Below are 56,533 nucleotides of genomic sequence, written 5' to 3' on the forward strand. Positions count from 1 at the left end.
ATCTCCCGAATGGCACCAGGCACGGCAAGCGAGAAGCTGGGCCAGCCGCAGCCCGCGTCGAACTTGGTGTCGGAGTCGAACAGCTTGGCGCCGCAGCAGACGCAGTGGTAGCTGCCGTCGGCCCAGTGGCCTTCGTACTTGCCGCTGAAGGGCCGCTCGGTGGCCGCGTGACGCGTGACCTGGTAAGCCGCGGGCTCGGCGCCCTTGGCTTGCAGCAGCGCCTGCCATTCGTCTTCGGTTTTCTGGATGGGGTAGGTCATGAGGAACAGCTGATGGAGATGGAGGACGCCCAGTCGGGCGGAAAGCCGGCGTAGGCCTCGTGCCCCGGGTGGTCGTCGAAGGGGCGCGCCAGCAACCTTTGCAATATTTGGAGTTCGGAGAAGTCCCCGAGTTTCGCGGCGCGAATCGCCTGTTCGCCCAGGTGGTTGCGCAGCACGAAGCGTGGATTGGTTTTATGCATCAAATCGGCTGCTATCGCCCATCCATCAAGCGTTAATAGCTCCTTATATTGTAGCAACCAGGCGTCCAGAGCTGCACGGTCCAGGAACAGATCGCGCACGGGTTCGAAATCCTCCGTGGCTACTGCACCGGACAGCCGGCGCCAGAAGATGGGGTAGTCCACGCGGTCGGCGGCCAGCAGGCGCAACAGGCCATCGACCAAAGCGGCGTCGCCTTCGCGCGCCTGCTGCAGGCCGAGCTTGGCGCGTATGCGCGCCAGGAACTGCCGGCCAAAGCTGCCTTCGTACGACTGCAGCGCGGCGCGCGCCGTATCCACCTCGCCGATCAGCGGCAGCAGCGCCTGGGCCAGACACAACAGGTTCCAGTACGCCACGCTGGGCTGGCGGTCGAAGGCGTAGCGGCCGCGCACATCGCTGTGATTGCAGATGTGTCCGGGGTCGAAAGCATCCAGGAACTGGAAAGGCCCGTAGTCCATCGTGAGGCCCAGGATGCTCATGTTGTCGGTGTTCATGACGCCATGGCAAAAACCCAGGGCCTGCCATTGCGCCAGCAGTGCAGCGGTGCGCTCGCTCACGGCATGCAGCAGTGCGGCGTAGGCGTTGCCTTCCCATTCCTGCGAGCGGCGGCAGTCGGGGTAGTAGCGGTCGATCACGTAGTCGGCCAGGGCGCGCAGCTCGGCTTCCTGGCCGCGCGCCGCGAAGTGCTCGAAGTGGCCGAAACGGATGAAGCTGGGAGCCACGCGCGTGACCACGGCGGCGGTTTCCACCTCCTCGCGCTGCACGGGCGCGGGCGAACCGGTCACGCACAGCGCGCGCGTGGTCGGTATGCCCAGCGCATGCATGGCTTCGCTGCACAGGAATTCGCGGATCGACGATCGCAGCACGGCGCGGCCGTCGCCCATGCGCGAATAGGGCGTGCGCCCGCTACCCTTGAGCTGCACCTCTTGGCCTGTGGCGGTTTCGCCCAGCAGGATGGCACGGCCATCGCCCAACTGGCCGGCCCACACGCCGAACTGGTGGCCGCTGTACACGCTGGCCAGCGGCTGGCTGCCGGGCAGCAGGGTGTTGCCTGTGAAGGCCTGCAGTGCGTCGTCGCGCTGCTGCCAGGCTTCGGGCAGGCCCAGCAAGGCGCCTACCTCGGCGCTGGTGCCCACCCAGTGAGGCTGGGGCAGGGGAGTGGGGCGCAGCGGCGTGAAGAAGGCCGAGCCCAGCGCGGCGAAGCCCGGCTGCCAGGCGGGCACCAGTGGCGCGACCGGGGTAGCGTCAGGGGTGGGGGCAAACGTCATGCGGGGATTGTCCCCCGGGCCCCTATGCCCCGCCCTGGGCCAAGGCCTTGTGCGCGGGGGCCGGCGCGAACGTGGGATTTCTCCGGATGGCTCCGTGGCTGGAAAGCCCCATGTTCCCCGCTACGATGGCGCAGTCTTCGTACACCCACAATTCATTACCAAAGGAGCATCCATGCTGGGCCTGATGCAGAGCCAACCTCTCTTGATTTCCTCGTTGATCTCGTTCGCCGAGCGTCACCATGGCGACGGGGAAATCGTCTCGCGCCGCGTGGAGGGGGACATCCATCGCTACACCTATCGCGACCTGGCCCGGCGTTCGCGCCAACTGGCCAATGCCCTGGATGCGCTGGGCCTGCAGTTCAGCGACCGCGTGGCCTCGCTCGCCTGGAATGGCTACCGCCACATGGAGATGTACTTCGGCGTGAGCGGCTCGGGCCGCGTGCTACACACCATCAACCCGCGCCTGCACCCCGACCAGATCGCCTGGATCGTGAACCATGCCGAGGACCAGGTGCTGTGCTTCGACATGACCTTCCTGCCGCTGGTGCAGGCCGTGCATGCCAAGTGCCCCACGGTCAAGAAGTGGGTGGTGCTGTGCGACAGCGACAAGCTGCCCGCGGACTCGGGCATCCCCGGCCTCACCAGCTATGAAGACTGGATCGGCGGCGCGTTGGCCGAATACCAGTGGCCCACGTTCGACGAGAACTCCGCGTCCAGCATGTGCTACACCAGCGGCACCACGGGCAACCCCAAGGCGGCGCTGTACAGCCACCGCTCCACCACGCTGCATGCCTATGCCGCTGCGCTGCCCGATGTGATGAACCTCTCCGCGCGCGACGCGGTGCTGCCCGTGGTGCCGATGTTCCACGTCAACGCCTGGGGTATCCCGTACTCGGCGGCCCTCACGGGCTGCAAGGTGGTCTTCCCCGGCCCCGCGCTGGACGGCAAGTCGGTCCATGACCTCATCGAGGCCGAGGGCGTGACCTTCGCCGCGGGCGTGCCCACCGTGTGGCAGATGCTGCTCAACCATGTGAAGTCCGCGGGCCTGAAGTTCAGCACCCTGCGCCGCACAGTCATCGGCGGGTCGGCCTGCCCGCCCGCCATGATCACGGCCTTCCAGGACGAGTACGGCGTGTCCGTGCTGCACGCCTGGGGCATGACCGAGATGAGCCCGCTGGGCACGCTGTGCACGCTCAAGAACAAGCACCTGCAGATGGGCAAGGACGAGCAGATGCACATCCTGCAAAAGCAGGGCCGTGCCATCTATGGCGTGGACATGAAGATCGTCGGCGCCGATGGCCAGGAGCAGCCCTGGGACGGCAAGAGCTATGGCGACCTGCTGGTACGCGGCCCCTGGATCCTGGACAGCTACTACAAGGGCGAGAGCCCGCTCGTCAAGGACGAGCAGGGCCGGGGCTGGTTCCCCACGGGCGACGTGGCCACCATCGACCCGGATGGCTTCATGCAGATCACCGACCGCAGCAAGGATGTGATCAAGTCCGGTGGCGAATGGATCAGCTCCATCGACATCGAGAACATCGCCATGGCGCACCCCGCCGTGGCGATGGCGGCCTGTGTCGGCATGCCGCACCCCAAGTGGGATGAACGCCCGATCGTCGTGGTGGCCCTGCGTCCGGGCGCCCAGGTCACGCGCGAGGAACTGCTCAAGTTCTACGAGGGCAAGACCGCCAAGTGGCAGATCCCCGATGACGTGGTGTTCGTCGATGCGATCCCGCTGGGCGCCACCGGCAAGATGCTCAAGACCCGCCTGCGCGAGCAACTGGCGGGCTACCAGTTGCCCGGCCTGTGAGCGCGCCCGTGCCGGTGCGCAAGGGACTGTTCCTGCGCGCCGGTCACATGGGTGATAGCTGCTAGGGGCAATCCCTGAACGGCGCCTCGTTGCATCCCTTGTACGCTGCGGCGTATTCATTCTCACAAGGAGACGAGGCATGAAGTTCGCTATCAAAATGGTAGCTGCTAGCGCAATCTTTGCATGTGCTGGTGGCGCATTCGCCCAAAAAGGGGAAACCGTCAAGATCGCCTGGCTCGATCCGCTGTCGGGCCTCATGGCCGCGGTGGGCACCAACCAGCTCAAGAGCTTCCAGTTCATCTCCGAGGAGTTCAACAAGAAGAACGCGTCGGGCGTGAAGTTCGAGATCATCGGCATCGACAACAAGCTCAGCCCGCAGGAGACCACCAGCGCACTGCGCTCCGCCATGGACCAGGGCGCGCGCTACGTGGTGCAGGGCAATGGTTCGGGCCCGGCGCTGGCCATCATCGACGCACTGGAAAAGCACAATGCGCGCAACCCGGGCAAGGAAGTCGTCTACCTGAACTACGCGGCGGTGGACCCTGACCTCACCAACAGCAAGTGCAGCTACTGGCACTTCCGCCTGGATGCCGACACCTCCATGAAGATGGAGGCCATGACCACCTTCATCAAGGACCATCCTGAGGTCCAGAAGGTGTACCTGATCAACCAGAACTATTCGCACGGACATCAGGTCTCCAAGTACGCCAAGGAGAACCTCAAGCGCAAGCGTCCCGACGTGCAGATCGTGGGCGACGACCTGCACCCGCTGGCGCAGGTGCGCGACTTCGCGCCCTACATCGCCAAGATCAAGCAGTCGGGTGCGGACACGGTGATCACGGGCAACTGGGGCTCCGACCTCGCGCTGCTCATCAAGGCCGCCAACGATGCAGGCCTGAACAACGTGAACTTCTACACCTATTACGGCGGCGTGACAGGCAGCCCCACGGCCATGGGCGCAGGCGCCGCGGGCCGGGTGTACATGGTGTCGTACAACCACTTGAACCTGCCGGGCGAGATCGGTCGCATCGTGGGCGACTACAAGAAGAAGTTCAACGACGACATGTACACCGGCGCCGTGTACCACGCCTTCTCCATGCTGGATTCCGCCTTCGTGAAGGCCAAGTCCACCGACCCCGTGAAGGTGGCTGCTGCGATGGAAGGCATGAAGTTCAACAGCTTCAACGGCGAAGTGGAGATGCGCAAGTCCGACCACCAGTTGCAGCAGGGCCTGTTCGTGACCCGCTGGGAAAAGGCGGGCGACAAGTATCCCCGCGATGCCGAGAACACCGGCTACACCTTCGTGCCGGTGAAGTACTACGAGCCCTATGTGGCCAGCACGCCTACGTCGTGCCAGATGAAGCGGCCTTCCTGATGTAGTTCCTGGTGGGACGACCTTTGGGGCCCGAGTCTCCTCGGGCCTTTTTTTCACCTGCTGCGCGGTCTTGCGATGAATCTTGAGTTTTTCGTGATCTCCCTGCTCAACGGCGTCAGCTACGGTCTGCTGCTGTTCATGCTGAGTTCGGGACTGACGCTGATCTTCAGCATGATGGGCGTGCTCAACTTCGCGCACACCAGTTTCTACATGCTGGGCGCGTACTTTGCGTACACCTTGTCGGGTGCCATCGGCTTCTGGCCCGCGCTGGTGGTGGCACCGCTGCTGGTGGGGGCGCTGGGCGCGGTCTTCGAGCGCTATGCGCTGCGCCGCGTGCACAAGTTCGGCCATGTGCCCGAGCTGCTGGTCACCTTTGGCCTGTCGTACCTGATCCTGGAGGTGGTGCAGCTGGTGTGGGGGCGCTCCACCGTGCCCTATGGTCTGCCTGCGCAACTGCAGGGGCCGCTCTTCACCCTGTACGGCACGCAGTTTCCCAAGTCGCGCTCCTTCGTCATGCTGGTGGCGGTGCTGATGCTGCTGTCGGTCTGGCTGCTGCTCACGCGCACCCGCATCGGGTTGGTGATCCAGGCGGCGCTCAAGCATCCGCACATGGTGGAGGCCCTGGGCCACAACGTGCCGCGCGTGTTCATGCTGGTGTTTGGCGGCGGCTGCGCGCTGGCGGGGCTGGCCGGCGTGATCGGCGGCAATACCTACGTGACCGAGCCGGCCATGGCGGCCTCGGTGGGCTCCATCATCTTCGTGGTGGTGGTGGTCGGGGGCATGGGGTCGCTGGCGGGGGCGTTCCTGGCGTCACTCATCATTGGACTGGTGCAGACCTTTGCGGTGGCGCTGGACTATTCGCTGGTGCATGCCTTCGCCCGCCTGGGCGTGCAGGTCACCGAACAGACCTTTGGCTATCCGCTATTCAAGCTCACCATCTCGCAGGTGGCGCCGATCCTGCCGTACCTGTTCCTCGTTCTGATCCTGATCTTCCGGCCCAAGGGCCTGCTGGGCACGCGGGAGGATTGAAAGGCCATGCACACCACTTCCTCTGCACCTTCGACCGCGGCCGCCGGGGGCGCCGTGCGGTACTACCGCTTCAAGCCCTTGAATGTGGGGCGCATCGTCATCTGGAGCCTGTTTGCCCTGGCGCTCGTCGTGGCGCCCCAGCTGTTCACCAGCAGCCTGGCGCTGACGATGCTGTCGCAGATCGGCTACGCGATCATCATCTGCCTGTCGTACAACATCCTCCTGGGGCAGGGCGGCATGCTGAGCTTCGGCCACGCCGTGTACACCGGCCTGGGCTCGTTCCTGGCGGTGCACGCCATCAACATGGCCAGCGACGGGCGACTGCCCATCCCGCTGGTGCTGATGCCTCTGGTGGGAGGGCTGGCTGGCATGTTCTTCGCCGTGCTGCTGGGCTATGTCACCACCAAGAAGTCCGGCACCACCTTCGCGATGATCACACTGGGCATCGGCGAACTCGTGGCCTCCATGGCGCTGATGTTTCCTGAGTTCTTCGGGGGCGAAGGCGGCATCACCACGGACCGCGTGTACGGCCAGCCGGTACTGGGCATCACGTTCGGTCCAGCAATTCAGGTGTACTACCTGATCGCCGCGTACTGTTTCGTGTGCACGGCCGCCATGTTCGCCTTCACGGGCACGCCGCTGGGGCGCATCCTCAACGCCGTGCGCGACAACCCTGAGCGCGTGGAGTTCATCGGCTACAACACGCAGCGCGTGCGCTACTTCGCCTTCATCATCGCCGGGTTCTTTGCGGGCATCGGTGGGGCGCTGGCGGCCATCAACTTCGAGATCGTCACGGCCGCCGACAGCGTGAGCGTGGTGCGCTCGGGCAGCTACCTGCTGTTCACCTTCCTGGGCGGGGCCACGTTCTTCTTCGGCCCCATCATCGGCGCTGTGCTGCTGGTGCTGGCGTCGGTGCTGCTGTCCGAGCTGTCCAAGGCCTGGCTGCTGTACCTGGGCCTGGTGTTCCTGTTCATGGTCATGTATGCGCCCGGCGGCATTGCCAGCCTGATCATGATGAATCTGCGCCTGGCCAAGTACGGCAAGCTGCGCGGCATCATCAGCGCCTACCTGGCACTGGGCGGGACGGCACTGGTGGCGGTGCTGGGGGCCGCAGCGATGATCGAGATGACTTATCACCTGCAGCTGAACGAGGCGCTGGGGCCGCAGCTGGAGTTTCTGGGTGCGACGCTGAACGCCAAGAGCGTGGCGAGCTGGTTCGGCGCCGGCTTCGTGTTGGTGACCGGCGTGGGGCTGTTCGAACTCTGTCGCAGGCAGTTCATGCGGCAATGGGGTGCGATCCAGGAAGAGATCGAGCACGAGATCAAGCGTGGGGAGGCAGGCTGATGGCGGACCAGGCAACCTATGCGCTGGAGCTGCGCGACCTGCGCAAGAGCTTCGGCAAGACCGAGATCATCCGCGGCGCCAACCTGGCGGTACGGCCCGGCGAACGCGTGGCCGTCATCGGACCCAACGGCGCGGGCAAGTCCACGCTGTTCAACCTCGTCAGCGGGCGGTTCGCGCCCACCAGCGGAGAAGTGCTGCTGCACGGCGCGCGCATCGACGGCAAGCAGCCGTTCGAGATCAACCGCATGGGGCTGTCGCGCAGCTTCCAGATCACCAACATCTTTCCCAAGCTCAGCGTGTTCGAGAACCTGCGCTGCGGCGTGCTGTGGAGCCTGGGGTACCGCTACGCGTTCTGGCGCTTCCTGTCCAGGTTGCAGGATGCCAACGACCGGGCCACGCAGCTCATGGAGATGATCAAGCTGGACAAGAAGCGCGACACCCTGGCCATGAACCTGACCTATGCCGAGCAGCGCGCTCTGGAGATCGGCATCACCATCGCCGGCGGCGCCAGCGTGATCCTGCTGGATGAGCCCACTGCGGGCATGAGCAAGAGCGAGACCACGCGCTTCATCCACCTCATCAAGGAGGTCACGCAGGGCCGCACCCTGCTGACCGTGGAGCACGACATGGGCGTGGTCTTCGGCTTGGCCGACAAGATCGCCGTGGTGGTGTATGGCGAGGTGATCGCCTTCGACACGCCCGAGAACGTGCGCGCCAACCCGCGCGTGCAGGAAGCCTACCTGGGCTCCGTCATTGCCGCGCAGCAGGCCGGGGGACACTGAGACATGCTGAAAGTCGAGAACCTGCACGCCTACTACGGCAAGAGCCATGTGCTGCACGGCGTGGGATTTGACGTGCACCCGGGTGAGATCGTCGCGCTGCTGGGCCGCAACGGCTCCGGTCGCTCCACCGCGGCCAAGGCCGTGATGGGCCTGGTGGACTGGCAGGGCACGCTGCAGTGGAAGGGCCAGGACCTCAATGGCAGGAAGGCCTACGAGATCGCACATCTGGGCATCGGCTACGTGCCCGAAAGCCGCGACGTGTTTCCCAACCTCACCGTGCACCAGAACCTGCTGCTGGGCCAGAAGGGCAGTGGCAGGGATAGCCGCTGGAGCTTTGACGACATGTACGAGATGTTCCCGCGCCTGAAAGAGCGCCGCAACATCGAGGCGGGCGTCATGTCCGGCGGCGAGCAGCAGATGCTGACCCTGTGCCGCACGCTCATGGGCGACCCGGACCTCATCATCATCGACGAGCCCACCGAGGGGCTGGCGCCCAAAATCGTCGAACTGGTGGGCGAGTACCTCACGCGGCTCAAGCAGCGGGGCATCTCCGTGCTGCTCATCGAGCAAAAACTCACCATCGCTATGACCATCTCCGACCGCGCGCTGGTCATGGGGCACGGCAGCATCGTCTTTCAGGGCACGCCCGACGAGCTGCGTGCCAACAGCTATGTACGCAAGGAGTGGCTGGAGGTTTGAGGGCCTCATTGGCCTCTAGCCCTTTGTGGATGAGTGCTGTTAGCTATCAAAAGGATAGTTAGACGTTGGTGTGCGCGGCGTGCTTGTCCCGGCTGAGACAAAAAACTGCGACCCCTGCCTCTAGACTTGCGTGCTAAAAACGCACGAGCGTACTTTTCTTTCATCCACCCGAGATTCAAGAGGAACGACAGCATGACGGCTGAATACCAGGTCCACGGCGACGTGGCCGTGATCACCCTCAACAACCCGCCCGTCAACGGGCTTGGCTTGGCCACGCGCCAGGGCATCGTCGATGGCCTCGATCGCGCCCAGGCCGACGCGGCCGTCAAGGCCATCGTCATCACCGGCGCGGGCGGCGCCTTCTCGGGCGGCGCCGATATCAAGGAGTTCGGCACCGACAAGTCGCTGCAGGAGCCCAATCTGCACTCCGTCATCAACGCTGTCGAGAACTGCACCAAGCCCGTGGTGGCTGCCATCCACATCGTCTGCATGGGCGGCGGGCTGGAGTTGGCCCTGGGCTGCCACTACCGTGTGGCCGCGCCCGGCTGCAACGTGGCGCTGCCCGAGGTGAAGCTGGGCATCCTGCCCGGCGCGGGTGGTACGCAGCGCCTGCCGCGCGTGGTGGGTGTGGAGGCAGCGCTGAACATGATCGTCAGCGGCGAGCCGGTCAAGAGCGAGATGATCGGCGCCGTGCCCGGCCAGAAGCTGTTCGACAAGATGGCCGCATCGCCCGAATCGCTGGCCCAGGAAGCGCTGGCCTTCGCCCGAAGCGTGGCGGACGTGCGCCCGCTGCCGCTGGTACGCAACCTGCCGTGCAAGCACCCCGAAGGCGATGCGTACTTCCAGTTCGCGCGCAACATGGTCAAGGGCATGGCCAAGAACTTCCCCGCGCCCGCCAAGTGCGTGGACGCCGTGGAGGCGGCCACCAAGCGCAAGTTTGCCGACGGCCTGGCGTACGAGCGCGAACTGTTCATCAACCTGATGTGGACGCCCGAGTCGCGCGCGCTGCGCCACCTGTTCTTTGCGGAGCGTGCCGCGAGCAAGATTCCCGACGTCCCGTCCGAGACGCCCAAGCGGGACATCAAGAAGGTCGGCGTGATCGGCGCAGGCACCATGGGTGGCGGCATCAGCATGAACTTCCTGAATGCGGGCATCCCCGTGACCATCCTGGAGATGAAGCAGGAGGCGCTGGACCGCGGCATCGGCACGATCCAGAAGAATTACGAAGCCCAGGTCAAGAAGGGCAAGCTCAAGGAAGACAAGTACCAGCAGCGCATGGCCCTGCTGTCCACTACGCTGAACTATGCCGACTTGAAGGACTGCGACCTGATCATCGAGGCCGTGTTCGAAGAGCTCGGCGTGAAGGAGGCCGTGTTCAAGCAGTTGGACGCCGTGGCCAAGCCCGGCGCCATCCTGGCGTCCAACACCTCCACACTGGACGTGGACAGAATCGCCGCCTTCACCCAGCGTCCGCAGGACGTGGTGGGCATGCACTTCTTCAGTCCCGCCAACGTGATGAAGCTGCTGGAAGTGGTGCGCGGCAAGGCCACGGCCAAGGACGTGCTGGCCACCGTGATGGCCTTGGCCAAGAAGATCAAGAAGACGGCCGTGGTCTCCGGCGTGTGCGACGGTTTCATCGGCAACCGCATGATCGAGCGCTACAGCCAGCAGGCCGGCTTCCTGCTGGACGAGGGCTGCACGCCCCAGCAGGTGGACAAGGCCATCGAGAAGTTCGGCTTTGCCATGGGCCCGTTCCGCATGGGCGACCTGGCCGGCAACGACATCGGCTGGGCCATCCGCAAGCGCCGCGCCGTCGAGCAGCCCGACATGAAGTACAGCAAGACGGCCGACCTGCTGTGCGAGATGGGGCGCTTCGGCCAGAAGACGGGGGCGGGCTGGTACGACTACCAGGCTGGCAAGCGTGACGCGATTCCCAGCGACGTGGTGAACCAGATGATCGAGGAGCACCGCAAGGCCCTGGGCATCACGCCGCGCAAGGTGAGCGACGAGGAGATCGTGCAGCGCCTGGTCTATGCGCTGGTCAACGAGGGCGCCAAGATCCTGGAAGAGGGCATCGCCAGCAAGTCGGGCGACATCGACATGGTGTACCTGACCGGCTACGGCTTCCCCATCCACCGCGGCGGTCCCATGCACTACGCCAGCGAAGTGGGCCTGTTCAACGTGGTGCAGTCCATGAAGCGCTTTGCCCGCAACCCGCTGGATGACGCACGCGCCTGGGAGCCCGCGCCGCTGCTGGCCCGGCTGGCCGCCGAAGGCAAGGCCTTTGCCTGAGCGCCCGTTCGTCCGCCTGAAGCACGCAGAACAAGGAATATTGCAATGACCTCCGCAGTGATCGTTTCCACCGCCCGCACGCCGCTCGCCAAGAGCTGGAAGGGCTCGTTCAACATGACCCACGGCGCCACGCTGGGCGGCCACGCCGTGCAGCACGCCGTGCAGCGCGCGGGCATTGACCCCGCCGCCGTCGATGATGTCATCATGGGCTGCGCCAATCCCGAAGGCGCCACCGGCATGAACATCGCGCGCCAGATCGCGCTCAAGGCCGGCCTGCCCGTCACCACATCGGGCATGACCATCAACCGCTTCTGCTCCTCGGGCCTGCAGACCATCGCCACCGCCGCGCAGCGCATCATCGCGGGCGAGGGCGAGGTGTATGTGGCCGGCGGCGTGGAAAGCATCTCGTGCGTGCAGCAGGAGATGAACCTGCACATGATCCAGGACCTGGCCCTGGCCAAGCAAAAGCCCGAGATCTACTGGAGCATGCTGCAGACCGCCGAGCAGGTGGCCAAGCGCTACCACATCGGCCGCGACGCGATGGACGAGTATGGCGCCGCCAGCCAGCAAAAGGCCTGCGCCGCCCAGGCTGCCGGCCTGTTCGACGCCGAGATCGCGCCCATCACCGTCACCGCGGGCATCGCCGACAAGACGCTGGGCCTGATCACCAAGCAGGTCACCGTGAGCCGCGACGAGGGTACGCGCGAGGGCACCACCAAGGAAGGCATCAGCGGTATCCGCCCGGCCATGCCTGGCGGGCTGATCTCGGCGGGCAACGCCAGCCAGTTCTCGGACGGCGCGGGCGCCTGCGTGGTGGTGGGCGAGGACTACGCTGCTCGCAACAACCTCCAGCCCTTGGGCCGCTTCCTGGGCTTTGCCGTGGCCGGTTGCGAGCCTGACGAAATGGGCATCGGCCCCGTGTTCGCCGTACCCAAGGTGCTCAAGAAACTGGGCCTGACGGTGCAGGACATCGACCTGTGGGAGCTGAACGAAGCCTTCGCCGTGCAGGTGCTGTACTGCCGCGACAAGCTGGGCATTCCCGCCGACCGCCTGAACGTGAACGGCGGCGCCATCGCTCTGGGCCACCCCTACGGTGTTTCGGGCCAACGCCTCACGGGCCACGCCCTCATCGAAGGCAAGCGCCGCGGTGCCAAGCGCGTGTGCGTGACCATGTGCATCGGTGGCGGTATGGGCGCGGCGGGCGTGTTTGAAGTGCTGTAAGCGCCGATCCGCTTTCGGACTGAAACAACAAGCGCCCCGCGCAGACGATGTGGTCTGCGCGGGGCGTTTGCTTTTGTTTTGATAGCTGTCTGCGCTTGCTGCATGGGCGGTAGCAGGAGAAACGAGCGATATTTTTGTGAAACGGGTTCCTGTACAGGGAGCGACGCAGCGGGCCAGCCGCTGGAGGGTGCTGCAAGCGTCCTGAAGTTCCGCCCAGCAGGCGGCTGCGTGTGCGGACGATTAAACTTCTTTGAATTACTGGTTGTTACAACAATCCCTGCCCGTCTTCCTGGCTTGGACGACTCGCCAAAGAGTCGGCCACCTCTCCTTTGAACACTCCCATGGTCGCAAGCGTTCTCGTCGGCATGCTCTGCGCGCATCTGCTGTGCTTTGCGGTGATGTTCTTGCTGATCAGCAAACGGCTGCATGGGCAAAAAATGGGGATGGATCTTTTCGCGCTCGGCAACTTTCTGCTGGGCTCCGCCTATGTGCTGCAGCTGCTGGAGGGCGGCCCCGCCTGGAGTGCGATGAGTGTGTTGAACCACACGCTGACGCTGGCCTCCCCGGTGGCTTACTGGCTCGGAGCCATGTTTTTTTTTGGGCACGCCGTCCCCTTGCTGTCTCCACTTCTCGTATTTGGGGCGCTCTACAGCCTTGCGCAGGTACTGGTGCAATGGAGCTTGGGGCCGGTTGCACGCTACGCCATGCTTTCAGGGGGATCGGCACTCCTGTTTTTTGTGATGGCCCTGACGGTGATCTACGGCGCTCGCACATTTGCCAAGGATCTGTATGGCGAGATGGTCTTTTTTGCCGCGCTGATCAGCGGCCTATGCGTACTTAACGCGCTCAAGTTCATGAAGCTTCTGGATGGCGGCCTGGATGCATTGCAGATGGACCGCCAGTTCCAGCTGGTGTTCTACATCTACATGTCATTCCTGGCCACGGTGCTGCCGCCATCGATCGTCTGGCTGGTACTGCGCCGCTTGACCGATCAGTTGCGCCATATCGCTGCGCGCGACCCGATGACGCAGTTGCTCAATCGGCGAGGTCTCACCGAGGCGCTGCAGCTGTCTTTCAACCAGCGCCGGGCGGAGCATGCGCACTTGCTCGTTGTCGACGTTGACCATTTCAAGCGGATCAACGACACCTACGGCCACCACGCCGGAGACACCGTCCTGTGCCGCGTGGCGGAGATACTCCAGGCCACGGCGCGCCGTGGCGATTTGGTAAGCCGTCTGGGCGGGGAAGAGTTCGCGGTGATCTGCCTGAACACCGACTTTCCCGGGGCCATGCACATGGCGGAGCGATTGCGTGCAGCCATCGAGACGCAAACCATCGACATTGCAGAGGGCGGTCATCCGCTGCAGTGCACGGTCACGGTCGGGGTTTCACAGGGCTTTGCAGATGCACACGCCTTGGAGGCAGCCCTGCAACAGGCCGACGCGGCTCTGTACCGTGGCAAAGCCGCGGGACGCAACCGCGTCGAAACGGCCGGGCCGTCTATGGCCACCGCTTCGTACGCCTGAATCACAGGCAATACCGAGACGCCGAGACGGTGATTTGGCCAAAGCCCCGGTGTTCCAGCGCGCGATCCAATGGACCCCCGCGGTGCGCGTCGCCCAGCGGACAGGCTTCATCGGCCCGTCCCTTCCATAATTTCGCGCATGACCACCTCCCTGCGCTCCACGCTCGACTTCCTGCTCTACGACTGGCTCCAGGCTGAATCGCTCAATGCGCGCGAGCGCTTTGCGGACCACTCGCGCGAGACGTTTGACGCTGTGCTGGACACCTGCGAGCGCATCGCGCGCGAGAAGTACGCGCCGTTCAACCGCACGGTGGACACGCAGGAGCCCCAGTTCGACGGTGAGCGCGTCATCCTGCCCCAATGCACGTACGACGCACGCCAGGCATTTGCCGACAGCGGCATGCTCAGCGCGGCGCAGGACTATGCGCTGGGCGGCATGCAACTGCCGTATGTCGTGGAGTCGGCGGCCAACAGTTTCTTTGGCTGCGCGTCGATCAGCATTGGCTCCAACCTGCTGACCACGGGCAACGCCAACGCCATCCTGGTGCACGGCACGCCCCTGCAGCAGCAGGTGTTTGCCGCCAACGAATTCAACGGCCGCTGGGCGGGCACCATGTGTCTTTCGGAGCCGCAGGCAGGCTCGTCCTTGAGCGACATCACCACGCGCGCCGAGGCCGACGGCGCAGACTTCGAGGTCGACCCGCTGGGCCCGCGCTACCGCCTGCGTGGCAACAAGATGTGGATCAGCTCCGGCGACCATGAGCTGACCGAGAACATCGTGCACCTGGTGCTCGCCAAGATCCCCGGGCCGGACGGCAAGTTGGTGCCGGGAGTGAAGGGCATTTCGCTCTTCATCGTGCCCAAAAAGCTGGTGGATACCGATGGCCATCTGACGGGCGAGCGCAATGACGTGGCGCTGGCCGGACTGAACCACAAGCTGGGCTGGCGCGGCACCACCAACACGCTGCTGAATTTTGGCGAGGGCAGGTACCCCGTGCGCGGCGGCGCCGGCGCCATCGGCTACCTCGTGGGCCGGCCGGGCGAGGGCCTGAAGTGCATGTTCCACATGATGAACGAGGCACGCATCGCCATCGGCATGGCGGCAACCACGCTGGGCCTGGCTGGCTATTACGCCAGCCTGGACTACGCCAGGACGCGGCTGCAGGGCCGCCCGGTACAGGGCAGCACCAGCGCCGCGGGCAGTGCCGGCAAGGACGCCAGCCAGCCGCCCGTGCCGCTGATCCGGCACGCGGACGTCAAGCGCATGCTGCTTGCGCAAAAGAGCTACTGCGAGGGCGCGCTGGCGCTCAACCTGTACTGCGCGCGGCTGGTGGACGAGGGCCGCACGGGCGAGCCGCAGGCGGCGCAGGATGCGAGGCTGCTGCTGGAGGTGTTGACCCCCATCGCCAAGAGCTGGCCCAGCGAGTTCTGCCTGGAGGCCAACAGCCTGGCGATCCAGATCCACGGTGGCTATGGCTACACGCGGGACTTCCCCGTGGAGCAGTACTGGCGCGACAACCGCCTGAACATGATCCACGAGGGCACGCACGGCATCCAGGCCGCCGACCTGCTGGGCCGCAAGGTGGTGATGCAGGGCGGCGCAGGCCTGCAGCTGCTGGCGCGCACCATTGGCGCCACCATTGCCCAGGCGCGCAAGCATCCGGAACTCGCCTCCTGGGCGGACCAACTGGCCCAGGCCCTGCAGGACGTGGGCGAAGCCACGCAGGCCGCCTGGGCCACCGGCAACCCTACCGAGGCGTTGGCTAACGCCGTGCCCTACATGCAGGCCTTCGGCCACACGGTGCTGGCCTGGATGTGGCTGGACGTGGCGTGCAGCGTGCTCGCACGGGATGCTACTCTTTCAATAGCTGCTAGCGCCGGAAGGATGGGCGCTGCACGCTATTTTTATCACTATGAATTGCCGCGCATCGGTGCCTGGCTGCAGGTGGTGCGCCAGCGGGATCTGACCTGTGCGGCACTGGATGAAGACGCGTTCTGACGCCACGCGCTCTCCGCAGGGTGGTGGTCGCCCGCATGGGCAACGGTCTATGCTTGCCGCATGGATGCGCCCCAGACCCTGCTGATCGTCTACCACTCGCTGACCGGCGGCACGCGCCAGATGGCCGAGGCCGCGCGCGCCGGCGCCGCGGCCGAGCCCGCCGTGTCGGTGCGCCTGCTCCACGCGGCGCAGGCGGGGCCGGACGATGTGCTGGCCGCGCAGGGCTACCTGTTTGCCACGCCGGAGAACCTGGCGGCCATCAGCGGCCAGCTCAAGGACTTCTTCGATCGCTGCTACTACCCGGTGCTGGACCGCATCAATGGCCGGCCCTACGCCAGCCTGGTCTGCGCCGGCAGCGACGGCCAGAACGCCGCACGCCAGATCGCCCGCATCGCCACGGGCTGGCGGCTGAAGGCCGTGGCCGAGCCGCTGATCGTCTGCACCCACGCCCAGACGCCCGAGGCGATATTGGCCCCCAAGCAGATCGGCGCGGCGGACCTGGAGCGCTGCCGTGCGCTGGGCGAGGCGCTGGCCACCGGGCTCGCGCTGGGGGTGTTCTAGTGCTGCGACCCGAAAGTGTCGGGACATGAAAGTGCGCCTTCGCCCGCGAGGCGGCGTTGCCAATCCACGCAATCGCCACGGACGTTGCTGCGGTTCGCGCCTGGCCCTTGGGGCGAAGCCATCGATCGCCTTTTGTTCCTCTACTTCTCGGTTGCGGTACTAGGCCCTGCCCATCCAGCGGCGCAGCGCCGCGCTGGCCCAGTCCACCGCGACCGACAGCGCCAGCATCGCCAGGATCACCGTGCCCGCCTGCGCATGGTGGAACAGCGACAGCTCCACGTAAAGCAACTGCCCCAGCCCGCCTGCGCCGACGAAGCCGAGGATGGCTGCCATGCGGATGTTCATCTCCCAGCGGTACAGCGTGTAGGCCACCAGTTGCGGCGCCGCCCCGGGCAGCGTGCCGTACAGGAACGCCAGGGCGCCGCTGCTGCCAGCCTGGCGCAGCGCACGCGCGGCCGTGGCCGGGGTGTTCTGCAGCGCCTCCGCATACAGCCGGCCCAGCACGCCCGTGGTGTGCAGGGCCAGCGCCAGTGCGCCGGCAAACGGCCCCAGGCCCACGGCCAGGGCGGTGAGCGTGGCCCATACCAGCTCGGGCACCGAGCGCAGCAGGTTCAGCAGCAGGTTCCATCCCGCGCGCCGGCGCGGCAGGGCCAGCAGCAGGGCCAGCAGGGCGGCCAGCAGCGTGCCCACGATGGAGATGGCCAGCGTCTCCCACACGCCGCGTGCCACCTGCCGCAGCCAGGTGCTGCCCAGCTCGGGCGGGAAGAAGCCGGCGGCAAACTCCGCCATGCTGCGCGCCGCCTCGGCGGTGAAGAGCGCGGGCAGGTCCATGTCCAGCAGCCACAGGCTGGCGGCCAGGGCGGTCAGCACCGTCGCGGTCAACGCGCCGCTGCGCCAGCCCAGCGGCGCGACGCGTGCCGCGGGGGGCGCATCCAGCGCGCGGCGCAGCCCGCCCGACAGCGCGTCGGCCGCCAGCACCAGCAGCATGAAGGTCACAAGGATGGTGCACGCCTCGCCGCCGTTGAGCATCTTCATGGCCTGGTCCATGAGCTGGCCCAGCCCGCCCGCGCCCACGAAGCCCATCACCACCGAGGCGCGCACCGCGCATTCCCAGCGGTACACGGTGTAGGAGGTGAGTTCGCGCGCCGCCTGCGGCAGCAGGCCGTAGAGCAGGGCGATGGGCCGGCGCGCCCCACTGCGCGCCAGCGCCTGGGCGGGTGCGGCGGGCACGGATTCGAGGATCTCGGCATACACCTTGCCCAGCATGCCGCCGTAGGCCAGCCCCAGTGCCAGCACGCCGGCCGTCGGCCCCAGGCCGAACACGCGCACGAACACCAGTGCCCACACCAGCTCGGGGATGCCGCGCAGCACCGTGAGCACGCCGCGCGCTGCCGGGTTCAGCCGGGGGCGTTCGCGTGCAGCGTTGCTGGCCCAGTAGGCCAACGGCACCGCCAGCACGAAGGCCAATGCCAGCCCCGTAGTGGCAATCGCCAGCGTTTCCAGGGTGGCGCGCGCCAGCAGGGCCAGGAAGTCGGCCCCCGTTTCAGGCGGCAGAAACTGGCGCAGGAACCCGCCCAGCACGCGCAGGTTCTCGGGCGCCAGCAGAGCTGCCAGGTCAAAGCCCGACGCCTGCAACAGCGGCCACAGCAGCACCACGGCCAGCAGCGCGCCGCCCAGCCGACCGCGTGCGGCCGGGTCGCGCAGGTGCGGGGCGGGGTGCGTCAACGGCATGAGGCGTAGCTGCTGGTGGTCGGGGGCGGCGTGGGCGTTTCATCCGGCGGGAGCGCGCCGTCGCCGGGCGGGGCGTACAGCGCCTGCAGCAGATCGGGCGTGACCGCGCCGGCCGGCAGGTCGAAGGCGATGCGCCCCTCGCGCAGGCCCACCACGCGCGCAAAGCAGGCCAGCGCCAGGTTCACCGCGTGCAGGCTGGCGACCAGCGTGGCGCCACGTGCGGCCGCGTCCTGCACCAGCAGCTGCACGGTGGCCAGCGCCAGCGTGGGGTCGAGGGCAGAGACGGGCTCGTCGGCCAGCAGCAGCGCTGGCTGCTGGTACAGCACGCGGGCAATGCCCACGCGCTGCAGCTGCCCGCCCGAGAGCTGGTCGCAGCGCGCGAACAGCTTGTCCTGCAACTGCACGCGCTGCAGCGCGGCGTGCGCACCCGGCAGGTCGGCCGGGTACAGCAGCGAGGCCAGCGCCTTCCATGCAGGCCATTGGCCCAGGCGCCCGGCCAGCACGGCGGTCACCACGCGCTGGCGCGGTGGCAGGGGCGGGGCCTGGTGCACGGTGCCGATGCGCGCGCGCAGCGCACGCGGCGGAGGCCACGAAGCATGGGGCGTGTCGGGCGACGACGCGCCCAGGGCGGAGCCCAGCACGTGCACGCGGCCGGCGCTGGCGGGCAGGGCTGTGCCCAGAAGGTTCAGCAGGGTGGTCTTGCCCGCCCCCGAGGGGCCGATCAGCGCCAGGCTCTCGCCCTGGCGCGCGGCCAGGGTGATGCCGCGCAGCGCCACATGGCCGCCGGGGTGGCATAGATCCACGCCGTCCAGCTCGAAGCTCATGGTTGCTCTTGTTTCAATAGCTGCTAGCGCTTATCCAGCAAGCGCTAGGGGCTGATTTGATCAAAAACGCCAATGGCGCACCCGCGGGCTACCTGGGCCAGGCCCGCGCGTGCAGGCGCACTTACTTCAGCAGGCCGGCCGTCTTGGCGGCGTCTTCGATGCCGTCGTAGTTGCGCGGCTCGGTGGCGATGAAGCGTGAGGCGCGCTGCAGCTCCAGGATGGCCTTGTGCTCGGGCTTGGCCGGGTCGAGCGCCAGGAAGGCGGCCTTGATCTTCTGCACCACGGCGGGATCGAGATCGCCGCGCACGGTCCAGTTGTAGTCGAAGTAGGGTGGGGTGGTGGCGAACACCCGTACCTTGGACGGGTCCACCTTCTTGGTCTCGACCAGCTTGTCCCAGACGGAGGCGTTGAGCACGCCGGCCTGCGCCTTGCCGGCGGCCACGAAGGCGACGGTGGCGTCATGCGCGCCGGAATAGGCCACGGTCTTGAAATCCCGCTCGGGCTGGACGCCGGCCTGCTGCAGGAAGTAGCGCGGCATCAGGCTGCCCGAGGTGGACGAGGGAGCGCCAAAGGCAAAGGTCTTGCCCTTGAGGTCGGCCAGGCCCTGGATGGCGGGGTCGGCGGTGATGAAGCGCGAGGTAAAGCGTGCGTCCTCCTCCCGCTGCACCAGCGGAATGGCCGTGCCGCCCGTGCGGATGCGCGCCTGCACGTAGGTGAAGCCGCCCAGCCAGGCCAGGTCCAGCTTGCGCGTGGCCAGGGATTCGACCACGGCGGCGTAGTCGGTTACCGGGGTGAACACCACCTTCATGCCGGTGGCCTGCGACAGGTACTCGCCCAGCGGCTTGAACTTGCGTTGCAGTTCGGTAGGCGCTTCGTCGGGGATGGCGGATACGCGCAGCACCTGCGGCTCGGCGGCCTGGGTGGAAAGGAAGGGAGAGAAGCTGGCGACAGCGGCGGCGGCTGCGGCAAAGCGGCGCAGCGCCGCACGGCGTGCGGTCGTTGAAGAGGTCATGGCGGTGCGGGAAAGTTGAATCGAGCGCGCTGCAAGCCGAGGGCCTGCGGGGTGTGCGCGAGGGCCGCCATTGTCGCCCAAGGTGGCGTCGGCTGCCCGGGGGGCGCGCGGCCGGCGGTGAACGCTCAGCCCGCCGCCTGGGGCGAGGGCAGCGCCGGGGGGCGCCGCCCCGGCAGCAGCAGCGCCACCCCCGCGGCCACCATCAGCAGCGCGCCCGACAGGCCGAAGGCGATCCAGTGCGTGCCGAAATGCTCATAGCCCCAGCCGCCCAGCCAGGCGCTGATCATCGCGCCCACCTGATGGCCCAGGTAGGCCCAGCCGTAGAGCACGCCCACCAGCCGCACGCCGAACATGTCGGCCAGGATGGCGGACGACAGCGCGATGCTGCCCGCCCAGGCAATGCCGCCGATCACCGAGGTGCCGTACAGCTCCAGGGTATTTCCCGCCAGCAGCAGGGCAAAGAAGCCCACGCCGCGCACGCAATAGATGGCGGCCAGCAGCTTGCGGCGCGGCAGCCGGTCGGCCAGGCGCCCCAGCACCATGGTGCTGGGAATGGCCACCAGCCCGATCAGGCCGATGCCGAAGGCGCTGGTGGTGGCGTCAAAGCCATGGTCCATCAGCATGGGCATGCCGTGCGTGCCCAGCAGGTTCATGCTGAAGCCGCAGGCGAACAGGCCCAGCGTGATCTTGAGGAAGGTGCCGGTGCGCATGGCCTGCAGCACCGTGTAGTGCTGCCCTGCGGGAGCCACCGGGTTCGCCGCACGAACGGGGCTGCCGGGCGGCGGGGCATCGCCATCGGCAGGCGCCTCGTCGCGGATCACCCACAGCGCCGTGGGCACGGTGATGGCGGTGAACAGCGCGGCAAAGCCCAGCAGCGTGGCCTGCCAGCTCAGATGCTGCAGCGCCATGCCCAGTGCGGGCGTCATGATGGCGATGCCAGCCATGGAGCCCGTGGACAAGAAGAACAGCGCCATGCCCCGGCGGCGGTTGAACCAGCGGCTGATGACCGGCGTGAGCGCCACCGGGCTGGTGAATCCCGCGCCCACGGACATGAGGATGCCGAAGCTCAGCAGCAGCCCCAGCGGCGTGCGCGTGTTCACTGCCCAGAGTGTCGACGCCACCAGCAGGACCGTGCCCGCCAGCAGCACGAAGCGCGTGCCCCGGCGCGCCACCAGCCAGCCCGCCAGCGGCATGGCCGCGCCGTAGCACAGCATGCCCACGGCAACGATGGACGACAGCAGGCTGCGCGAAAAGCCCAGGTCCTCGGCCATGGGCAGGAACAGAGGGCCCAGCCCCAGGCGCAGGCCCACGGTGAGGGCGGTGAGCACGGTGGCCGCGGCCACGATGTTCCAGCCGAAGTACCAGCGGGCCGGTGAGGAATCTTGAGAGGACATGGGAGCGACGGGCGTGGGGCCGGGTGAATGCGACCCTTGGTTGTAACGGCTGCCGTGGGCCGTGTGCGCCGGCTGCGGCCGGCGGCGCATCGCGATTGGCGATGGGGGCTGCCGCGGCGCGCGAGGGGCGGTGACCCGGTAGCCCGGTAGCCCGGTGGCCCGGTGGCCCGGTGGCCCCGCGGCGCGGCAGCGACGGCGTCAGCGGCGGAACAGTCCGTCCGCGTCGATGATGGACAGCTCCACGTAGCTCAGGCCCGTGCGGTCGCCGGGGCCGTAGCCCAGCTCCAGCCCGCCCAGGTCGTAGTGGCTCATGCCACCCAGCGCGGTGACGATCTTCTCGCGCGTGGGCTTGGGGCCGGCGCGGCGCAGGCCTTCCACCAGCACCTTGGCGGAGGTGAAGCCTTCCATCACCGAGGGCGACAGCGTCAGGTTGCCCTTGGCCTTGGCCAGAGCGGCGGCCTCGCGGTTGATGGCGTAGCCCATGGAGCGCACGTTGGGGAACACCTGCGTGACGATCACGCCGCGCACCGAGTCGCCCAGCTGGGCGACGAAGCCGCGGGATGCGTTGTTCGACACCGTGACCACCTGCATGGACGAGCCGGCCTTGCGCAGCGCTTTCACGCCGTCGCTCACCGCCACGCTGGAGCCGATCCAGATGACCGCCTGGGCCTGCGCCTGGATGAGCTGCGGCACGATGGTGGCGTAGTCCGGCTTGGCACGGTCGGCCTTGATCACGGCCACGGGCTTGCTGCCCACGTTGGCAAAGCCCTTCTGGGCACCGGCCAGGCAGTCCTCGCCAAAGCTGTCGTCCACATGCACCACAGCGATGCGCTGGACCATGATGGTGTGCAGGTGCTCCACGGCCTTCTCGGTCTCGGCCTGGTAGCTGGAGCGCACGTTGAACACCAGCGGGTTGGCGGGCTTGTGGAAGGTCATCGCACCTGTGGAGGGCGCCACCAGCGCCACGCCGTGCTTGGCCAGGTGCGGCAGGATGGCTTCGGTGTGCGGCGTGGCGCGGCTCATGAACAGCGCGGCCACGTTGTCGTCTTCGATCAGGCGGCGCGCGTTCTCGCCGGCGAGCTTGGGCTCGAACTTGTCGTCCAGCGTGATCAGCTTGATGCGCTCGCCATGCACGCCGCCCTTGGCATTGACGTGGTCCAGATACAGGTGCACGCCCGCGAGGGTCTCGCCCACGCTGGCGGCCACCGGGCCGCTGACGGCCGTGGTCTGCCCGATCAGGATGTCGGCCGAGGCGGCGCCGCCGCTCAGGGCGCCCGCCAGCAGGCAGGCGGCTTGCCAGGCGCGCAGGCGCCCATGGGGTTTCTGGTTCATGGTTCCTCCCTGTGCCCGCGTTGCACCAAGTGGGTGCATGGGCTGTGGTTTCGCACTGGCAGCGGGTAGCTGCAGTCCCTCAAAAGGTGCATATTGTGACCGCGATGTGGCACGGCCGGCGTACGTGGTGCGCGTGCCGCGCCAGAAAGGTCACATACCGGAACGCACATTCCCGCATCACGCACCTACCGTTGTCGAGCCAGCCCGGCCGCCGATGCTGCCAGCCGCACGGCGCGATAAACCGCGTGGCCAGGTGCAATGGGCGCGCCTGCACGGCGCCGCGCGCAGCCCGGCGACGCATGCCGGCGCGCCGGTGGCCGTGGCCGTGGCGCGCGCGCTCAGGCGCCGCAGCGCCGCGGGGGCCAGCCATGCCCCGCGCCCATCAGCGCCATGGGCCGCAGGGTGGGACATGCAGGCGCCGAGAATCCCCATGCCGGCCCGTCGATCCCATGGCCGTGGGGAAGGGGCCCCGCTTCAGCGTGGCCAGCGCCACCGTCGCCAGGCATTCCAATACGCAGGGGCCGGCACCGGCCCCAGCGGCGCTGTGGTCAGGGGTGTCAGGGGCCGTCCGTGGGCCAGGGCGCGTCGCCGTAGAGCTGCTCCACGCCGATGCCCGTGGCCAGGCGTTGCAGCGGCAGGGGCGGCGGGTCCAGCGGCAGCCGCAGGCGCTGGTAGGCGCCTTCACTGGACAGGCCGTAGGGCGCGGCGTCGCGGTTGTCGAAGGCGTAGAACACCCTGTCCGCGCCGGCCATGACCAGCGCCGCCAGGCACATGGGGCAGGGGTGGCCGCTGGCGTAGACCGTGCAGCCCGCCAGGCTGGGGTTCGCCCGCTGGCGCGTTGCGGCGCGCAGGGCCTGCATCTCGGCGTGGGTACTGGGGTCGTGGCTGTGCACGATGTCGTTCACGCCGGTGGCGATCACCTCGCCGCCGCGCGCGATCACCGCGCCGAAGGGCCGGCCCCCGCGGGCCCGGTTGTCGTGGGCCAGGTGCACGGCCCGGCGCAGCAGGGCGGTATCGGTGGACATGGGAACTCCTGAAAAATGAGCGGCCCCCGCTTTCCCCGCGGGCTCCGCGGCCGGATTGTCCTTTGGACACAAAAACCCTGCCGATGAATCACGCATGTGACATGTGTGGCGCGGGCCGCTCGCCACAATAGCCGCTCAAAATCCTGCCGCCGCGCCTCCGTTGCCCACTGTGGGCGATGGCACGGCGTACCACAGACTCTTGGGGAGATACCTTCATGGCCCGTACCGCGCAACAACTCTTCGACCTCTCGGGCAAGACCGCCCTCGTCACCGGCGGCTCGCGCGGCCTGGGGCTGCAGATGGCGCACGCGCTGGGCGAGGCGGGCGCGCGCATCATGCTCAGCTCGCGCAAGGCCGAAGACCTCGAGCAGGCCGCCGCCGAGTTGCAGGCCGCCGGCATCGACGCGCGCTGGGTCGCCGCCGACTGCGCGCGCGAGGAAGACATCCACCGCCTGGCCAGCGAGACGCTGCAGCGCATGGGCGACGTGGACATCCTGATCAACAACGCCGGCGCGAGCTGGGGCGCTCCGGCCGAGGACCACCCCGTGGCCGCATGGGACAAGGTCATGAACCTGAACGTGCGCGGCTACTTCCTGCTGTCGCAGGCGATCGGCAAGCACAGCATGATCCCGCGCAAGAGCGGCCGCATCATCAACGTGGCATCCATCGCAGGGCTGGCGGGCAACCCGATCGAGATGAAGACCATTGCCTACAACACCTCCAAGGGTGCGGTGATCAACTTCACGCGCGCGCTGGCCTGCGAGTGGGGCGTGCATGGCATCGGCGTGAACGCGATCTGCCCGGGTTTCTTCAAGACCAAGATGGCCACCGTGCTCATCGAGACGCTGGGCGAGGAAAAGATGGCCGCGCACGCGCCGCTGCGCCGCCTGGGCGACGACGAAGACCTCAAGGGCATCACGCTGCTGTACGCCAGCGAGGCGGGCAAGCACATCACCGGCCAGTGGCTGGCCGTGGACGGGGGCGTGAGCGCGGTCATCGGCGGCTGACGGCAAGGGCGAACCACCGCGCCAGGGGCACTATCCTTGCGGTCTTTTTTTACCTTGAGCAAGGAGCTTCCCGTGCTGGATTTTGGTGCCGACATTCCCTTCGTCAAAGAGCTGGGCTTCACCCTGCATCACATGCAGGGCGGAACGTCCGAACTGCACTTCGAGGCGCGGCCCGAGCACATGAATTCCTACGCCGTCACCCATGGCGGCGCCACCATGACGCTGCTGGACGTGACCCTGGCCACGGCCGCGCGCAGCGATACGCCGGACATGGGCGTGGTCACCATCGAGATGAAGACCAGCTTCATGCACCCGGCGCGCGGCCCGCTGGTGGCCAAGGGGCGGCTGCTGCACCGCACGCGCTCGCTGGCCTTCGTCGAAGGGGCGGTGTACGACGCCGAAGGGCGCGTTTGCAGCCATGCCACGGGCACTTTCAAATACGTGCCCAAGGCCGTGCCCGGCGGCGTGTCCACCGACTGAGTTTTAAATGAAAAGTGGCTCTGTCGCTTATGTATCAAGCGCTAGAAGCTATTGAAACAATAGCAAAATTTAACCTGGAGATTTCGCATGCCACGCAACCAACAGATCCTCCTCGACAACCGCCCCCAGGGTGAAGCCACGGTGGACAACTTCCGCCTGGTCACCACCGATACGCCTGCATTGCAGGACGGCCAGGTGCTGGTGCGCCACCATTACCTGAGCCTGGACCCCTACATGCGCGGGCGCATGAACGACAGCAAGAGCTACGCCGCCAGCCAGCCGCTGGGCGAGGTGATGATCGGCGGGACGGTGGGCGAGGTCGTCGAGAGCCGCCACCCGGCCTATGCCGTGGGCGACAAGGTGGTCGGCATGGGCGGCTGGCAGGAGTACAGCGTGGCCGACGGCAACACGCCCGGCATGCTGCGCAAGGTGGATACCACCCACGTGCCGCTGTCGGCCTACCTGGGGGCCGTGGGCATGCCCGGCGTGACCGCCTGGTACGGCCTGGTGAAGATCATCGCCCCGAAGGCGGGCGAGACCGTGGTTGTGAGCGCCGCCAGCGGCGCCGTGGGCAGTGCCTTCGGCGCGCTGGCCAAGGCGCGCGGCTGCCGCGTGGTGGGCATTGCCGGCGGCCCGGACAAATGCCGCTATGTGACTGAAGAGCTGGGCTTTGACGCCTGCATCGACCACCGTGCGAACGGCGATTTGAAGAGCATGGCCCGCGCGCTCAAGGAAGCCTGCCCGGACGGCATCGACGGTTACTTCGAGAACGTGGGCGGCTACATCCTGGACGCCGTGCTGCTGCGCGCCAACGCGTTCGCCCGCGTGGCCGTGTGCGGCATGATCGCCGGCTACGACGGCCAGCCGCTGCCGCTGCAGAACCCCGCGCTCATTCTCATCAACCGCATGAGGGTCGAGGGCTTCATCGTCAGCGAACACATGGAGGTGTGGCCCGAGGCGCTCAAGGAACTGGGAGGCCTGGCGGCCAGCGGCAAGCTGCGCCCGCGCGAGACCATCGCCCAGGGCCTGGCCGCGGCGCCCGAGGCGTTCCTGGGCTTGCTCAAGGGCAAGAACTTCGGCAAGCAACTGGTGAAGCTGGTTTGACGGTGCAGTGGAGCTGGGCACGGTTTGACGACCTGGGCGTGCACGCGCTGCACGATGCCCTGGCCCTGCGCTGCCGGGTGTTCATCCTGGAGCAGGGCCCCTACCAGGACCCGGACGGTGCGGACAAGCACGCCTGGCACCTGCTGGGCCGCGCGCAGCCGCAGGGGCCGCTGCTGGCCACGCTGCGCGTGGTGGACCCCGGCGTGAACTACGCCGAGCCCTCGATCGGCCGCGTGGTCTGCGCGCCCGAGGCGCGCGGAAGCGGCCTGGGCCGCGCGCTGGTGGCTGAAGGGCTGGCGCAGTGCCAGCGGGTATGGCCGAGGCGCCCGGTGCGCATCAGCGCGCAGGCGCACCTGCAGCGCTTGTATGGCAGCCTGGGGTTTGCTACGGTGTCCGATCCCTATCTGGAAGACGACATCCCGCATGTCGAGATGCTGTGGAGCCCGCCGCCACAGGCCTGAAAGGGCGCAAGGCAGGGGCCGTCTTTCGCACCGCACCGGAGAGCGCGCATGACCGAACTCATCCTGCACCACTATCCCGCCTCGCCGTTCGCACACAAGGTGCGCTGCGTGCTCGGCTTCAAGCAACTGGCGTGGAAGTCGGTGATCGTGCCCAGCGTCATGCCCAAACCCGACGTGGTGGCGCTCACCGGCGGCTACCGGCGCACGCCCTTCCTGCAGATCGGGGCTGACATCTATTGCGACACGGCGCTGATCTGCGATGTGCTGGAGCATCTGCAGCCCGAGCCCGTGCTGTACCCGCCGCACCTCAAAGGCGTCTCGCGCGTGTTCGCGCAGTGGGCGGACATGGTGCTGTTCGGGGCCGCCATGGCTTACTGCCTGCAGCCGCGCGGGGCACAGGCGCTGTTCGCCGGCCTGCCCGATGGTGCGGCCGAGGCTTTTCGCAACGACCGCCGCGCCATGGGCACGGCGCGCACCCACCCGGCGGACGCCACGGCGGCCTACCGCTCGTACCTGCGGCGCATCGCCAACATGGTGGAAGAGCACGACTTCCTCTTCGGCGCCGAGCCCTGCGTGGCCGACTTTGCCGCCTACCACCCGCTGTGGTTCACGCGCGAATGCGTGCCGGTGATGGCCGACATTCTCTCGGCCACGCCGGCGGTGCTGGAGTGGATGGATCGCATGGCCGCGCAGGGCCAGGGCCGCGCGGAGAAGTTCAGCGCCCAGGACGCCGTCACCGTTGCCGCAGGCGCGCTACCCCAGCCGCTGCCCGCCGAGGCCTTCCAGGACGAGCATGACATCCCCTGGGCAGCCGCGTGACGATCACCGCCGAGAGCTTTGGGCCCGAGCCCACCGAAGGCACGCTGATCGCTGCCACGCGCACGCGCTACACGCTGGCGCGCACCGATCCGCGCGCGGGCGACGTGCATGTGCACTTCCCACGCGTGGGCTATGTGCTGCGCCGCGCCGCATGAGATTTCCATTCATAGACCGCAGGAGACACACAGCATGATCGACAACTTCGCCGGCAAGACCGCCGTGCTCACGGGGGCGGGCTCGGGCTTTGGCCTGGAGTGCGCCCGCATCGGCGCGCGCCTGGGCATGAACCTGGTCCTGGTGGACGTGCAGCAGGACGCGCTGGAGCGCGCCGCCGTGGAGCTGGCCGCCGCTGGCGCCCCCGTGCTGGCGCGCCGGGTGGACGTGTCCAGCGCCGCGCAGATGGAGCAGCTGGCGCAGGACGTGGTGCAGCACTTTGGCGCGCCGCACCTGGTGTTCAACAACGCGGGCGTGGGATCGGGCGGGCTGGTGTGGGAGAACTCGGCCCGCGACTGGGAATGGGTGCTGGGCGTGAACCTCATGGGCGTGGTGCACGGCGTGCGCCTGTTCACCCCGCTGATGCTGCAGGCCGCCAAGGACGACCCCGCCTGGCGCGGGCACATCGTCAATACCGCCAGCATGGCCGGCTTGCTGGCCCCGCCCAACATGGGCATCTACAACGTCAGCAAGCACGCCGTGGTGGCACTGAGCGAGACGCTGTACCAGGACCTGGCGCTGGTCACCGACCAGGTGGGCGCCAGCGTGCTGTGTCCGTATTTCGTGCCCACGGGCATCAGCCAGAGCGAGCGCAACCGCCCGCAGGTGCTGGCGGACGAGCGGCCCACCAAGAGCCAGCTCATCGGCCAGGCCATGATCGGCAAGGCCGTCACCAGCGGCAAGGTGACGGCCGCCGAGGTGGCGCAGAAGGTCTTCGACGCCGTGGCGGCGGGGCAGTTCTACATCTACAGCCACCCGCAGGCGCTGGGGGCCGTGCGCACGCGCATGGAAGACGTGGTGCAGGCACGCAACCCCACCGACCCGTTCGCGGACAAACCCGAGCTGGGGGCGCAACTGCGGGCGGCGTTGCGCGCGCAGTGACCGGCTTTTGAATTGAAATGGCTTCTGGCACTCGCTGGATCAGCGCTGACAGCTATTGAAAATGTAGCGTTTGCGCGTCCGCCCAGGTGCAGGGTGCGCAGAGCGTCCGCTCAGGGCGCCGGGCGCACCAGCCGTATGGGCAGGCGCGTGCTGCGGCCCACGTCGCCGCGGGCCTCGCCGCTGGTCATGTCCACGGCCCAGCCCTGCTGCACCGACAGGCTGCTCTCGCCCGCGCCGCCGCGCGCCACATTGCCGTAGGCGTAGGGGTTCACGCTGAGGGTGTTGACGCTGGCGGTGCCGGTCCAGTGCCATTCCAGGGGCGCATTGGGAAAGAGTTGGGGGTCGACCGAGGGCGGCTGCGCGTTGCGGTTGACCAGGCGGCGCAGCTCGGGCACGCGCGGCAGGCGCCAGCGCACGCCCTCGTCCTTCCAGCGCTGGCGCACCAGCGCCTGGGCCTCGCCGTAGGTGTAGCGCAGGGCCACGCCGGTGCAGGTGGCGCCTGTCCATTGCATGCCCTGCGCGCAGCGCGGCCAGGCCAGCCGCGCCTGCGTATCGATCACCAGCGCGCCGTCGGGCGACGGCACCAGCACCGGCTGGGCGGGCGCGACCGGAACGGGCGGGGCGTCGTCGGCCTCGTCCTCACGGTCCGCGGCGGCGAGGGCGGGCGCGGCCAGGAGCAGGGCGCCAGCGCACAGGGCCAGGGTGGCGGCCCAGCCGCGCAGGGCGGGGGCGATCGGGGGCAGGGGCATGCGGTGTCTCCGGGCGAGGCAGTACAGGACGGCAGGAACAGTGCGGCCGAGCCGCGCACGCGATTGTCGGGCGGCGGCAAGGCCAGGCAACCCGTGAACAGCGGGCAGGAAGGGCGGCTTTTGCGGCCATCGAACGCACGCGGGTGCCGGCCGCGGCGCTGCATGGGGGGCGATGTGGGCCTTCGCGCAGCGCGTCAGCACGATCCGGCCAGTGTGGCGACAATCGCCCGAATGCCCTTTTCCCCGTTCTTCCGCATGGCCCTGATCCTGGGCCTGCTCTCGGCCATCGGCCCATTTGCCATCGACATGTACCTGCCGGCGCTGCCGGCCATCGGCACGGCGCTGCGGGCCGACGTGGGGGCGGTGCAGTGGAGCCTGACGGCCTTCTTCCTCGCACTGGGCGTGGGCCAGTTGGTCTACGGCCCGGTGTCCGACATGGTCGGGCGCAGGCCGCCGCTGTTCTTCGGGCTGGGGCTGTTCACGCTGGCCAGCGTGGGCTGCGCGCTGGCGACCGACGTGCACACGCTGGTGCTGCTGCGCTTTGTGCAGGGGTTGGGCGCGGCGGCGGGCATGGTGATTCCGCGCGCGGTGGTGCGCGACCTGCACACGGGCACCGAGGCGGCCCGGCTCATGTCGCTGCTGATGCTGGTGTTCAGCGTGTCGCCCTTGTTGGCGCCATTGGTGGGCAGCGGCGTGATCGCGCTGGCCGGCTGGCGCGGCGTGTTCTGGGTGGTGGCGGTGGCGGCGCTGGCCGGGCTGGTGTTGGTCCAGCGGGTGCTGCACGAGACACGGCCCGCCGGCCAGCGGGTGCGCAGCTCCGTGGGCAGCGCGGCCGCGGCCTACACGACGCTGCTGCGCGACTGGCACTACCTGGGGCTGGTGGGGATCGGCGGCTGCTCCATGGCGGGTTTCTTCGTTTACCTGGCGGGCTCGCCTTTCGTGCTGATCAACCACTACGGGTTGTCGCCCGTGCAGTACAGCGTGGCGTTTTCGGTCAACGCGGCGGCCTTCTTCGCCAGCGCGCAGCTCACGGCGCGGCTGGGGCGGCGCTACGGCATGGCGCCGGTGGTGAAGGCGGCCGCCAGCGGCGCGGGCGCGGTCATGCTTGCCCTGCTGGCGCATTACCTGCTGGGCGGCGACCGGCTGGCCGTGCTGCTGGTGCTGTACTTCGTCGCCAGCGCGCTGATGGGGCTGGTGATCCCCACCACCTCCGTGCTGGCGCTGGAGGAGCACGGCACTATTGCGGGGACGGCGTCCGCCCTCATGGGCACGCTGCAGATGCTGATCGGCACCCTCGCCATGGCGGCGGTGGGCCTGTTTGCCAGCGACGCGCCCCTGCCCATGGTGGTGGGCATGGCCACGGGGGCGCTGACGGGGGTGGCGTTGACCTGGATCACGCTGGGGCCGGCGGGCGCGCAGCGCATCGCGCACGGCGCCGCGAAAGACATCGCCCCGGAGCGCCGGCCATGAGCGGCTTACCCGTGCGTGCGCCGCCCCTGGCCGACGGCCTGCCGCAGCCCGCACGCCGCCAGGCGATGCTGGTCATCGTTCTCGGGCTCACGCTGGCGGTGCTCGACAGCAGCATCGTCAACCTGGCGCTGCCCGACATCGCACGCCAGTTGCAGTCGGGCGCGGCGCAGAGCGTGTGGGTGGTCAACGCCTACCAGCTCGCCACGCTGGTCGTGCTGCTGCCGCTGGCCGCGCTGGGCGAGCGCGTGGGCTATCGGCGCGTGTATCTGGTGGGCATGGCGCTGTTCGCGCTGGCGTCGGTGGGCGCCATGCTGGCGGCCAGCATGCCCGCCTTGATTGCCGCGCGGGCGTTGCAGGGCCTGGGCGCCGCGGGCGTGATGGCCGTGAACGCGGCGCTGGTGCGCCTGATCTATCCGCGCGCGCAGCTGGGCCACGGCATGGCCATCAATTCGCTGGTGGTGGCCACCGCGTCCATGGCGGGGCCGTCGGTGGCGGCGGCCATCCTGTCGGTGGCGTCGTGGCCCTGGCTGTTTGCCATGAACCTGCCCTTGGGCGTGGGAGTCTGGTGGCTGGGGCGGCGCGCGCTGCCGGCCAATCCTCCATCCGCCAACCATGCGCCGCGCTTTTCCGCCATCGACGTGCTACTCAACGGCGCCATGTTCACGCTGCTGTTCCTGGGCGGGGAGCAACTGGGCGTGCGCAGCGCGGCGCAGGGCGGCAGCGCGGCCACGGGTGCGATCCTGCTGGCCGTGGGTGTGGCCGTGGGGGCGGTGTTCCTGTGGCGCCAGCGCGGCCTGGCGGCGCCGCTGTTTCCGGTGGACCTGCTGCGCATTCCGGTGTTCGCCCTGTCGATGGGCTCGTCCGTGGGGGCGTTCTGCGCGCAGATGCTGGGCTTTCTGTCGCTGCCCTTCCTGCTGTTGGAGTCGCAGGGCCGCACCCACCTGGAGGCCGGGCTGCTCATCACGGCCTGGCCCCTGGCCACCGCCGTGGTGGCGCCGCTGGCGGGCCGATTGATTGGCCGCTACCCGGACGGCCTGCTCGGCGGCATTGGCATGGCGGTGTTTGCTGCCGGCCTGATCTCGCTGGGCCTGATGCCCGCGCAGCCCGCGGACTGGAACGTGGCCTGGCGCATGGCGCTGTGCGGTGCCGGCTTTGCGCTGTTCCAGTCGCCCAACAACCACACCATCGTCACCTCGGCCCCGCTGCACCGCAGCGGCGCGGCCAGCGGCATGCTGGGCACCGCGCGCCTGACGGGCCAGACACTGGGCGCCGTGTCGCTCGCGGCCATCTTCGCCCTGCGGCCGGGGCACGATGGAAGCGCGGAGTCGCTGGCACTGCTGGTGGCAGGGGCGTGCGCGGTGGTGGCGGGGGTGTGCAGCTCGCTGCGGGTGAGGCAGCGGTAAGAGGGCACGCGCCGTGGCGCTTGTGCGCCCCATGTGGGCGGTGTTCTTGGCCTCCTTTTGGCGCAAGAAGAACGTCGTGCGGGCGCGGCAGTCCGTGATCGTCAGATCGTCAGATCGTCAGATCGTCAGATCGTCAGATCGTCAGATCGTCAGATCGTCAAAAAAGATAGCTGCCAGCGCTTGCCAGTCAAGCGCTAGAGCTGTTTTTGATCATAAAGAACCACCTGTTCCGCCAGCCGCTGCACTGTCAGCGGCGCACAGCCTTCTGCGTGGTTGCTGATGGTCACGAAGGCGTTTTGGCCCCGTCCGCAGATGCCCGCCACCGTGCGCGCCAGCAGCGCCAGGTTGTCGGGATCGGGGTCGTGAATGCGGTCGTAGGGCGCGTAGCCCTTTTCAGCGGCTTCATACCCCTGCGGGCCGTGCACGGGGTTCAGGTTCCACCGGCAGACCAGTGGGCCGGGCCAGAGCAGGCGCAGCAGTGGCAGTTGCTCGGCCAGGGGCGGCAGGCGCGCGTGCAGGCCCAGGCAGTAGGTGGCGCCGCTGCTGCGCAGTACGTCGGCGAAGTGGGGCAGGTGCGCGGGCGCCAGCCATTCGGGGTCGCGCACCTCGACGGCCAGCACGGCGTCGGGCGCCGCGGGGCATAGCGCCGGTTGGGCCTGCAAGAGCGTGCGCAGTCGCTCCAACACCTCGGGCAGGCGGTCCAGCAGGTTCCAGGGCAGCGGGCTCAGCTGAAACACCAGCGCGCCGGTGCGCTGGCCCAGCCCCTCCAGTGCGGGCGCCACGAACTCCTGGGCGGCCAACTGCGCATCCAGGAAGGCCGGGTTGGGCTCGCGTCCACGGCCGTCCTCGCTGCGCACCAGCGCGTCGGTGACCAGGCTGGGCGCCTTGACCACGAAGCGGAAGTCCGCCGGCACCTGGGCCGCGTAGCGCGCATAGTCGCTGGCCGTGAGCGGGCGGTAGAAGCTCCGGTCGATGCTCACGGTGCGCATCAGCGGATGCTGGGCCAGCACGGGCAGGCCCTTGCGGGCCAGCAGCTGTTCGGAATGCGCCCCCTCCCACACGAGGCCCTGCCAGCCAGGGTAGCTCCAGGAGGAGGTGCCCAGGCGCAGCGTGGGCGGCAGCCGGTTGGCGAGTGCGTGCAGGTCATCGCCCCAGGCGGCGGGATGCACGCCGGTGCGGCGGGTGGGCGACTTTTCACGTGGGCGGGCGGGGGTGTCTTCCGGTGGTCGTGGCGGTGCTGAGGGCGATGGCGGCGCACCGCCAAACAGATCGTCCTGCATGGATCACAGGCCCTCGAACAGGCCGCCCGCGTTGAGCAGGGCGTAGACGATCTCGGGGTGCCGCTCCATGCTTTTCTTGATGGCCGCGGGGATGGCCTGGCGCGTCTTGCGGCACAGGCCCGGCTGCTCCTGGACCAGCACGGTGATGCCGCGCAGGCTGCGCACCTCGTTGGGGCTGGTGCCGATGGTCAGGCGCACGCCGAGCTGCTCGAACAGGCGCTGCTCCATGTGGCGCAGGTCGGCCAGGCTGGTGAGGCTCTCCAGGCGCTGCACGAGGCGCTTTTCCTCGTCGCGCGTGAGGCGCAGGATGCGCACATCACCGCCGGGCGTGCGCATCAGCGCGTCGCGCTCGCACACGCAGGCGCCGGGCGGGCATTCGGTGCGGAGGGGGAAGGGAGGGGCGGGAGTCACTGCGGTGATGCGCCACGCGTGGCCCAGTCACGCAATTGCTCTTTCTGTGCGTCGTCCAGGGTCAGCTGCTCGGTCTGGCACAGATCGAGAATGCTGTTCACGAACCGTGTGCCCAGCGCATGCGCATCATTAGTGTGTTCTCCGAACATGTGGCCTCCGAGCAAGATGCCCTTGAGCACGAAGCTCACTGTGCTGCGGTTGATGGGCAGTCCAGCATCTCGGCAGCGGTCGCGCACACGCTTGCCGGTTTCGGTGAGGGAAAAGGGGTGGTGGGTGGCGTCGGCGGCAATCTGGGCCAGCAGGGCCTGGAAGGCGGGCGGTGGCAGAAGCGGCATGCCGGTGGCGGCGTTGACCTGTCTCAGCAGTGGCAATAGATCGCCATCGCGGCCCCACTCCACCAGCCCATTGTTCTGTTGTTGCGGGTGCAGAACGTGGCCGCCGCCATTGGTCCAGTCGACACGCAATGGTGCCAGCGAGAGCGCCTCCAGCAGCTTGCGAAACGATCCCTTGCCGCACCAGTCGGATGCAGCCACTCCATACTGGTCGATGATCGCCTGGGCCAGCCGCCCGCAGGGCACGGGCGCCTTCGCCTTGACCACTTCGGCGCGCACCAGTTGGGCGATGGCGGCCAAGGTGTTTTGGTCCGGGACGGGTAGGGCGCCCGTGGGTACAGAAGGGGTGTGGCGTGCGGGGTCGAGCACCACGCCTGATTCCCAGTCCACAACGAGTGGGGCCAGGCGCAGTGAATCCACCAGCTTACGAAAACTGCCCAGCCCAGCCCAGGTGACAGCATCCAGCCCGACCACTTGGATTGGCGCCTTGCTGGCCAGCCATGGCAGGGCCACAGGCCTGTCCGAATGGGCTACGGACTGGCTGATGAAACGGGCCGCAGCCTGGATGAGGCTGGCCTGCGATGGAGCGGGTGACATGGGTGGCGCTGATACGGCGGCGGGTGTTTCGGTCTCCTCGCGGCGCAGCGCTTCGCGCAAAAAGGCATCTTGGTCGATCAGCAGGTCAGCACTGGCCTGGTATGCCGCCGAGGGAAATCCGATTGCCAGCACAGTCGTGCGCCTGTCCCAGCGGCGCAGCTTGCGCAGCACGGGCGTGAAGTCGGCGTCCGCTGACAGCACGATGAACTCGTCGTAGTGCACCTGGTGCTGCAGCAGATCCACGATATCCAGCACCATGTGGATGTCGGTGCTGGTCTTGCCGCCGCTGGTCATTGCGGGGCAGTCGATGATCTCAAAGCCGGCGCGGTTGAACGCGGGGCGAAAACGTTGGTACACCTGCGGGTTCAAGTAGCAGCGGCGCACCAGCAGGCGCCGCGCGCCTGCTGGTGCGTGTGGTGGAGGCTCTAGCGATTGGGCAATCCAGTGCATCCATGACTGTGGTTGGGAGGCGAAATGGTCGGCCGCTATGGGATCCAGCCGGCGCAGGCCGGAGAAAACATTGTCGAAATCGACGAACAGGGCGCTTTTCATGCGGGGGACAACGAGTTGGACGCGGCCATTTTGGCCCATGGCCCTGTGGCAAACTCGCGGGCTTCGTGTTTTGACCCGTCTCAGAAGGCACATGCAGCAGATCGTTCGGCAGTTGGCCGCAGAAATCAAAGTCACCGAATCCCAGGTCCGCGCAGCGGTGGAGCTGCTCGATGGCGGGGCCACCGTGCCCTTCATCGCGCGCTACCGCAAGGAGGTGACCGGCGGCCTGGACGATGTGCAACTGCGCGAGCTCGAAGCGCGCCTGGCCTACCTGCGCGAACTGGAAGACCGCCGCGTGGCGGTGCTGAAAAGCATCGACGAGCAGGGCAAGCTGACCGACGCATTGCGCGCTGCCATTGCTGCTGCTCCAACGAAGCAGGAGTTGGAGGACATCTACCTGCCGTTCAAGCAAAAGCGCCGCACCAAGGGCCAGATCGCCAGGGAGTTCGGCATCGAGCCGCTGGCCGACAAGCTGCTGGCCGACCCCACGCTGGACCCGCACGCCGAGGCCCAGGCCTTCTGCCAGCCCGCCACCACGCTCGATGACGGCAAGCCGGGGCCCGACTTCTCGACCACCTTCGCCGTGCTCGACGGCGTGCGCGACATCCTGTCCGAGCGCTGGGCCGAGGACGCCGTGCTGGTGCAGTCGCTGCGCGAATGGCTGTGGGCCGAGGGGCTGCTGCGCTCCAAGAAGGTGGAAGGCAAGAACGAGAACGACCCCGAGGTCGCCAAGTTCCGCGACTACTTCGACTACGACGAACCGATTGGCCGCGTGCCCTCGCACCGCGCGCTGGCGGTGTTCCGCGGCCGCGCGCTGGAGATTCTGGAAGCCAAGCTGGTGCTGCCCGTGGAGCCGGAACCCGGCCAGCCCAGCATTGCCGAGGGCAAGATCGCCCTGCACCTGGGCTGGAGCCACCAAGGCCGCAAGAGCGACGACTTGCTGCGCAAGTGCGTGGCCTGGACCTGGCGCGTGAAGCTCAGCCTGTCCACCGAGCGTGACCTGTTCTCGCGCCTGCGCGAGGAGGCCGAGAAGGTGGCCATCAAGGTGTTTGCCGACAACCTGCGCGACCTGCTGCTGGCCGCGCCCGCCGGCCCGCGCGCCGTGATGGGGCTGGACCCCGGCATCCGCACCGGCGTGAAGGTGGCCGTGGTGGACCGCACCGGCAAGCTGGTGGAGACCGCCACCGTCTACCCGCACGAGCCGCGCCGCGACTGGGACGGCAGCCTGGCCACGCTGGGCCGCCTGTGCATGAAGCACGGCGTGCAGCTCATCGCCATCGGCAACGGCACCGCCAGCCGCGAAACCGACAAGCTGGCGGCCGAGCTGATCAAATTAATGCAAAAACAGGCCGTAGACCAGGCGGGACAAGCGCTTCCAGCTATTGAAAAGATAGTGGTGAGCGAGGCTGGCGCCTCGGTGTATTCCGCCAGCGAGTACGCCAGCCAGGAAATGCCCGACGTGGACGTGAGCCTGCGCGGCGCCGCCAGCATTGCGCGCCGCCTGCAGGATCCGCTGGCCGAGCTGGTGAAGATCGAGCCCAAGAGCATCGGCGTGGGCCAGTACCAGCACGATGTGAACCAGAGCGAGCTGGCGCGCACGCTGGACGCCGTGGTCGAGGACTGCGTGAACTCCGTGGGCGTGGACCTGAACACCGCCAGCGCGCCGCTGCTGGCGCGTGTGTCGGGCCTGTCGGGCAGCGTGGCCAAGGCCGTGGTGCGCTGGCGCGAGCAGCACGGCGCCTTCAAGAACCGCAAGCAGCTCATGGAAGTCAGCGGCCTGGGCGCCAAGACCTTCGAGCAGGCGGCGGGCTTCTTGCGCATCCGCGATGGCGACAACCCGCTGGACATGACCGGCGTGCACCCCGAGACCTACCCCGTGGTCGAGCAGATCATGGAAAAGACCGGCAAGCCGGTGGCCGAGCTCATGGGCCGCGCCGAGATGCTCAAGACGCTCAAGCCCGAGCTGTTCGCCAACGAGAAGTTCGGCGTGATCACCGTACGCGACATCCTGGGCGAGCTGGAAAAGCCCGGCCGCGACCCGCGCCCGGACTTCAAGGTGGCGCGCTTCAACGAGGGTGTGGAAGACATTGCCGACCTCAAGGAAGGCATGGTGCTGGAGGGCACGGTGAGCAACGTGGCCCAGTTCGGCGCCTTCGTGGACCTGGGCGTGCACCAGGATGGGCTGGTGCACGTGAGCCAGCTCAGCCACAAGTTCGTTCAGGATGCGCGCGAGGTGGTCAAGACCGGCGACATCGTCAAAGTGAAGGTGCTGGAGGTGGATGCGGCGCGCAAGCGCATCAGCCTCAGCATGAAGCTGGACGCCGCACCCGCGCGCCGCGACGGCCCGCGCGACAACCGCTTCGAGGGCGCGGGCCGTGGCTACGCCCCGCCGCGCCGCGCGGCCGAGCCGGCGCAGCCCTCGGCCATGGCCTCGGCCTTCGCCAAGCTGCAGCAGGGCAAGCGCTGAAGCGCTGCCCGTAAACAACCGTAAGAGTTGCATGGATAATGGCCCGACTTTCCTGTCTGGGCGATCCGATCCATGGAGTTGAACGCACTGCTGGCGCAGCCCATCACGCTGCCCAGCCTGCCACGCGCGGTGGCGCTGCTGATGAACGAGCTGAGCGCGGTAGAGCCCAACCTGCGGCGCCTGAACCAGCTCTTCGGCACCGACCCTGCACTGGCCGCACGCCTGCTGGAAGAGGCGAACACGCCTCCATTCGCCGCGCAGCGCCAGATCGGCGGTATTCCTGAGGCGCTGGCGCTCCTGGGGGTGTCCCAACTGCGCGCGCTGGTGGCGTCCGCGCCGCTGGGGACCACGTCGCGCTCGGTGCCGGGGATGAACCTGCAACACTTCTGGCGCTACAGCCTGCACACGGCCAAAGTGGCACGCGCGCTCGCCGGGCTGGTGCACCACAACCAGATCGCCGCCTATACGGCCGGCCTGCTGCACGGGGTGGGCGAGCTGGCCATGCACCTGGCCGACGCGGGCCGCATGCAGACCCTCAACAGCCTGGTGGGCCCGCTGGACCTGCGCCGCGCCCGGCTGGAGCAGCACCTGTGCGGCTACTGCTACGCCCATGTGAGCGCGGGGCTGGCCTGGCGCTGGCAGTTGCCCGAGACCGTGGTGGACGCGCTGCGCCACCACCATGCGCCGTTCGACAACGATGTGTACGAGCCGCTGGCGGGCGTGCTGCACCTGGCCGCGTGGCGCGCCCGCGCGCGCGAGGCGGGGCTGGATGCACGCGAGCTGGCGGGGTCTTTCCCCGGCGAAGTCGGCATCGCGCTGGGGTTGGACATCGACATGGTGCTGCAGCAGGACCCCATTGACTGGAAGGTCCGCCCCGACGCGGGCGATTACGTGTGAGCCGGCGCATGCGTGAGGCGGGGGCGTGATGAAGGCGCTGTGCATCCACGCCGGTCCGCAGGCGCTGCGGCACATCGGGTGCCATGGCCTGGCGCCGAGCGACGTGGCCGTGATTCCCGCGGCCGCGGGCGGCCCGAAGGGACTCATCCTCGGCCCGCTGGACCGGTTTGTCTTTGGTGAATGGCTGGCGCAGTCGGCGCAGCCGGTGGACCTGGTGGGCGCCTCCATCGGCGCGTGGGGCATGGCCACGGCGTGCCTGGATAACAGCCTGCCGGCCTTCGAACGGTTGGAGCACGACTACATCCACCAGGAGTACGAGCTGCCCCCCGGCGCGCGCCGCCCCACGGCGGACGCGGTGAGCGCGCAGTTCGGCCAGAACCTGCAGGCCTTTTTTGGCGGCCGTGTGGACACGGTGCTGGGCCATGCGCGCTACCGGTTGCACATCATCGCCGCGCGCGGGCGCCACCTGCTGGCGCGCGAGCACCGCTGGGCCACGCCGCTGGGCTACCTGGGCGCTTTCGCCAGCAATGCGCTGCACCGCCGCGCGCTGGCGCTGTGGCTGGACCGCGTGGTGTTCTCCACCGCTGCGCCGGGCGCGCTGCCGTTTGACGTGCGCGACTTCCGCACCCACCAGGTGGCCTTGACCCCGCAGAATTTCATGCCCGCGCTGCAGGCCAGTTGTTCCATTCCCTTCGTGCTGCGCGCCGTGCACGACATCGCCGGCGCACCGCGCGGCGCCTACTGGGACGGGGGCATCACCGACTACCACCTGCACCTGCGTTATCAGGCACCAATCGCTATTAAAAATATAGCTGCTACCGCTTTGCCCGCGGGTTCTGCAGGCCAAAACGGCTTGGAAAGTGCACCGGGGATCGTGCTGTACCCGCACTTCCAGCACCGCGTGGTACCCGGCTGGCTGGACAAGGGGTTGCCCTGGCGCCACCGCGCCACGCCGGCGCTGGACCGCATGGTGTTGCTGTCGCCCCATCCCGACTGGGTGCGCAGCCTGCCCGGCGGCAAACTGCCGGACCGCACCGATTTCACCCGCTACGGCACCGACACGGCCGCGCGCGCCCGTGCCTGGAGCACCGCGACGGCGGCGGCGCAGCAGTTGGCGGACGAGTGGGCGCAGTGGCTGCGGCGGCCCGATCCCGCCCGCGTCCAGCCGCTGTGAGCGTGTCCGCCGCGGCGTGCCGCGGCAACGTCACCGGGGGCGAAAGACCAGCACGTGGCCCACGGCGGTGCCGTCGGGCGCGTGCACGGCCGCCACGGAGTAGTCCACCGTGCGCGGCGCACCCGAATGGCAGGCGAGGATCGCGGTGGCCGGGGCGCCCGCGCCGTGCGCAGCATGCCCCTGCGTTCCCGAGGCGGCGAGCACGGAGTGCGGTGGCTCCAGGCGAAAGACCTCATCGACGTGGCGGCCGACCGTCTGCCCCTGCGCGAGCCCGATGACCCGCTGGGCCGCGCCGTTGATCGTGCGCACGAGGCCCTGCGCGTCCATGGTGATGACGCCATCGGCCACGGCGTCCAGCGCGGCCTCCGCACACGCACGGCCGGCGCGCTCTGCCTGCAGTGCCTGGGTGTGCTCCGTCATGTCCACCAGCACGCCGATGGTGCCAGCGGGTACGCCGTCGGGCGCGGTGAAGGTGGCGTGGTAGCAGGCCATCTCGTGCGGCACGCCCTGCAAGGGGCGTACGGTGGTCTGCCATCCCGAGGGCCGGTCGGACAGCCGCTGGGCCAGGACGATGGAGGAGTCCACGCCGTCGGCCCAGAGCTGGTCCAGCGTGCCCGCGACGGTGGAGGGGCGGGAGGCATTGAGCAGTTCGCGCCAGGCCTTGTTGGTCTCCAGGTGCGCGCCATCCGCGCCCAGCACGAACAAAGGCAGAGGCAGGGCGTTCACCAGCTGGCGGCGAAAGTGCAGTTGCTCGTTCTGCTGCCGCTGGGTTTCCTGCAGGGACAGCACCAAGGACTGGACCTTGCCCGCCATGTCGTTGAAGGTGTCGGCGATTTCGCGCGCCTCCAGCGTGCCCGTGCGGCGTATGCGCGCGTCCAGGTGGCCTTGCTTGAAGCGCTCCGCCGCGTGCCGCATGCGGTCCAGCATGCGGTCGTTCGCGCGCAGGATCAGGGTCAGCAGGAGCAGGATGGTGAAGATGTTCAGCGCCGTGATGCGCAACTGCGTGGCCATGGCGCTCCAGGCGCGGTCCACGTAGTGCTGGGGCCACAGCGCCAGCGCCAGCTGCCCCGTGCGGCCGTCCGCCAGCCGGTGCGCCACCGTGTAGCGCGGCGTGGGCAGGTCCAGCAGCTGCACGAACCAAGGCGGCGACTTGGTGGGCGGCATGGCGTTGCGCAGGTCGACGGCCGGGCGGGAGGGCAGTTCCCAGTGGATGGACTGGATCGGTGCGCCCGCGACCTGCGCGGCCTGGCGCAGGCGCTCCTCCGCTGCAGCATTGCCGGCAGGCTCGTCCAGCGCCTGCAGCACGGCGTACGCGGCTGCCTGAAGCTCTGCGCGCATGCGCAGCTGCGCCTCCTCACGCTCGGCGCCCACCAGCGCGTGGTAGCGCACCAGCGTGACCGCCACCATGATCAGCACAATGGGAACGTACAGGCGCGGGTAGGTGCCTTGCGTCAGCCATTTGGAGAGCGGGTATGTGCGCATGCGGTACGCGGCCCCGCCGAACCGGCGGAATGCGTGTTAATAAATGTTAAGCGCACCAGTGTAGCGAGGCCGCCGGGCGCCTGCTCGGCGAACGCTGCCGCGGGTCAGAGCGACTCGACCAGCATCTCCCGGTAGTCGTCTGGCGTGGCCAGGCGGGGATTGGTCTTGTGGCAGTGGTCGGCCAGGGCGCCCTTGATCACGTCGTCGAACACGGCCCCGGTCACGCCCATGGCCGCCAGGCCCGTGGGCAGGCCCAGGCGTGCGCTCATGTCGCGGATGGCATCGGGGATGTCACTGGCAGAGGCCAGGCCCATGGCATGGGCCATGCGCTCCAGGCGGCGCTCTTTGCGCACCGATTCGGCCTGCGCGTTGAAACGCACCACGGCGGGCAGGAACACGGCGTTCAGCGTGCCGTGGTGCAGGCGCGGGTTCAGCCCGCCCAGGCTGTGGCTCAGGGAGTGCACGCAGCCCAGGCCCTTCTGGAAGGCCATGGCGCCCTGCATGCTGGCGCTCATCATGGCCAGGCGTGCGTCGCGGTCCTGGCCGTCGCGCGTGGCGGCCTCGATATGGTGCCAGCCGCGCTCCAGGCCATCCAGCGCAATACCGTCCGCCGGCGGGTTGAACGCGGCGGACATGAAGGTTTCCATGCAGTGCGCGATGGCGTCCATGCCCGTCGCGGCCGTCAGCAGGGGCGGCAGGCCCAGTGTGAGGCCCGGGTCGCAGATGGCGGCCTTGGGCACCAGGTGCCAGGAGTGAAAGCCCAGCTTGCGGTGGTCATCCACGATGATGATGGCGCCGCGCGCCACCTCGCTGCCCGTGCCGCTGGTGGTGGGCACGGCGATCAGCGGCGCGGCGCGCTCGGTGATGCGCGGCGAACCCCCCTCGATGGTGGCGTAGTGCGTGAGCGGGCCGTCGTGCGTGGCGGCGATGGCGATGCCCTTGGCGCAGTCGATGGCGCTGCCACCGCCCACGGCGATCAGGCCGTCGCAGCCTTGGGCCTTGTAGAGTTCCACGGCCGCGCGCACGGCTGCCTCGGTGGGGTTGGAGGGCGTCTGGTCGAACACGGCGACGTTCAGGCCGGGCAGGGCGTCCAGTGCCTGCTGCAGCACGCCGGCGGCCTTCACGCCGGGGTCGGTGACCACCAGGGGGCGGGTGATGCCGATGCGCTCGCATTCTGCTTTGAGCAGGCGCACGGCGCCGAATTCGAACTGGATCTGGGTGACGTAGTAGATGAAAGCCATGGTGTGCGAAAGAGAGGGAGTGCCAGTAGGATCGCCCGACACACTACAACCAGGAGACACGCATGACCATGAAGCAAACCCTCATCGCCCTGGGCGCGGGGGTCACCTTGGCGACCGGCCTGGGCGCCCAGGCCGAGTGCCTCAGCGACGCCGCGGTGGGGGCGATGGCCTCGCACTACGCCGCCAAGACCCCCGCGCCCAACTTCCCGGCGCTGTCGGACGCCGACGGCGCCTGCACCCGCGCCAAGTTCAATGCGCTGCTGGGCGCCCGCCTGGGCAAGGTGGTGGGCTACAAGGCGGGCCTCACCAACCCCGCGGTGCAAAAGCGCTTCAACACCGACAAGCCGGTGTGGGGCAAGCTGTACGAGGGCATGGTGCGCCCCGGCGGCAGCACCGTGCCCGCCGCGTTTGGGGCGCGCCCGCTGTACGAGGCCGACCTGCTGGTACGCGTGAAGGATGCGGCCATCAACCACGCGCGTACGCCCGAGGAGGTGCTGCAGCACATCGACCAGGTGATCCCCTTCATTGAACTGCCCGACCTGGTGGTGCAGACGCCGCCCCAGCTCAACGGCGCCGGCGTGGGCGCGATCAACGTGGGCGCGCGCCTGGGTATCGCCGGGCAGCCTATCGCCGTGCCGGCGACGCGCGGCGAGCGCTATGCGCTGCTGGACGCGCTGGAGCGCATGACCGTGCAGCTCACGGACCATTCCGGCGCGCTGCTCGCCAGCGGCAAGGGCAGCGATATCCTCGGGCATCCGCTCAACGCCGTGGTCTGGCTGGCCCAGGCGCTGCAGCAGGAGGAGATCACGCTGCAGCCCGGCGACCTGGTCAGCCTGGGGTCGTTTTCTCCGCTGCTGCCCCCGCGCGCCGGCCTGAGCGTCACGGCCACCTATGTGGGCCTGCCCGGCGCGCAGCCGGTGCAGGTGCACTTCCAATAACCCAAGGACTTTTCCGTTGACGACGCCCGGTTCCGCTTCCCATGTGCTTTCCCCCCACCACGCGCGGCTCACGCCGCAGATGCGCAACGTCATCGACGGCATGGCGCGCGCCGGGCGCCCCCCACTGCACACCCTGAGCCCTGCACAGGCCCGCGCTGCCTATGAACTGGGTGCCGGGGTGCTGGAGCTGCCCAAGGCGGCCTTGCCGCGCGTGGAAGACCTGCGCATCCCCGCACGCGACGGCACCCCGCTGCCCGCGCGCCTGTATGCACCCACGGCCTCTGACGCGCAGGCGCTCCCGTTGCTGCTGTACCTGCACGGTGGCGGCTTCACCATCGGCAGCATTGCCACCCACGACGTGCTGTGCCGCGAGTTGGCGCGGCTGGCCGGCTGTATGGTGGTGTCGCTGGAATACCGGCTCGCGCCCGAGCATCCGTTCCCCACGGCCAGCGACGATGCGTGGGACGCGCTGGCCTGGCTGGCGCAGCACGCCACCACGCTGGGCGCCGACCCGTCGCGCCTGGCGGTGGGCGGCGACAGCGCAGGCGGCACGTTGGCCGCGGTGTGCGCTCTGCAGGCGCGCGATGCCGGGCTGCCCCTGGCGCTGCAGTTGCTCATCTACCCCGGCACCACGGCGCACCAGGACACGCCTTCGCACACCGAGTTCGCGCACGGCCTGGTGCTCGAACGCGCGGCCATTGGCTGGTTTTTCGACCAGTACATCCCCAGCCGCGCCGAGCGCGAGGACTGGCGCTTCGCCCCCTTGCTCGCGCCCGACGCCGAGGGCGTGGCGCCGGCCTGGATCGGTCTGGCCGAGTACGACCCGCTGGTGGACGAGGGCGTGGAGTACGCGGACAAGCTGCGTGCCGCGGGCGTGCCGGTGCAACTCGAGATCTACCGCGGCGTGACGCACGAATTCATCAAGATGGGTCGCACCCTTCCCGAGGCGCGCCAGGCCCATGCCGATGCTGCTGCCGCGCTGCGCAGCGCCTTTCAACTCGACTGATCCCTTCGACGGAAACACGCCATGCAACGCTCTGACTTTCGCTGTTTTCACCGCCTGCGCGTGCGCTGGTCAGAGGTGGACATCCAGAAGATCGTCTTCAATGCCCACTACCTCACCTACGCTGATTGCGCCATGACCGAATACTGGCGCGCGCTGGCGTTGCCGTACGAAACCGGCATGCAGGCGCTGGGCGGCGAGGTGTACCTCAAGAAAGCCAGCGTCGAGTACCACGCCTCCGCCCGGCTCGACGACCTGCTGGACGTGGGCATGCGCTGCGCGCGCGTGGGCACCACGTCGCTGGTGTTCGAGGCCAGCATGTTCGGTGGCGATCGGCTGCTGGTGACCGTGGAACTGGTCTATGTGTTTGCCGACCCCGCCACGCAGACCAAGCGCGCGGTGCCGCCCGCGCTGCGCGCGATGATCGAGCACTTCGAGGCCGGCGGCGAGATGGTGGAGCTGCGCGTGGGCGACTGGGCCACGCTGGGGCGCGACGCCACGGCGCTGCGCACGGCGGTGTTCGTGCAGGAGCAGGGGATTGCGCCCGAGATCGAGCTGGACGCGCTGGACGCCACTGCCGTGCACGCCGTCGCCTACAACCGCCTGGGTCTGCCCGTGGCGACGGGCCGACTGCTGCAGGATGCGCCGGGCGAGGCGCGCATTGGCCGTATGGCAGTGGATCGCGTGTTGCGCGGCCAGCGTTGGGGCCGCATGGTGCTGGACGCACTGGTGCAGGCGGCGCGCGCGCGCGGCGATGCGCAGGTCACGCTGCATGCCCAGTGCAGCGCCGAGGCGTTCTACCGCCGCGCAGGTTTTGAGGCCGTAGGCCAACCGTATGAGGAGGCGGGCATTGCCCACATCACCATGCGGCGCAGTCTGCAGGGCTGACGGCTTCTTTATTGATAGCTGCTAGCGCTTGTCAAATAAGCGCTAGCGCCTGTTTTTGCTTAAATGTCTTCCAGCAGCGCGTAGGGCAGCGGCAGCAGCGTGAGCGCCACGCCATCCGCGGCGCCCACCCGCAGGGCGCCGCCGGTGGCTGCGATCTGCAGCGACACCAGCGCATCCACGCCGCCGGTGGGTGCGGCCGCAACCTGCACCACCGTGCCCACGGGCTGTTCGGCGTCACCGTCGGCAAACACTTCAGCACCCACGGCCACGGCCGACGGAGCGTGCGCCAGGTAAGTGCGCCGCTTGAGCGTGCCGCGGAACTGGCTGCGCGCCACGACCTCCTGGCCGGGGTAGCAGCCCTTCTTGAAGTTCACGCCGCCCACGGACTCATAGTTCAGCATCTGCGGCACGAAGGCCTCGACCACGGGCGCGGTCAGGGTGGCGATACCGCTGCGCACCTCGCTCCACAGCCACAGCGCTTCAGTCAGGGCTGCGCCAGCGGGCGCGGCGCTGCCAGCGGGCGCTACCCACAGCGCGCGCGGCTGCCCTTCGGCGGGGTAGAGCTGCACCACGCTGGCATCCCCCACATCGGCCTTGGCCCAGGGCTCGCCAGCGGGTAGCACGGCGCGGGCGGCGTCGCCCAGCAGGCCGTACAGCGCAAAGTCGCCTGTGGCATCGGTCAGCTTGGCCTTGGCGCGCATCACGAACATCGACAGGCGCCTGAGGGCGGGCGCCAGCAGGTCGCGGGCGCAGACCAGCAGTACCTCGGCCTCGCTGCGCTTGAAGGCGATGAAGCTGGCCTGCATGCGGCCCTTGACGGTCAGGAACGCCGCCAGGCGGGCGTGGTGCAGATCCAGCAGCGCGAAGTCCTGCGTCAGCTGGCCGTGCAGGAACTTGGCGGCGTCTTCACCGGCCACGCGGATCACGCCAAGGTGGGACAGGGGGACTACGCCGTCCGCAGGCAGGGACGGGGGCACTGGCATGGAGTCGGTCATGGCTGAATTATGATGCCCGGCTTCTTTCTTACAGGCTGCAGGGTTGTGCGTCGTTTCCTCGCATTGGTGTTGCTCATCGTGATCGCAGTGGGCGCTGTGGCCGCCTGGTGGCTGCAGGCGCCGTTGCCGGTGCGCGCGGACGTGCCCGCCGGCCAGCCGCTGGAGCTGGAGATCGAGCCTGGCACCACGCCACGCAGCGTGGCCCGCGCGGTGGTGCGGTCGGGCATGGCCACGGATGCAGACGTGCTGTTCCTGTGGTTCCGGTTGTCGGGCAAGGACCGCGAGATCAAGGCCGGCAACTACGAGATTCCCCAGGGCACCAGCCCCTACGCGCTGCTACAGAAGCTGGTGCGCGGCGAGGAGGCATTGCGCGCCGTCACGCTGGTGGAAGGCTGGACCTTTCGCCAGGTGCGCCAGGCGCTGGCGCGGGCCGAGCAGCTCAAGCCCGACAGCCAGGGCCTGAGCGACGCGGACATCATGGAGCGCCTGGGCCGCGCGGGCGTGCCCGCGGAGGGGCGCTTCTTTCCCGACACCTACACCTATGCCAAGGGCAGCAGCGACATTGCCGTGCTGCGTCGCGCGCTGCACGCCATGGATCGCCGCCTGGACGCGGCCTGGGCGCAGCGCGCGCCGGACACGCCGCTCCAATCCGCCGACCAGGCGCTGATCCTGGCGAGCATCGTCGAGAAGGAAACCGGCCGTGCCGAAGACCGCGCGCAGATCGCCGGCGTGTTCAGCAACCGCCTGCGCGTGGGCATGCTGCTGCAGACCGACCCCACGGTGATCTACGGCCTGGGTGAGAAGTTCGACGGCAACCTGCGCCGCCGTGACCTGACCGCCGACACCCCCTACAACACCTACACACGTGTGGGCCTGCCGCCCACGCCGATTGCCATGCCCGGCAAGGCGGCGCTGTTGGCTGCGGTGCAGCCCGCGCCCACCAAGGCGCTGTACTTCGTGGCGCGCGGCGACGGTTCCAGCCACTTCAGCAGCACGCTCCAAGACCACAACCGTGCGGTGAACCGCTACCAACGCGGCCAGAAATGACCAACGGCGCATTCATCACCTTCGAGGGCATCGACGGCGCGGGCAAGTCCTCGCACATCGATGCGCTGGCCCAGGCGCTGCGCGCTGCGGGGCATACCGTGACCCTGACGCGCGAGCCCGGCGGCACACCGCTGGCCGAGAAGCTGCGCGAGATGCTGCTGCACGACAGCATGGACGCGCTGACCGAAACGCTGCTGGTGTTTGCCGCACGGCGCGACCATCTGCGCTGCGTGATCGAGCCGGCGCTGGCACGCGGCGAGGTGGTGTTGTGCGACCGGTTCACCGATGCCACGTTTGCCTACCAGGGCGCAGGGCGCGGCTTCGATCTGGAGGTGCTATCGTATATGGAGCGCCTTGCGCAGACTGGTGTTGGTCTGCAGCCCGATTTGATGCGAAATCCGGACCTCACGCTGTGGTTCGACGTGCCACCTGAGGTGGCCGCGCAGCGTTTGTCCGCCGCGCGCGCGCCCGACCGCTTCGAGTCGCAGCCCGTGGAGTTCTTCACCCGCGTGGCGCGCGGCTATGCCGACCGCGCCGCGGGAGCGCCGCAGCGCTTTGCGCGCATCGACTCGTCGCAGCCGCGCGAGCAGGTTGCCGCGCAGCTGCGTGCCGTAGTGGCCGCACGCGGCTGGCTGGCGCAGACGCCATGAGTGCGGTCGCCCCCTGGATCGCCGCGCAGCGCCAGGCGCTGCTGGCCCAGCGCGGCCACGCGTGGCTGCTGCAGGGCCCGTCCGGCCTGGGCCAGTACACGCTGGCGCTGGAGCTGGTGCGCGCCTGGCTGTGCGATGCGCCCACCGCGCACGGCGCCTGCGGCCAGTGCGCCAGCTGCCATGGCATCGATGTGCATACGCATGCCGACCTGTGCGTGCTCATGCCCGAAACGCAGGCGCTGGCCCTGGGCTGGCCGCTGCCCGAGAAGGCGCAGGCCGAGATCGAGGACAAGAAGCGCAAGGCCAGCCGCGAGATCCGCGTCGAGGCCATGCGCGACGCGGTGGAGTTCGCCCAGCGCACCAGCGGGCGCGGCCGCGGAAAGGCCGTGCTGGTCTACCCGGCAGAGCAGATGAACCATGTGACGGCCAACGCGCTGCTCAAGACGCTGGAGGAGCCTCCGGGCGACGTGCGCTTTGTGCTGGCCACCGAGGCCGCGCACGAACTGCTGCCCACCATCCGCAGCCGCTGCCTGGGGCACACCCTGCAGTGGCCCGATCCGGCCCAAAGCCAGCAATGGCTGGTAGAGCAGGGCGTGCCCGCTGATGCGGCCGAGGCCCTGCTGCGCGCCGCCGGCGGCCGGCCTGACGACGCACTGGCCCTGGCGCGTGCGGGCCGCAGCCCGCAGACCTGGGCGCTGCTGCCCAAGGCCGTGGCGCGCGGCGACGTGTCGGCGCTGGCCGGGCTGGAACCCGCACAGGCCGTAGATGCCTTGCAAAAGCTCTGCCACGATCTGCTGGCGCAACGCGTGGGTGCACAGCCGCGCTATTTCTCGCCCGCCGACTTGCCCGCGCCGCCCGGCGTGGGGCCGCTCACGCGCTGGTCGCGCGCCCTCGCCAAGGAGGCGCGCACGGCCGAGCACCCCTTCAACGCCGGCCTGATGCTGGAGTCGCTTGTGGCGCAGGCGCGCCACACACTAAACTCGCGCCATTGAAAGCCTTCTACGACCTATGAGCAGTCCCTCCACAGCGCCGCGCCCCAGCGTCATGCAGCTGAACATCAAGGAAAAGGCCGCGCTGTACGCGGCCTATATCCCGTTCTTCGAAGAGGGCGGCATCTTCGTGCCCACGGCGCGCGAATACAAGCTGGGCGATGATGTGTACGTGCTGCTCACGCTGCCCGACGATCCGCAGCGCTACCCCGTGGCCGGCCGCGTGGCCTGGGTGACTCCCGCGCGCGCTGCGGGCAACCGCACGCAGGGCGTGGGCATCCAGTTCCCCAAGGACGAGAAGTCGCGCCAGCTCAAGCACAAGATCGAGGAAGTGCTGGGCACGGCCCTGGCGTCTGAACGGCCTACGCAGACCATCTAAGGGCAACCCTTCGCGGGCCCCGCAGGATGCCGACCGCGCCCGCCGGTCGGCATTTTTGTTTTTCGAGACCACCATGTTTGTCGATTCCCACTGCCACCTGAACTTTCCCGAACTCATCAGCCAGTTGCCGCATATCCGCCAGGCCATGGCCGAGGCGCAGGTGGACCGCGCGCTGTGCATCTGCACCACGATGGAGGAGTTCTCCGCCGTGCACGCGCTGGCGACCGGCTATGACAACTTCTGGGCCACGGTCGGCGTGCACCCGGACAACGAAGGCGTGGCCGAGCCCTCCGTGCAGGACCTGCTGGAGCGCGCAGCGCTGCCGCGCGTGGTGGCCATCGGGGAGACGGGGCTGGACTACTACGGCATGGACGACCGCAAGGGCGGCCGCAGCATCGCCGACCTGGAGTGGCAGCGCGAGCGCTTTCGCACGCATATCCGCGCCGCGCGCGCGGCGGCCAAGCCGCTGGTGATCCACACGCGCAGCGCGTCGCAGGACACCCTGGCCATCCTGCGCGAAGAGGGCGAGGACGGCGCGGGCAACCGTGCGGGCGGCGTGTTCCACTGCTTCACCGAGACCGCCGAGGTGGCCCGCGCGGCGCTGGACCGGGGCTACTACATCTCGTTCTCGGGCATCGTCACGTTCAAGAACGCGCAGGACCTGCGCGACGTGGCTGCCTTTGTGCCCATGGACCGCCTGCTCATCGAGACCGACAGCCCGTATCTGGCGCCGGTGCCTTACCGGGGCAAGACCAACAACCCGTCTTATGTGCCCTACGTCGCCCAGCAGCTGGCACAGGTGAAAGGGCTGAGCGTCCAGCAGGTGGCCGAGGCAACCAGCCGTAACTTCGAGCAACTTTTCTTGAGCAAGGAGGCCGTATGAATAGCCTGTTGCAGCGTCGCAGCGCCCTGGCGTGGCTCGCCGCGGTTGCCGCCGGCACCGCGGGGCTGGCGCATGCCGGCGCGTACGACGATTTCCTGCGTGCCATCGCGCGCGACGATGCCGCCACGGTGGCTTCGCTGCTGCGCCGCGGGTTTGACCCCAACGCGCGCGATCCCAAGGGTCAGCCCGCGCTGATCCTGGCCCTGCGCGAGGAAGCGCGGCAGGTGGCCGAGGTGCTGATCGCCGCCAAGGGGCTGAAGGTGGAGGAGCGCAATGCCAAGGACGAAAGCGCGCTGATGATGGCCGCGTTGCGCGGCAATCTGCCCGCTGCGCGCGGCCTGATCGCGCGCGAGGCGGACGTCAACAAGACCGGCTGGGCGCCGCTGCACTATGCCGCCGCGAGCACCACGGCCGATGCCGCCGCCATGGTGGCGCTGTTGCTGGAGCATCACGCCTACATCGACGCCGCATCGCCCAACGGCACCACGCCGCTGATGATGGCCGTGCGCTACGGCACGGCGGATGCGGCGCGCCTGCTGATCAGCGAGGGGGCCGACCCATCGCTGAAGAACCAACTGGGCCTGTCGGCCGTGGATTTCGCCCTGCGCGCCGACCGGCAGGACATGGTGCAACTGGTGGCGGAGGCCGTACGCCGCCGCCAGCCGGACCGCGGGAAATGGTAGGCCCCTGGGTGCGTATGCTATGAATAACGGAGCTGCTGGCGCTTGTCAGTTGGCGGTTTCATGCAAAAATAGTGCCGAATCGCTTACAGGGCAAGCGCAAGCAGCTATTGTTTTTGGTGGTCGTCACGCGCCGCCATGTGCGCGCAGGCGCGCGTACAGGCCGCCCCGGGTCAGCAGCTCCGCGTGGGGGCCCTGCTCGACGATGCGCCCTTGCTCCATGACCACCACGCGGTCCGCGTGTTCGATGGTGGAGAGGCGGTGGGCAATTACCAGCGTGGTGCGCCCCTGCATGAGACGCTGCAGGGCCTGCTGTACCAGGCGTTCGGACTCGGTATCCAGTGCCGAGGTGGCCTCGTCGAGGATGAGCACCGGAGCGTCGCGGTAGAGCGCCCGCGCGATGGCCAGCCGCTGCCGCTGTCCGCCCGACAGCTGCGTCGCGTTGTGCCCCACCACAGTGTGCATACCCTGCGGGAGGCTGGCCACGTACACGGCGAGGTTCGCTGCGTCCAGACAGTGCTGCACACGTTGCTCGTCCACGGCAGCGCCCAGCGCCACGTTGGCGGCGACGCTGTCGTTGAACATCACCACGTCCTGGCTCACCATCGCAAATTGCGCGCGCAGGCTGGGCAACGCCCACTGGTCGGTCGCCACGCCGTCCAGCAGCACCTGGCCGCTGCTGGGGCTGAGAAAGCGCGGCAGCAAGTTCACCAGCGTGGTCTTGCCGGCACCGGAGGGGCCGACGAACGCCACCACTTCGCCCGGGCGAATGTCCAGGCTCACGGCGTCCAGTGCGGGCGCCTGGTCGGGACGGAAGGACACGGTCACGTTGCGCAGGGCAATCGCCCCCTGGGCGCGCTGCGCGGTGTGCGTGCCGCCTGTCTCGGCCGGCGCCTCGTGCAGCAGGGCCAGACCCCGTTCCAGCGCCGCCACGCCGCGCGTGATGGGGTTGGCGATGTCGGCCATGCGGCGGATGGGCGCTATCAACATCAGCATCGCCGCTATGAACGAGGCGAAACCGCCCACGGTCACGTCCTTGGCACCGTTGCCATGGCTTTGCCACAGGGCGATGCAGATCACGGTGGACAGCGCGCCCGCGGACAGCAACTGCGTGGTGGGCGTCATGGCGGCCGAGGCGATCGTGGATTTGATGGCCAGGCGGCGCAGGCGCTGGCTCAGCGTGTCAAATCGCGCGGCCTGCTCGGCCTGGGCGCCGTGCAGGCGTACCACACGGTGGGCCAGTACGTTCTCTTCGACCACATAGGCCAGGTCGTCGGTGGCCTGTTGGCTGCTCTTGGTGATCTTGTACAGGCGCCGCGAGAGCGTCTTCATCACCCAGGCCACCCCCGGCACCAGCACCGCCACGATCAGCGTGAGTTGCCAGTTCAGGTAGATGAGATAACCCAGCAGGGCGACCAGCGTGAAACCGTCGCGCGATAGGCCCAGCAGCGCTTGGACCAGCGAGGTGAACCCGGTCTGCACCTCATACACCACGGTGTTGGACAGTGCGCTAGCCGACTGGCGATGGAAAAGCCCCATGTCCGCTGCCAGCAGTCGCTCGAACAGCGCCGTGCGCAGGCGCAGCATGCCCTCGTTGGCGATGCGCGTGAGGGCGTACTGCCCCGTGAACTGGGCCAGCCCACGCACCAGGAAGACGCCGATGATGGCCACGGGAACCATCCACAGCTCCAGCGATCCTTCTGTAAAACCCTGGTCCAGCAATGGTTTGAGAAGCGCGGGAATCAATGGCTCGGTAGCGGCCGCGACGATCGTCGCCAACACCGCCATGGTCCATGCCAGCCGCTGGTGGCCGAAGTACGGATGGAGCCTGCGCAACCGCTCCCACAGCGAAAGAGACTGCGGAGCTTGCTGCAAAGTGGTCTTTGGCGCGCTATGATTCGAATCTTGCATGAGGGGCGGATTCTACGTTTCGGCTATTGCAGACCGGCACAGTTTGTCACATGGCACGCTACGCTATGTGTAACATGCGAGGCTCTGTTTGCCGGCATTTGACGGTTATTCGATGGTTCCAATGACTATTGACCGCATCCCCAATACCCCTTCCTTCCGCACGGCTCTGCCGCAGCTTTCGCGGCGCCACGCCGTTGCAGCCTTGGCTGCCAGTTCCTCCCTTTCAGCGCTTGCGCAGTTCCGTGTGGAAATCACGGGCGTAGGCCTGACGCAACTGCCCATTGCGATCGCACCGTTCCGTGGCGAACCGCAGTCGCCGCAGAAAATATCCGCCATCGTCCAGGCTGACCTGGAGCGCAGCGGGCGCTTTTTGGGCGTGGACGCGTCGGGTGTCGCGCTGGATGAATCGTCCCGTCCCGATCTGTCCCTGTGGCGCCAGCGCAAGGCCGACGCACTCACCTCCGGCAGCATCACGCGCTTGGCCGACGGCCGTTTCGACGTGCGATTCCGGTTGTGGGACGTGGTCAAGGCGCAGGACCTGGGCGGCCAGAGCTTCGTGGTCACGCAGGCCGACCTGCGTCTGGTGGCGCACCGCATCGCCGACTTCGTCTACGAAAAACTCACGGGCGAGCGCGGTATCTTCTCCACGCGCATTGCGTATGTGACCAAAGCCGGCTCGCGCTACAGCCTCTGGGTGGCCGATGCGGACGGCGAGAACGCGCAGTCAGCGCTTTCCAGTCCTGAGCCGATCATTTCTCCCGCATGGGCGCCCACCGGGACCCAGCTGGCTTACGTATCGTTCGAGTCGCGCAAGCCGGTGGTGTACGTGCATGACGTGGCCACAGGCCGCCGCCGTTTGATCGCCAATTTCCGTGGCTCCAACAGTGCCCCTGCTTGGTCGCCCGATGGCCGTACCTTGGCCGTGACCCTCAGCCGCGACGGGGGCTCGCAGCTCTACACCATCGACGCCAACGGCGGTGAGCCGCGCCGCCTGATGCAAAGCAGCGGCATCGACACGGAGCCCGTGTTCTCCAGCGACGGCCGCAGCATCTACTTTGTCAGCGACCGTGGAGGTTCGCCCCAGGTGTACCGCGTGGCAGCCAGCGGGGGAGGCGCGGAGCGCGTGACCTTCAACGGGTCCTACAACATTTCGCCCAGCATCAGTCCCGATGGTCAGTGGTTGGCCTACATTTCCCGCGTGGGCGGCGCCTATAAGCTGCACGTGATGGATTTGAAGTCGGGCAGCGTGACGGCGGTGACCGACACCTCCGCCGATGAGAATCCCAGCTTTGCTCCCAATAGCCGCCTGATCGTCTACGCCACGCAGCAGCAGGGTCGCGAAGCCCTGATGACCACCACGCTGGACGGCAAGATCAAGGCGCGTCTGGCGGGGCAGGGTGGGGATATCCGCGAGCCCGACTGGGGCCCGTTCCAGAACAAATAAGTTTCCGTTTTTCGAACAACTGCTCTTCAGGAGTTATTAATGAACCGTTTCCCCTTCAAGCGCGTGTCTCTGGCGCTCTCCATCGTCGCCCTCATGGCAGGCTGCAGCTCCGGCGTCAAGCTGGACGATGTGCCGGTCGAAGACCGCGGCGCTACGTCCACCGCACCGGGCGCCAACTCGGGCAGCACGGGCCAAAGCGGCGTGGCTCCTGTGGACCTCTCCCAGTCGGGGCGCGACGCCGCGGGTCCCGTTGGCGTGGCGCGCGTCATTTACTTCGACTTTGACAGCTTCATCGTCAAGCCTGAGTTCCAATCCGTGTTGGAGGCCCATGCTCGCTTCATGAAGGCGTCTTCCGCCCGCAAGGTCGTGCTGGAGGGCCATACCGATGAGCGCGGTGGCCGCGAGTACAACCTGGCGCTGGGCCAGAAGCGCGCGGAAGCCGTGCGCCGCTCGTTGGGGCTGCTGGGCGTGCAGGACGCGCAGGTGGAGGCGGTGAGCTTTGGGAAGGAAAAGCCGGCGGTGCAGGGCCACACGGAAGACGCGCACTCGCAAAACCGCCGCGTTGAGCTGTCGTACCGTTGATGCCGCACATGTCTTTGCTCCTGCGCCCGCGGGCGCTGGGCGCGGCGGCGCTGGCCGCCGCTGCCTGCTGGTCGACCCCCAGCTATGCATTGTTCGAGGACAGCGAGGCGCGCCGTGCCATCCTTGAGATGCGCCAGCGTGTCGATGCATTGACGCAGGCCAGCCAGCGTGCGGGGGAACGGTCCGGCGATGAGGTCTCGCAACTACGGCGCAGCCTGCTCGACCTACAGATGCAAATCGAGGCATTGCGTACTGAACAGGCGACACTGCGTGGTCAGAACGAGCAGTTATTGCGCGATGTCGCAGAGCTGCAGCGCCGTCAGAAGGACATGGCACAGGGTGTCGATGAGCGGTTGCGCCAGTTTGAGCCCGCGACGGTGACGCTGGACGGGCGCGAATTCCGGGCTGATCCTGCAGAGAAGCGTGATTTCGAGGCGGCCTTGGCGCTCTTCCGTGCAGGTAAGTTCGGTGAAGCGTCCAACGCTTTCAGCGGCTTCGTGCGCCAGTATCCACAGTCCGGCTATGTGCCGTCTGCCCGTTTTTGGCTGGGCAACGCACAGTACGCCACGCGTGATTACAAAGAGGCCATCAACAACTTCAAGGCTCTGTTGTCGGCGGCGCCAGACCATGCGCGCGCTCCCGAGGCGGCCCTCTCGATTGCCAATTGCCAGATCGAATTGAAAGATACGCGGGCTGCGCGCAAGACCCTGGAAGACTTGCTGCGCGTTTATCCGCAGTCGGAAGCAGCAGCCGCTGCGAAGGAACGACTGGCGCGCCTGAAGTGATCACATCCGTTGACGACACGCCAGACTTGGAGCGGCGCTTCGCAGGGCTGGAACGCCTGTTCGGGCAGGAGGGCGCTGCACGCATCCGGAGCGCGCATGTTGCTGTGGTCGGAATTGGCGGCGTGGGTTCTTGGACAGCAGAGGCACTCGCGCGCAGCGGCGTCGGAGCGCTCACGCTGATTGACCTGGACCATGTGGCCGAGTCGAACGTCAACCGACAAATTCACGCTCTGACCACGACCATAGGCCAAGCCAAGGTACGCGCCATGGCCGAACGCATTGCCCTGATCAATCCGGCATGTCGGGTGAACTGCGTTGAAGAGTTCGTGGATGCACAGAACTGGCCCACTCTGTTGCCACCTTCGGTGGATGCATTGGTGGATGCATGCGACCAGGTAAACGCCAAGGCCGTAATGGCAGCTTGGGCCGTCTCCACGCGGCTGCCTTTCGTCACGGTAGGTGCTGCCGGGGGCAAGCGTCACGCATATAAAGTCGAGGTAGAAGATCTGGCGTTTACCACGCACGATCCTCTGCTGGCCCAGCTGCGCTATCGCTTGCGCAGGAACCACGGCGCGGCCCGAGAAGGCCGCAAAATCGGCGTCACCTGCGTCTATAGCAAGGAAGCGGTATCAAAGCCAC

50 protein-coding genes and 1 pseudogene (2 of these 51 running past the window's edge) are annotated in these 56,533 nt (G+C 68.1%); 35 read left to right on the top strand and 16 right to left on the bottom strand.

Annotated elements, in window-relative coordinates:
- Window positions 1–260 carry the 5' portion of a peptide-methionine (R)-S-oxide reductase MsrB gene (gene msrB, locus BA022_RS03150; RefSeq protein ID WP_011804947.1) on the bottom strand. Its footprint begins 154 nt before the window's first position, so 260 of the gene's 414 nt are visible here — the first part of the coding sequence; it begins with the start codon at window positions 258–260; the stop codon falls past the left edge of the window.
- Window positions 257–1,744, bottom strand: a complete 1,488-nt coding sequence (locus BA022_RS03155) for a protein adenylyltransferase SelO (protein WP_088886534.1) — start codon at window positions 1,742–1,744, stop codon at window positions 257–259. Before BA022_RS03155 ends, msrB begins: the two co-directional genes overlap by 4 nt.
- Before the next feature lie 172 nt (window positions 1,745–1,916).
- Here BA022_RS03155 and BA022_RS03160 point away from each other — a divergent pair, with 172 nt between their 5' ends.
- From BA022_RS03160 to BA022_RS03210, 11 genes are all read left to right on the top strand, one after another.
- Window positions 1,917–3,554 carry a 3-(methylthio)propionyl-CoA ligase gene (locus tag BA022_RS03160; RefSeq protein ID WP_088886535.1) on the top strand — a complete coding sequence of 546 codons (1,638 nt, stop codon included), beginning with the start codon at window positions 1,917–1,919 and terminating at the stop codon, window positions 3,552–3,554.
- 139 nt (window positions 3,555–3,693) lie between these two features.
- Window positions 3,694–4,929: a branched-chain amino acid ABC transporter substrate-binding protein gene (locus tag BA022_RS03165; protein WP_088886536.1), complete on the top strand. Its 1,236-nt coding sequence runs from the start codon at window positions 3,694–3,696 to the stop codon at window positions 4,927–4,929.
- A 75-nt stretch (window positions 4,930–5,004) separates the two neighbouring features.
- Window positions 5,005–5,958 carry a branched-chain amino acid ABC transporter permease gene (locus tag BA022_RS03170; protein WP_011804951.1) on the top strand — a complete coding sequence of 318 codons (954 nt, stop codon included), beginning with the start codon at window positions 5,005–5,007 and terminating at the stop codon, window positions 5,956–5,958.
- Between the two features lie 6 nt (window positions 5,959–5,964).
- Window positions 5,965–7,302: a branched-chain amino acid ABC transporter permease gene (locus BA022_RS03175; protein WP_047351385.1), complete on the top strand. Its 1,338-nt coding sequence runs from the start codon at window positions 5,965–5,967 to the stop codon at window positions 7,300–7,302.
- Window positions 7,302–8,084, top strand: a complete 783-nt coding sequence (locus BA022_RS03180; RefSeq protein ID WP_011804953.1) for an ABC transporter ATP-binding protein — start codon at window positions 7,302–7,304, stop codon at window positions 8,082–8,084. The genes BA022_RS03175 and BA022_RS03180 overlap by 1 nt, the downstream gene beginning before the upstream one ends.
- 3 nt (window positions 8,085–8,087) lie before the next feature.
- Window positions 8,088–8,783, top strand: coding sequence for an ABC transporter ATP-binding protein (locus BA022_RS03185; RefSeq protein WP_088886537.1), 696 nt, complete (start codon window positions 8,088–8,090; stop codon window positions 8,781–8,783).
- Between the two features lie 192 nt (window positions 8,784–8,975).
- Window positions 8,976–11,075 (top strand): 3-hydroxyacyl-CoA dehydrogenase NAD-binding domain-containing protein, encoded by a 2,100-nt coding sequence (locus BA022_RS03190; protein WP_088886538.1) that lies wholly within the window; start codon window positions 8,976–8,978, stop codon window positions 11,073–11,075.
- A 45-nt stretch (window positions 11,076–11,120) separates the two neighbouring features.
- Complete coding sequence (locus BA022_RS03195; RefSeq protein WP_011804956.1) at window positions 11,121–12,296, top strand: acetyl-CoA C-acyltransferase; 1,176 nt, start codon at window positions 11,121–11,123, stop codon at window positions 12,294–12,296.
- Between the two features lie 341 nt (window positions 12,297–12,637).
- Window positions 12,638–13,822: a GGDEF domain-containing protein gene (locus tag BA022_RS03200; RefSeq protein WP_088886539.1), complete on the top strand. Its 1,185-nt coding sequence runs from the start codon at window positions 12,638–12,640 to the stop codon at window positions 13,820–13,822.
- A 138-nt stretch (window positions 13,823–13,960) separates the two neighbouring features.
- Window positions 13,961–15,820 (top strand): acyl-CoA dehydrogenase, encoded by a 1,860-nt coding sequence (locus BA022_RS03205; protein WP_088886540.1) that lies wholly within the window; start codon window positions 13,961–13,963, stop codon window positions 15,818–15,820.
- Window positions 15,821–15,880: 60 nt separating this feature from the next.
- On the top strand, window positions 15,881–16,381 hold the full coding sequence (locus BA022_RS03210) for a flavodoxin family protein (RefSeq protein WP_088886541.1): 501 nt from the start codon (window positions 15,881–15,883) through the stop codon (window positions 16,379–16,381).
- A gap of 159 nt (window positions 16,382–16,540) precedes the next feature.
- Here the strand turns inward: BA022_RS03210 and BA022_RS03215 are convergent, their stop codons facing one another.
- The 6 genes from BA022_RS03215 to BA022_RS03240 all read right to left on the bottom strand — a co-directional run bounded on the left by BA022_RS03215 (window position 16,541) and on the right by BA022_RS03240 (window position 23,699).
- On the bottom strand, window positions 16,541–18,112 hold the full coding sequence (locus BA022_RS03215) for a PhnE/PtxC family ABC transporter permease (RefSeq protein WP_088886542.1): 1,572 nt from the start codon (window positions 18,110–18,112) through the stop codon (window positions 16,541–16,543).
- Entirely contained in the window at window positions 18,103–18,936 is an 834-nt protein-coding gene (locus tag BA022_RS03220) for a phosphonate ABC transporter ATP-binding protein (protein WP_088886543.1), read from the bottom strand. The genes BA022_RS03215 and BA022_RS03220 overlap by 10 nt, the downstream gene beginning before the upstream one ends.
- 121 nt (window positions 18,937–19,057) lie before the next feature.
- Window positions 19,058–19,948, bottom strand: a complete 891-nt coding sequence (locus tag BA022_RS03225; protein ID WP_088886544.1) for a putative selenate ABC transporter substrate-binding protein — start codon at window positions 19,946–19,948, stop codon at window positions 19,058–19,060.
- Between the two features lie 125 nt (window positions 19,949–20,073).
- Window positions 20,074–21,342, bottom strand: a complete 1,269-nt coding sequence (locus BA022_RS03230) for an MFS transporter (protein ID WP_187306005.1) — start codon at window positions 21,340–21,342, stop codon at window positions 20,074–20,076.
- A 198-nt stretch (window positions 21,343–21,540) separates the two neighbouring features.
- Window positions 21,541–22,674, bottom strand: coding sequence for an ABC transporter substrate-binding protein (locus tag BA022_RS03235; protein ID WP_011804964.1), 1,134 nt, complete (start codon window positions 22,672–22,674; stop codon window positions 21,541–21,543).
- Between the two features lie 557 nt (window positions 22,675–23,231).
- Window positions 23,232–23,699: a nucleoside deaminase gene (locus tag BA022_RS03240; protein ID WP_015913504.1), complete on the bottom strand. Its 468-nt coding sequence runs from the start codon at window positions 23,697–23,699 to the stop codon at window positions 23,232–23,234.
- A gap of 215 nt (window positions 23,700–23,914) precedes the next feature.
- Between BA022_RS03240 and BA022_RS03245 the strand changes: the two genes are divergently transcribed.
- The 6 genes and pseudogenes from BA022_RS03245 (at window position 23,915) to BA022_RS03270 (ending at window position 28,665) form a co-directional block, all read left to right on the top strand.
- Window positions 23,915–24,706 (top strand): SDR family oxidoreductase, encoded by a 792-nt coding sequence (locus BA022_RS03245; protein ID WP_011804965.1) that lies wholly within the window; start codon window positions 23,915–23,917, stop codon window positions 24,704–24,706.
- Window positions 24,707–24,778: 72 nt separating this feature from the next.
- Window positions 24,779–25,186, top strand: a complete 408-nt coding sequence (locus BA022_RS03250; protein ID WP_015913503.1) for a PaaI family thioesterase — start codon at window positions 24,779–24,781, stop codon at window positions 25,184–25,186.
- An 87-nt stretch (window positions 25,187–25,273) separates the two neighbouring features.
- Complete coding sequence (locus BA022_RS03255; protein ID WP_088886546.1) at window positions 25,274–26,290, top strand: NADP-dependent oxidoreductase; 1,017 nt, start codon at window positions 25,274–25,276, stop codon at window positions 26,288–26,290.
- Complete coding sequence (locus BA022_RS03260; protein WP_088886547.1) at window positions 26,287–26,751, top strand: GNAT family N-acetyltransferase; 465 nt, start codon at window positions 26,287–26,289, stop codon at window positions 26,749–26,751. Before BA022_RS03255 ends, BA022_RS03260 begins: the two co-directional genes overlap by 4 nt.
- A 48-nt stretch (window positions 26,752–26,799) precedes the next feature.
- Window positions 26,800–27,725 (top strand): annotated as a pseudogene (locus BA022_RS03265) (glutathione S-transferase family protein).
- Between the two features lie 34 nt (window positions 27,726–27,759).
- Window positions 27,760–28,665 (top strand): SDR family oxidoreductase, encoded by a 906-nt coding sequence (locus tag BA022_RS03270; protein WP_088886548.1) that lies wholly within the window; start codon window positions 27,760–27,762, stop codon window positions 28,663–28,665.
- Between the two features lie 110 nt (window positions 28,666–28,775).
- On the opposite strand, the gene BA022_RS03275 is transcribed toward BA022_RS03270, so the two are convergent.
- On the bottom strand, window positions 28,776–29,414 hold the full coding sequence (locus BA022_RS03275) for an Lcl C-terminal domain-containing protein (protein ID WP_088886549.1): 639 nt from the start codon (window positions 29,412–29,414) through the stop codon (window positions 28,776–28,778).
- A 231-nt stretch (window positions 29,415–29,645) separates the two neighbouring features.
- Between BA022_RS03275 and BA022_RS03280 the strand changes: the two genes are divergently transcribed.
- Together BA022_RS03280 and BA022_RS03285 are read left to right on the top strand one after the other, a co-directional pair.
- Window positions 29,646–30,884 carry a multidrug effflux MFS transporter gene (locus BA022_RS03280; protein ID WP_088886550.1) on the top strand — a complete coding sequence of 413 codons (1,239 nt, stop codon included), beginning with the start codon at window positions 29,646–29,648 and terminating at the stop codon, window positions 30,882–30,884.
- Window positions 30,881–32,287 carry an MFS transporter gene (locus BA022_RS03285; protein WP_088886551.1) on the top strand — a complete coding sequence of 469 codons (1,407 nt, stop codon included), beginning with the start codon at window positions 30,881–30,883 and terminating at the stop codon, window positions 32,285–32,287. The genes BA022_RS03280 and BA022_RS03285 overlap by 4 nt, the downstream gene beginning before the upstream one ends.
- 194 nt (window positions 32,288–32,481) lie before the next feature.
- Here the strand turns inward: BA022_RS03285 and BA022_RS03290 are convergent, their stop codons facing one another.
- Genes BA022_RS03290 through BA022_RS03300 form a run of 3 tightly spaced genes read right to left on the bottom strand, consistent with a single transcriptional unit; the run spans window position 32,482 to window position 35,459 of the window.
- Window positions 32,482–33,567 (bottom strand): DUF72 domain-containing protein, encoded by a 1,086-nt coding sequence (locus BA022_RS03290; protein WP_088886552.1) that lies wholly within the window; start codon window positions 33,565–33,567, stop codon window positions 32,482–32,484.
- Window positions 33,568–33,570: 3 nt separating this feature from the next.
- The gene (locus BA022_RS03295; protein WP_088886553.1) at window positions 33,571–33,978 is read right to left on the bottom strand and encodes a hypothetical protein; all 408 of its coding nucleotides are present in this window, start codon (window positions 33,976–33,978) and stop codon (window positions 33,571–33,573) included.
- Window positions 33,975–35,459, bottom strand: a complete 1,485-nt coding sequence (locus BA022_RS03300) for an NYN domain-containing protein (RefSeq protein WP_047351368.1) — start codon at window positions 35,457–35,459, stop codon at window positions 33,975–33,977. Before BA022_RS03300 ends, BA022_RS03295 begins: the two co-directional genes overlap by 4 nt.
- A 91-nt stretch (window positions 35,460–35,550) precedes the next feature.
- On the opposite strand from BA022_RS03300, the gene BA022_RS03305 reads away from it, so the two are divergent.
- The 3 genes from BA022_RS03305 (at window position 35,551) to BA022_RS03315 (ending at window position 39,997) form a co-directional block, all read left to right on the top strand.
- Entirely contained in the window at window positions 35,551–37,926 is a 2,376-nt protein-coding gene (locus BA022_RS03305) for a Tex family protein (RefSeq protein WP_088886555.1), read from the top strand.
- Window positions 37,927–37,998: 72 nt separating this feature from the next.
- Window positions 37,999–38,823 carry an HDOD domain-containing protein gene (locus tag BA022_RS03310; RefSeq protein ID WP_011804978.1) on the top strand — a complete coding sequence of 275 codons (825 nt, stop codon included), beginning with the start codon at window positions 37,999–38,001 and terminating at the stop codon, window positions 38,821–38,823.
- Between the two features lie 28 nt (window positions 38,824–38,851).
- On the top strand, window positions 38,852–39,997 hold the full coding sequence (locus BA022_RS03315; RefSeq protein ID WP_088886556.1) for a patatin-like phospholipase domain-containing protein: 1,146 nt from the start codon (window positions 38,852–38,854) through the stop codon (window positions 39,995–39,997).
- A 30-nt stretch (window positions 39,998–40,027) separates the two neighbouring features.
- Here the strand turns inward: BA022_RS03315 and BA022_RS03320 are convergent, their stop codons facing one another.
- Window positions 40,028–41,479, bottom strand: a complete 1,452-nt coding sequence (locus BA022_RS03320) for a PAS domain-containing protein (protein ID WP_088886557.1) — start codon at window positions 41,477–41,479, stop codon at window positions 40,028–40,030.
- Window positions 41,480–41,583: 104 nt separating this feature from the next.
- The gene (locus BA022_RS03325; protein ID WP_088886558.1) at window positions 41,584–42,720 is read right to left on the bottom strand and encodes an iron-containing alcohol dehydrogenase; all 1,137 of its coding nucleotides are present in this window, start codon (window positions 42,718–42,720) and stop codon (window positions 41,584–41,586) included.
- 62 nt (window positions 42,721–42,782) lie between these two features.
- Between BA022_RS03325 and BA022_RS03330 the strand changes: the two genes are divergently transcribed.
- From BA022_RS03330 to BA022_RS03340, 3 genes are all read left to right on the top strand, one after another.
- Entirely contained in the window at window positions 42,783–43,658 is an 876-nt protein-coding gene (locus BA022_RS03330; RefSeq protein ID WP_088886559.1) for a 2-keto-4-pentenoate hydratase, read from the top strand.
- A gap of 79 nt (window positions 43,659–43,737) precedes the next feature.
- Window positions 43,738–44,664: an alpha/beta hydrolase gene (locus BA022_RS03335; RefSeq protein ID WP_187306058.1), complete on the top strand. Its 927-nt coding sequence runs from the start codon at window positions 43,738–43,740 to the stop codon at window positions 44,662–44,664.
- Between the two features lie 21 nt (window positions 44,665–44,685).
- Complete coding sequence (locus tag BA022_RS03340) at window positions 44,686–45,549, top strand: YbgC/FadM family acyl-CoA thioesterase (RefSeq protein ID WP_088886561.1); 864 nt, start codon at window positions 44,686–44,688, stop codon at window positions 45,547–45,549.
- A gap of 59 nt (window positions 45,550–45,608) precedes the next feature.
- Here the strand turns inward: BA022_RS03340 and ygfZ are convergent, their stop codons facing one another.
- Complete coding sequence (gene ygfZ / locus BA022_RS03345; RefSeq protein ID WP_088886562.1) at window positions 45,609–46,544, bottom strand: CAF17-like 4Fe-4S cluster assembly/insertion protein YgfZ; 936 nt, start codon at window positions 46,542–46,544, stop codon at window positions 45,609–45,611.
- A 45-nt stretch (window positions 46,545–46,589) separates the two neighbouring features.
- On the opposite strand from ygfZ, the gene mltG reads away from it, so the two are divergent.
- From mltG to BA022_RS03375, 6 genes are all read left to right on the top strand, one after another.
- Window positions 46,590–47,591 carry an endolytic transglycosylase MltG gene (mltG, locus tag BA022_RS03350; protein ID WP_041838850.1) on the top strand — a complete coding sequence of 334 codons (1,002 nt, stop codon included), beginning with the start codon at window positions 46,590–46,592 and terminating at the stop codon, window positions 47,589–47,591.
- Window positions 47,588–48,241, top strand: a complete 654-nt coding sequence (gene tmk, locus BA022_RS03355) for a dTMP kinase (RefSeq protein ID WP_015913484.1) — start codon at window positions 47,588–47,590, stop codon at window positions 48,239–48,241. The genes mltG and tmk overlap by 4 nt, the downstream gene beginning before the upstream one ends.
- The gene (locus tag BA022_RS03360) at window positions 48,238–49,233 is read left to right on the top strand and encodes a DNA polymerase III subunit delta' (protein ID WP_088886563.1); all 996 of its coding nucleotides are present in this window, start codon (window positions 48,238–48,240) and stop codon (window positions 49,231–49,233) included. Before tmk ends, BA022_RS03360 begins: the two co-directional genes overlap by 4 nt.
- 16 nt (window positions 49,234–49,249) lie before the next feature.
- Window positions 49,250–49,609, top strand: a complete 360-nt coding sequence (locus tag BA022_RS03365; RefSeq protein WP_088886564.1) for a PilZ domain-containing protein — start codon at window positions 49,250–49,252, stop codon at window positions 49,607–49,609.
- A 73-nt stretch (window positions 49,610–49,682) separates the two neighbouring features.
- The gene (locus BA022_RS03370; RefSeq protein ID WP_088886565.1) at window positions 49,683–50,492 is read left to right on the top strand and encodes a TatD family hydrolase; all 810 of its coding nucleotides are present in this window, start codon (window positions 49,683–49,685) and stop codon (window positions 50,490–50,492) included.
- Window positions 50,489–51,175: an ankyrin repeat domain-containing protein gene (locus tag BA022_RS03375; protein ID WP_088886566.1), complete on the top strand. Its 687-nt coding sequence runs from the start codon at window positions 50,489–50,491 to the stop codon at window positions 51,173–51,175. The genes BA022_RS03370 and BA022_RS03375 overlap by 4 nt, the downstream gene beginning before the upstream one ends.
- A gap of 123 nt (window positions 51,176–51,298) precedes the next feature.
- Here BA022_RS03375 and msbA read toward each other — a convergent pair whose 3' ends face one another.
- A complete protein-coding gene (gene msbA, locus BA022_RS03380; protein WP_088886567.1) occupies window positions 51,299–53,083 on the bottom strand; it encodes a lipid A export permease/ATP-binding protein MsbA in 1,785 nt (594 codons plus the stop codon).
- Between the two features lie 121 nt (window positions 53,084–53,204).
- Between msbA and tolB the strand changes: the two genes are divergently transcribed.
- The 4 genes in view from tolB to BA022_RS03400 are tightly spaced (at most 39 nt apart) and all read left to right on the top strand, a layout consistent with a single transcriptional unit that may run on beyond the window.
- A complete protein-coding gene (tolB, locus tag BA022_RS03385; RefSeq protein ID WP_088886568.1) occupies window positions 53,205–54,527 on the top strand; it encodes a Tol-Pal system beta propeller repeat protein TolB in 1,323 nt (440 codons plus the stop codon).
- Between the two features lie 39 nt (window positions 54,528–54,566).
- The gene (gene pal, locus BA022_RS03390; RefSeq protein ID WP_011804994.1) at window positions 54,567–55,109 is read left to right on the top strand and encodes a peptidoglycan-associated lipoprotein Pal; all 543 of its coding nucleotides are present in this window, start codon (window positions 54,567–54,569) and stop codon (window positions 55,107–55,109) included.
- The gene (gene ybgF / locus BA022_RS03395) at window positions 55,109–55,894 is read left to right on the top strand and encodes a tol-pal system protein YbgF (protein WP_088886569.1); all 786 of its coding nucleotides are present in this window, start codon (window positions 55,109–55,111) and stop codon (window positions 55,892–55,894) included. The genes pal and ybgF overlap by 1 nt, the downstream gene beginning before the upstream one ends.
- A protein-coding gene (locus BA022_RS03400; RefSeq protein ID WP_088886570.1) for a tRNA threonylcarbamoyladenosine dehydratase crosses the window boundary here: on the top strand, window positions 55,891–56,533 show its 5' portion. Its footprint extends 140 nt past the window's final position; only the first 643 of its 783 coding nucleotides appear in the window; the start codon lies at window positions 55,891–55,893; the stop codon falls past the right edge of the window. Before ybgF ends, BA022_RS03400 begins: the two co-directional genes overlap by 4 nt.

The organism is Diaphorobacter nitroreducens, from assembly GCF_002214645.1.
In the GTDB taxonomy this organism is placed as follows: domain Bacteria; phylum Pseudomonadota; class Gammaproteobacteria; order Burkholderiales; family Burkholderiaceae_C; genus Diaphorobacter; species Diaphorobacter nitroreducens.

Coding starts and splice junctions, on each gene's coding strand:
- pal (WP_011804994.1), top strand. CDS start 54,567: ATGAACCGTTTCCCCTTCAAGCGCGTGTCTCTGGCGCTCTCCATCGTC.
- BA022_RS03200 (WP_088886539.1), top strand. CDS start 12,638: ATGGTCGCAAGCGTTCTCGTCGGCATGCTCTGCGCGCATCTGCTGTGC.
- BA022_RS03280 (WP_088886550.1), top strand. CDS start 29,646: ATGCCCTTTTCCCCGTTCTTCCGCATGGCCCTGATCCTGGGCCTGCTC.
- BA022_RS03315 (WP_088886556.1), top strand. CDS start 38,852: ATGAAGGCGCTGTGCATCCACGCCGGTCCGCAGGCGCTGCGGCACATC.
- BA022_RS03285 (WP_088886551.1), top strand. CDS start 30,881: ATGAGCGGCTTACCCGTGCGTGCGCCGCCCCTGGCCGACGGCCTGCCG.
- tmk (WP_015913484.1), top strand. CDS start 47,588: ATGACCAACGGCGCATTCATCACCTTCGAGGGCATCGACGGCGCGGGC.
- BA022_RS03365 (WP_088886564.1), top strand. CDS start 49,250: ATGAGCAGTCCCTCCACAGCGCCGCGCCCCAGCGTCATGCAGCTGAAC.
- BA022_RS03195 (WP_011804956.1), top strand. CDS start 11,121: ATGACCTCCGCAGTGATCGTTTCCACCGCCCGCACGCCGCTCGCCAAG.
- BA022_RS03165 (WP_088886536.1), top strand. CDS start 3,694: ATGAAGTTCGCTATCAAAATGGTAGCTGCTAGCGCAATCTTTGCATGT.
- BA022_RS03375 (WP_088886566.1), top strand. CDS start 50,489: ATGAATAGCCTGTTGCAGCGTCGCAGCGCCCTGGCGTGGCTCGCCGCG.
- BA022_RS03180 (WP_011804953.1), top strand. CDS start 7,302: ATGGCGGACCAGGCAACCTATGCGCTGGAGCTGCGCGACCTGCGCAAG.
- BA022_RS03305 (WP_088886555.1), top strand. CDS start 35,551: ATGCAGCAGATCGTTCGGCAGTTGGCCGCAGAAATCAAAGTCACCGAA.
- BA022_RS03220 (WP_088886543.1), bottom strand. CDS start 18,936: ATGAGCTTCGAGCTGGACGGCGTGGATCTATGCCACCCCGGCGGCCAT.
- BA022_RS03155 (WP_088886534.1), bottom strand. CDS start 1,744: ATGACGTTTGCCCCCACCCCTGACGCTACCCCGGTCGCGCCACTGGTG.
- BA022_RS03325 (WP_088886558.1), bottom strand. CDS start 42,720: ATGGCTTTCATCTACTACGTCACCCAGATCCAGTTCGAATTCGGCGCC.
- BA022_RS03330 (WP_088886559.1), top strand. CDS start 42,783: ATGACCATGAAGCAAACCCTCATCGCCCTGGGCGCGGGGGTCACCTTG.
- BA022_RS03310 (WP_011804978.1), top strand. CDS start 37,999: ATGGAGTTGAACGCACTGCTGGCGCAGCCCATCACGCTGCCCAGCCTG.
- BA022_RS03190 (WP_088886538.1), top strand. CDS start 8,976: ATGACGGCTGAATACCAGGTCCACGGCGACGTGGCCGTGATCACCCTC.
- BA022_RS03245 (WP_011804965.1), top strand. CDS start 23,915: ATGGCCCGTACCGCGCAACAACTCTTCGACCTCTCGGGCAAGACCGCC.
- BA022_RS03170 (WP_011804951.1), top strand. CDS start 5,005: ATGAATCTTGAGTTTTTCGTGATCTCCCTGCTCAACGGCGTCAGCTAC.
- BA022_RS03370 (WP_088886565.1), top strand. CDS start 49,683: ATGTTTGTCGATTCCCACTGCCACCTGAACTTTCCCGAACTCATCAGC.
- BA022_RS03240 (WP_015913504.1), bottom strand. CDS start 23,699: ATGTCCACCGATACCGCCCTGCTGCGCCGGGCCGTGCACCTGGCCCAC.
- BA022_RS03360 (WP_088886563.1), top strand. CDS start 48,238: ATGAGTGCGGTCGCCCCCTGGATCGCCGCGCAGCGCCAGGCGCTGCTG.
- BA022_RS03160 (WP_088886535.1), top strand. CDS start 1,917: ATGCTGGGCCTGATGCAGAGCCAACCTCTCTTGATTTCCTCGTTGATC.
- BA022_RS03290 (WP_088886552.1), bottom strand. CDS start 33,567: ATGCAGGACGATCTGTTTGGCGGTGCGCCGCCATCGCCCTCAGCACCG.
- BA022_RS03255 (WP_088886546.1), top strand. CDS start 25,274: ATGCCACGCAACCAACAGATCCTCCTCGACAACCGCCCCCAGGGTGAA.
- ybgF (WP_088886569.1), top strand. CDS start 55,109: ATGCCGCACATGTCTTTGCTCCTGCGCCCGCGGGCGCTGGGCGCGGCG.
- msbA (WP_088886567.1), bottom strand. CDS start 53,083: ATGCAAGATTCGAATCATAGCGCGCCAAAGACCACTTTGCAGCAAGCT.
- BA022_RS03210 (WP_088886541.1), top strand. CDS start 15,881: ATGGATGCGCCCCAGACCCTGCTGATCGTCTACCACTCGCTGACCGGC.
- BA022_RS03235 (WP_011804964.1), bottom strand. CDS start 22,674: ATGAACCAGAAACCCCATGGGCGCCTGCGCGCCTGGCAAGCCGCCTGC.
- BA022_RS03335 (WP_187306058.1), top strand. CDS start 43,738: ATGCGCAACGTCATCGACGGCATGGCGCGCGCCGGGCGCCCCCCACTG.
- BA022_RS03205 (WP_088886540.1), top strand. CDS start 13,961: ATGACCACCTCCCTGCGCTCCACGCTCGACTTCCTGCTCTACGACTGG.
- BA022_RS03270 (WP_088886548.1), top strand. CDS start 27,760: ATGATCGACAACTTCGCCGGCAAGACCGCCGTGCTCACGGGGGCGGGC.
- BA022_RS03300 (WP_047351368.1), bottom strand. CDS start 35,459: ATGAAAAGCGCCCTGTTCGTCGATTTCGACAATGTTTTCTCCGGCCTG.
- BA022_RS03340 (WP_088886561.1), top strand. CDS start 44,686: ATGCAACGCTCTGACTTTCGCTGTTTTCACCGCCTGCGCGTGCGCTGG.
- BA022_RS03230 (WP_187306005.1), bottom strand. CDS start 21,342: ATGTCCTCTCAAGATTCCTCACCGGCCCGCTGGTACTTCGGCTGGAAC.
- BA022_RS03275 (WP_088886549.1), bottom strand. CDS start 29,414: ATGCCCCTGCCCCCGATCGCCCCCGCCCTGCGCGGCTGGGCCGCCACC.
- BA022_RS03175 (WP_047351385.1), top strand. CDS start 5,965: ATGCACACCACTTCCTCTGCACCTTCGACCGCGGCCGCCGGGGGCGCC.
- tolB (WP_088886568.1), top strand. CDS start 53,205: ATGACTATTGACCGCATCCCCAATACCCCTTCCTTCCGCACGGCTCTG.
- BA022_RS03185 (WP_088886537.1), top strand. CDS start 8,088: ATGCTGAAAGTCGAGAACCTGCACGCCTACTACGGCAAGAGCCATGTG.
- ygfZ (WP_088886562.1), bottom strand. CDS start 46,544: ATGACCGACTCCATGCCAGTGCCCCCGTCCCTGCCTGCGGACGGCGTA.
- BA022_RS03320 (WP_088886557.1), bottom strand. CDS start 41,479: ATGCGCACATACCCGCTCTCCAAATGGCTGACGCAAGGCACCTACCCG.
- BA022_RS03215 (WP_088886542.1), bottom strand. CDS start 18,112: ATGCCGTTGACGCACCCCGCCCCGCACCTGCGCGACCCGGCCGCACGC.
- BA022_RS03225 (WP_088886544.1), bottom strand. CDS start 19,948: ATGACCTCTTCAACGACCGCACGCCGTGCGGCGCTGCGCCGCTTTGCC.